Genomic DNA, 56,768 nt, shown 5'->3' with positions numbered 1-56,768 from the left:
GCTGTTTGCGGGCCATTCGGAGAATTTTCTGTACGTGTCGGATTCATTGAAGCTGCGCGGTAAAACAGTCTATGAGCTCGATCAGCCTCGGGGCGCCGCGCCCAAGGCATCGTCGCATCGTACATGAGAGTGAAATATGAGCCTGGAATCCAAAGAGCAATTCGCCACTAACGTCTATTACGACAGGACGTTCAATTGTGACGCCGCCAAGATCTTGCCTGGTGAGTACTACTTTACCAACAAGGACATGCTGATCGTCACCGTGCTCGGCTCCTGCGTCTCGGCCTGCATCCGCGACCGCGTCACGGGCCTGGGCGGCATGAACCACTTCATGCTGCCCGATGGCGGCAGCGACCCGAACAGTCCGATTTCCGCGTCGATGCGCTATGGCACCTACGCCATGGAAATCCTGATCAACGATCTGCTGAAGGCGGGCGCGCGGCGCGAGAACATGGAAGCGAAAGTGTTCGGCGGCGGCGCCGTGCTGCGCGGCTTCACGGCGATCAACGTCGGCGAACGCAATGCTGCCTTCGTCATCAATTACCTGAAGGCGGAAAAGATGCGCGTGGTGGCCGAAGACCTGAACGACATCCATCCGCGCAAAGTGTATTTTTTCCCCCGCAGCGGCAAGGTGCTGGTGAAAAAGCTGATGCAGACGCATAACGATACGCTGGTACGCCGCGAACTCGATTACGCCAGCCGCCTCAAGGTCGCGCCGGTGGGCGGCGAAGTCGAACTGTTTTAATAGTGTGATATACAGATAACAACACCTGATCACACCGTAGCGAGCGGATGGGAGTTGTGGCCGAGACGCGCAGCTGTGCTTTAGCACAGTGAGCATCGGAGGCCGCAAATCGCGACGCGCAGTAGGTGGGATCAGGTGCTTTAATGGGCCGGTAGGCCCAAAGGAAAATATATGAAGATCAAAGTATTGATCGTGGATGATTCGGCGTTGATCCGCAGCGTTATGACGGAAATCGTAAACAGCCAGCCCGACATGGAAGTGGTGGGAGCGGCGCCCGATCCGCTGGTGGCGCGCGAGATGATCAAGCAGACCAACCCCGACGTGCTGACCCTCGACGTCGAGATGCCGAAGATGGATGGCCTCGATTTCCTGGAAAAGCTGATGCGTTTGCGTCCGATGCCGGTATTGATGGTGTCGTCGCTGACCGAGCGCGGTTCGGAAATCACCATGCGGGCGCTGGAACTGGGCGCCGTCGATTTCGTCACCAAGCCGAAAATTTCCATCCAGAGCGGCATGCGCGAGTACACCGACATGATCGCCGACAAGATCCGTGCCGCCTCGAAGGCGCGCATCCGTGCGCGCACCCTGCCGTCGGCCGGCGACAAGGTGGCCGCACCGCTGCCTGCGCTGCGCAGCCCATTGACGTCGAGCGAAAAGCTGATCATCGTGGGCGCCTCGACTGGCGGCACGGAAGCGATCCGCGAATTTCTCATGCAGATGCCGTCCGACTGCCCCGGCATCCTGATCACGCAGCACATGCCGGAAGGCTTTACGCGCTCGTTCGCGCGCCGCCTCGATTCGCTGTGCAAGATCTCGGTGCAGGAAGCGGCAGGCGGCGAACGGGTGCTGCCCGGCCACGCCTACATCGCGCCCGGCCATTCGCACCTGACCCTGACGCGCAGCGGCGCCAATTACATGACCAAGATCGACCAGGGCGAACCGGTGAACCGCCACCGCCCGTCCGTCGATGTGCTGTTCCGTTCGGCCGCGCAATCGGCCGGTAAAAATGCCGTCGGCGTGATCCTCACCGGCATGGGCAAGGATGGCGCACAAGGCATGTTGGAGATGAAGGCCGCAGGAGCGTATAATTTTGCGCAGGATGAAGCCAGTTGCGTGGTGTTCGGCATGCCGCGCGAGGCGATCGCTGTTGGTGCTACGCATGAGGTCGGCGCTCTGACGGCGTTGCCTGGCATGGTGCTGGGACACCTGGCGGCGCACGGCATGCGTGCTTTGCGCGTGTAAGCCACGTTTTATATGATCTGAGGCAAGTTTGTTCGCCTAAAAGCAACGAAAATGCTATCCTACAACTTGCTGCCGTAGTGTCGACCATAATGTCGGCATTCATGTCGATATTATTAACAAACCGCTACAGAAACAACGGAGTTATTCATGGCTGATCCAAAGATGAAATTTTTAGTCGTTGACGATTTTTCGACGATGCGCCGCATTGTCCGGAATCTGTTGAAGGAACTGGGTTATGCCAACGTCGATGAGGCGGAAGACGGCGTGATGGGCCTGGCCAAGCTGCGCGCGGAATCGTTCGATTTCGTCGTGTCGGACTGGAACATGCCCAACATGGATGGCCTGACGATGCTGCAGCATATCCGCGCCGATCCTGCACTGGCCAAGCTGCCCGTGCTGATGGTCACCGCCGAAGCGAAAAAAGAAAACATCATCGCCGCCGCCCAGGCTGGCGCCAGCGGTTATGTCGTCAAGCCGTTCACGGCCGCGACCCTCGATGAAAAGCTGAACAAGATTTTCGAGAAGCTGGAAAAAGCCGGCGCCTGATCCAGGCTTGACCGTTATCAAGAAAACGCTGCCCGTGCAAACCGGCGGCGTTTTTTTTCGTCCGCTTGCGCCGATCACATGAGATTGCGCAAAGGAATTAAATATTTCCTAAAGTTAACTTTACACGTCAAATAATTTGGCCCATGATCGCTGCAGTATTTCCCTTTGTCCCCGACCCCGACAAGAAGGAGCGCGCGATGCGCCGAGCACCCGTATTATTTTTTGCCCTGAGCACAGCCATGTTGGCGGGCTGTGGCGTGAGCCTTGAACAAACCGCCGCTGCGCCTGTCGCGTCGGTCGAGATGCAGGAGCTGGCCGCGCAGCCGCCTGCCGAAGCCGATGGCCGGCATGCTTATCTGCACCGCGTGGGTGGGCATGACTATGTCAGCCTAAGCCAGAACGGCCCGGAAGGCGGCTTGCCGATCCTTACGGGCACACAGCGCCATGCGCACGCCATTCGCCTGCTGGCAGCCGATCCAGCCCAGGTGCGGGCCATCCTGCGCAGCCTGAGGCTGCCTGCAAACCAGCGCAAGCTGTGGGCGGGAGAAGAAATCGTGCTCGATGCGGCCAGCTATGACATGTTGCAAGCGGCACGCGGCAGCAACAAACCGCTGTTTGCCGAACTCAAGCTGGTAGGGATGGAGAAGTAAAAAGAAAGGCTCTGTCATCGATAAATAGGGGATCTGCCTGAATCTTTCCTTGGCTGGGCTGTCTGACACTGCATACCCACCATGCAGGAGCCGATCATGCAGCCAGCCGAATGGAGACGCTTTATCGCGCAGTTTGCGCAGTTGAACCGACGCCAGCGGCAGGCAGGAATAGCCTTGCTGTGTGGCAATGGGCCACACGATGTGACCGTCACGCTGCTTGAAAACGCTACGCAAGCACGCCTGGGCTGTCCCGCCTGCCAATCGTGTCACCTGCACCGGCATGGCCATGCGCACGGCCTGCAGCGCTACCGCTGTGTATCCTGTGGACGCACATTCAATGCCTTGACGGGCACGCCGCTGGCGCACTTGCGCCATAAATCGCTGTGGCTCGACTATGCGGATTGCCTGCTTGATTCCAGGTCGGTACGCCAGGCCGCTCAGCAGTTGGGACTGCACCGCAACACCACGTTTCGCTGGCGACACCGTTTTCTCAGCGTAGCAAAGACGGACCGGCCGCATTGTCTGCATGGCATTGCCGAGGCCGATGAGCTCTACGTGCTGGAATCAGAAAAGGGATCCAGGCAGATGACGCGTCCGGCGCGCCGCCGTGGCGGCCATGCCCATCAGCGCGGCATTTCCAATGAACAGGTTTGCATCTTGGTAGCGCGCGACCGTACGGGCCAGACCCTCGATTTCGTCACGGGCAAAGGGGCGTTGACGAAGGCACAGCTGCATCATTCGCTGCTACCCGTTATCCACAAGGACGTGCTGCTGGTGACCGACGGTCATGCCGCCTATCTGGCTTTTGCGAGGGAAGCGGGCATCAGCCACCAAGCAGTCAACTTGCGCGCTGGCATCCGTGTGCGAGGGGCCGCCCACGTGCAGAACGTCAATGCCTATCACAGCCGCTTGCGCGCATGGCTACGGCCCTTTCACGGCGTGGCGACGCGCTACCTGCCGAACTACCTGGGCTGGCGCTGGATACTCGACGCCAGGCGCATCCGTTCATCGGAAACGTTATTGAAAGCAACGTTGGGCGCATTCCCACACTTGACGGTGACATAGCCAAAAGAAACGGGGCCGAATGGCCCCGTTGTGACAATGCTTAAATTTCGAGGTTGTCGATGAGTCTGGTTTGTCCCAGCTTGGCGGCGGCCAGCACCACCAGCGGTTCGCCGGCGGCCAGTTCGGCGGCGCTAGGCGCTTGCAGGTTGGCGCGCTTGCGCACGGCGATGTAGTCCGATTTCCAGCCGCGGCCGTCCAGCAACTGCATGGCTGCCTGTTCCAGTTCGCCGACGGCCAGATTGCCCTTGCGCACTTCCTCGGCCACGAAATTAAGTCCCTTGTACAGTTCCGGCGCTTCCGCGCGTTCGCTTTCCGACAGATACATATTGCGCGACGATAAGGCCAGGCCATCGTCCGCGCGGTACGTTTCCGCGGCGATGATTTCCGTCGGCAGCGCGAACTGGCGCGCCATGTTGCGGATGATCATCAGCTGCTGGTAATCCTTCTTGCCGAACACGGCCACGCGCGGGCCCACGCACGAGAACAGCTTGGTGACGACCGTGCACACGCCTTCGAAGAAGCCGGGGCGGAACTCGCCTTCCAGCGTATTGCCCAGGTCATCGGGCGGGCGCACGCGGTATTCCTGCGGTTCCGGGTACAGTTCCTTTTCCGTCGGCGCGAACAGCACGTACACGCCTTCCTTTTCTAGCTTGGCGATGTCGGCCGCCATGGTGCGCGGATATTTTTCGAAGTCTTCGTTCGGGCCGAATTGCAGGCGGTTCACGAAGATCGAGGCGACGACGGGGTCGCCATGCTTGCGCGCCAGGCGCATCAGCGACAGATGGCCTTCGTGCAGGTTGCCCATGGTAGGGACGAACGCCGTGCGCAGCTGTCCGCTGAGCTGGTCGCGCAATTCTTCGATGTCGGAAATAATTTTCATGGATTGCTTTCGCTAAAACCCCGTTGTACGGTGGTCAGTGACAAAGGGAAGGGGTCAGGCGGGCGAATAGGCCAGCCGGACATAGATGGGTGCAAACGGTTCTGCCTGCGTGATTTCGATCAAGGTTTCCTTGGCCAGTTCCAGCAGGGCCACGAAGTTGACCACCACCACGGGCACGCCGCCGGCAATGTCGAACAGCTCGCTGAACTCGACGAAGCGCGACGATTGCAAATGGCGCAGGATGCTCGACATGTGCTCGCGCACGGACAGTTCCTGGCGGCTGATGCGGTGATGCTGGGTCAGCTTGGCGCGTTTCAGCACGTCGAGCCACGCCTGCTGCAAGTCCACCGGTTCCACGTCGGGCCAGGTGGGCGTCAGGCTTTGCTCGATGAAAATTTGTGTGCGCACGAAATCGCGCTCGAACTGGGGGATGGCGTTCAGGTCGTAGGCGGCCAGCTTGATCTGCTCGTATTCGAGCAGGCGGCGCACCAGTTCGGCACGGGGGTCGCCGCCATCTTCCTCGACATCGCTCTTGCGCGAAGGCAAGAGCATGCGCGACTTGATCTCGATCAACATGGCCGCCATCAGCAGATACTCTGCGGCCAGTTCCAGGTTGCGCACGCGGATCTGGTCGACATATTTCAGATATTGCAGGGTGACCTGCGCCATCGGAATATCGAGAATGTTGAAATTTTGCTTGCGGATCAGGTAGAGCAGCAAGTCGAGCGGGCCTTCGAAGGCTTCGAGGAAGATTTCCAGCGCGTCCGGCGGAATGTACAAATCCGTCGGCATGCGCAGCATCGGCTCGCCATACAGGCGGGCGATGCCCAGCGGGTCGGCGGCGGGCGCCGCGTCCGTTACTGCCGTGGCAGATGCTGCAGGGTCGCCGCTGCCGTCGCCTTCAGCGACAGGTTCGGGCGACTCGATGACTGCGCCGGCACCGGAAGCGTCGGCTTCCGGCGTGACTGCAGACTCTTCAGGCAACATCGTGCCGGTTCCAGATCTTAGTTCTTGTTCTGGTAAACGTAAGCCTGTTGCTTGACGGCCGACGCCAGCTGGCGTTCCTGCTCATCGATGCTGACGGCCGGCTTGTCCCACAGCAGGGCGCGGCCCGCTTGCTGGCCCGCTTCCATGCCAGGGTTCTTGGCCTTCAGTTCGGCGATGAACAAGGTGTGGTCGGATACGTAGTTGTTGTGTTTTGCAGGCAGTTTCATATTCTCTTCTGAGTGTCTTATGGGTAAGGTCAGCCGGCCGTATTTTACCGCGCCGTGCGGCCTGGCGGGTTGTTGTCTCGGCAAGTCCGGGGCGAAATTGCTAAAAATCAATAACGCAGCAAACGCCGCATCACCATCGGCGCCGGTTCGGCGGGGTTGGCGTGCGAATATTCCAGTTCTTCGGCCAGGTCGAATTCGAAGGCCGCATAAAAATCGATCAGCTTGCGCTGGTCGCGCCGCACGGCCAGGCGCAATTCCTCGGCCTGGCACGACAGGCCGTGATGAATGATGGCTTCCAGTAAATGCTGCGAAACGTGGCTGCCCCGGTAGGCGGGCAGCACGCCCATGCGTGAAATCTTCCAGATGGCGGGGTCGCTGTCGAGTGGCATCCAGCGCAGCGAACCGGCTGGAATGTCGTCGATCAGCAACAGAAAACCGCCGCCGTGGCGCAATTGCTCTTCCACTTGCTGCGCCGTCTCGTGGTGTCCACTGGACGCGGCGGCCACCTTGCCGGCCCACGCGGCACGGGTCAGCTCGGCCATCAGCTGTGCATCGGCATTCGTTGCTTCGCGCACCACGATATTCATCATCAGTCCTTGTGGTGGCTTAACGGATGCGCATGCCAGGTTCGGCGCCCGGCCACGGGTTCAGGATGTAGATGCCCGGATTGGCCTTCTCGTCGGCGCTCGATGCGGCCATGACCATGCCTTCGGAAATGCCGAACTTCATCTTGCGCGGCGCCAGATTGGCCACCAGCACCGTCAGCTTGCCGACCAGTTCTTCCGGCTGGTAAGCCGAGCGGATGCCCGAGAATACGTTACGCAGACGGCCTTCGCCCGCATCGAGGGTCAGGCGCAGCAGCTTGTCCGAGCCGTCGACCAGTTCGCAATTGACGATTTTCGCGATGCGCAGGTCGACCTTGAGGAAATCGTCGATCTTGATCTCGGGCGCCAGTTCCTCGATGGCGGTAGCGGCGGCAGCTGCAGGCGCTGCGGCGTCATTCGCGGCGTCGCCGGCCGGCGCGGCAATGGCGGCGGCAGCTTGCGGCGCGTCGAACAGCGCTTCGATCATCTTCGCGTCCATGCGCGTCATCAAGTGGCTGTAGGCGCCGATGGTACGGCCCAGCATGCTGTTCGAGACGGCGTCGCCGAATACTTGCGTGTCGGCCCAGGTAAATTCCGCGTCGTTGAGGAACGATGCCACGTTCTTGGCCACGCCCGGCAGGACCGGCGACAGCAAAATCGTCAGCTGGCGGAACAGGATCAGGGCCGTGGTGCACACGTCGTGCAGTTCGGCCGTCTTTTCGACGTCCTTGGCGAGGATCCACGGCTTGTTTTCATCGACATACTGGTTGGTGATGTCGGCGATTTCCATGATTTCACGCAAGGCCTTGCCGAATTCGCGGTTCTCGAAGTGCGCGGCGATGCTGGCCTGGCGCTCGACGATGACGCCGTTGACGTCCACCGTCAGGGCGCGGTTGATCCAGCTTTGCGCGCCTTCCGACAGCGTCGACGCCAGCTTGCCGTCGAAACGCTTGGCGATGAAGCCGGCGCAGCGGCTGGCGATGTTCACGTACTTGCCGATCAGATCGCTGTTCACGCGGGCGACAAAGTCTTCGCCGTTGAAGTCCAGGTCTTCCACTTTCGAGTTCAGCTTGAAGGCGATGTAGTAGCGCAGCCATTCTGGGTTCATGCCCAGGTCCAGGTAGCGCAGCGGCGAAATGCCCGTGCCGCGCGACTTCGACATTTTCTCGTTGTTGACCGTCAGGAAGCCGTGCACGTTGACTTTCAGTTTGTCGATCACCGGGTGATTGGCGAACTTCAGCATGGCGGGCCAGAACAGCAAATGGAAGGAAACGATGTCCTTGCCGATGAAGTGGATCTGTTCCGTCGACGGGTCATTCAGGAAGGCGTCGAAATCGATGCCTTTCTTGTCGCAATAGTTTTTCAGGCTGGCCAGGTAACCGACGGGCGCATCCATCCACACATAGAAGAATTTACCCGGCGCATCGGGAATCGGGATGCCGAAGTAGGGCGCATCGCGCGAAATATCCCAGTCGGCCAGCTTTTCACCGGCTTCGCCCAGCCATTCGCTGACCTTGTTGACCATTTCCGGCTGCAGGCGGCCTGGCGTATTGAGCCAATCTTTCAGGAATTCGAAGCAGCGCGGGTCGGACAGCTTGAAGAAATACTGTTCCGACGGCTTCATCACGGGCGTCGCGTTGGTGAAGACCGAGAACGGATTGACCAGGTCGGTCGGTTGGTAGGCCGCGCCGCACACTTCGCAATTGTCGCCGTACTGGTTCTTGGCGCCGCATTTCGGGCATTCGCCCTTGATGTTGCGGTCGGCCAGGAACATGCCCTTGACCGGATCGAAGAAGCGGTCGACGGTTTTCGTGACGATCAGGCCCGTATCGCGCAACTTGCGGTAGATCGATTGCGACAGGTCGACGTTTTCAGGCGAGTCGGTCGAATACCAGTTGTCGAAGGCGATATGGAAGCCATCGAGGTACTGGGCGCGGCCGGCCGCGATGTTGGCGACGAATTGCTGCGGCGTGATGCCTTCCTTTTCGGCGGCGATCATGATGGGCGTGCCATGCGTATCGTCGGCGCCCACAAAGTGCACTTCACGGCCGGCTGCGCCATCGCGTTGCATTCGCTGGAACCGGACCCAGATATCGGCCTGGATGTATTCCATGATGTGGCCAATGTGAAAAGCGGCGTTTGCGTAAGGCAGGGCAGTGGTGACGAACAGCTTGCGAGTCATGATTGATGCACTTTTGGGATGGATAATAGGACATTTTAACAGCGGAAAGGCAATATGAGCAGATGCAGCGCCGGCAAGTGATGCTTTTGCCGCCATCGCGCCATGCAAATTTGCGCTAGACTGCGCGTATTGCACATATGTAGTACACACGGAGATTTACATGAGCATCACAGTAGAAGACGTCAAGGCCGCGCTGGCCCAGGTTATTGATCCAAATACACATAAAGATTTCGTTTCCAGCAAAACCGTCAAGAATCTGAAGGTCGATGGCGATGATATTTCCCTCGACATCGAACTGGGCTACCCCGCCAAAAGCCAGATCGACCTGATCCGCAAATCCGTGCTGGCCGCCCTGCGCGTGCTGCCGGGCGTGGGCAACGTCAGCGTGGGCGTGTCGTCGAAAATCATTTCGCACACGGTGCAGCGCGGCTTGAAGCCGATGAGCAACGTGAAAAACATCATCGCCGTCGCTTCCGGCAAGGGCGGCGTGGGTAAATCGACCACGGCCGTCAACCTGGCCCTGGCCCTGGCGGCCGAAGGCGCCACCGTCGGCATGCTCGACGCCGACATCTATGGCCCGTCGCAACCGATGATGCTGGGCATCAGCGGCCAGCCGAAGACCCTGGACGGCAAGAGCATGGAGCCGATGGAAAACCACGGCCTGCAAGTGTCGTCGATCGGCTTCATGATCGATCCGGACGAACCGATGGTGTGGCGCGGCCCGATGGTCACGCAAGCCTTGCAGCAATTGCTGGACCAGACCAACTGGCGCGACCTCGATTACCTGATCGTCGACATGCCGCCAGGCACGGGTGACATTCAACTGACCCTGTCGCAGAAAGTGCCCGTCACGGGCGCCGTCATCGTCACGACGCCGCAGGACATCGCCCTGCTCGATGCGCGCAAGGGCTTGAAAATGTTCGAGAAGGTCGGCATCCCGATCCTCGGCGTGGTGGAAAACATGAGCACGCACATCTGCTCGAACTGCGGCCATGCGGAAGAAATCTTCGGCGCCGGCGGCGGCGCGAAGATGTGCACCGACTTTGGCGTGGAATTCCTCGGCGCCTTGCCGCTGACCATGGCGATTCGCCAGCAGACGGATTCGGGCACGCCCACCGTCGTGGCCGAGCCGGAAGGCCCCGTCGCCGTGATCTACAAGCAGATCGCTCGCACCATCGCGATCAAGGTGGCGGAAAAGGCGAAGGACATGACGAGCAAGTTCCCGAGCATCGTGATCAAGAACGATTGATCGATAGCCAGCTTAAGCCCAAGGCAAAGACTGGGGTCGAACCCTCAGGGTTCGACCCCGGCTCTTCATGGGTTAACAATCCTGCGCCATTGTCAGCAGGAATATGGTTTCATGCAGTCTGTGTTGTTATCAAACAAGAGGAGACATCATGCAATTGACCACCGTATTCCTGCGCCAGGCCGCAGTCCTGGTCGCCGGCAGTCTGCTGGCCGCCAGCGCTTTCGCCCAATCCGTCTCGTTCGTCGAGCCAGTCGATGGCGCGACGGTGACGAGCCCGTTCAAAGTGAAATTTGCCGTCAAAGGCATGGACGTCAAGCCGGCCGGCGACATGACGGCCAAGACGGGCCACCATCATCTGCTCATCAATATGGGGCCGATGAAGGCGGGCGAGATGATACCCATGGATGACAAGCATTTGCATTTCGGCAAAGGACAAACGGAAACGGACGTCACCTTGCCGCCGGGCCAGTACACGCTCACCATGCAGTTTGCCAATGGCGCGCACCAGTCATATGGACCGGAGTTGAGCAAAAGCATCAAGGTGACGGTCAAGTAAGTCAGGCAGATTGTCTGTTGCGGCATAAGGCCGGGTTCCAGCGATGGAACCTGGCCTTTTTTATATTGTTGCCTCTTGTCATTATTGTGTCATATAGTCGGCGTATGCTGGCCGGTGGCCTAACTTTTGATGAGCGGATATGACGAAACATTTCTCCCTTTCCCGGCAACTGGCGCAGGCGCTGCTGCTGGTCGCTGGCGTGGCGGCGTGCCAGGCGCATGCGGCCAAGGCGCTTCCTGCCTCTGCGGCGCAGCCGAAGCTGGTGGTCGTGCTGGTGGTGGACGGCTTGCCGCAGGAACAGGTGACGCGCTACCGCGACCAGTTCGGCCAGGGCGGTTTCCGCCGCCTGCTGGAGCAGGGCGCGTGGTTCAGCGATGCGCACCAGGCGCATGGCATCACGGTCACGGCCATCGGCCACTCGGCCGTGCTGTCGGGCGCCTATCCTTACCAGCATGGCGTGATCGGCAATAACTGGATCGATCCCGTCACGAAAAAATCCGTGTACTGCACCGAGGATGGCAATTTCCACTACATCGGCGAAGAGACGCAGAGCGACGACGGCACGGCGCCGACGAAACTGCGCGTGAGCACCCTGGGCGATGAATTGCGCTACTCCACGGGCGACAAATCCAAGGTCGTCACCGTGTCGGGCAAGGACCGCGGCGCCATCCTGCTGGCCGGGAAAACGGGCACGGCGTACATGTACATGGAAAAGACGGGCAATTTCGCCAGCAGCACCTACTATATGCAGCAGCATCCGCAATGGGTGCAGCGCTACCAGGCGGCCAAGCCGCAGGACCGCTATTACGGCAAGAGCTGGACGCCGCTGCTGGCCGATTCGGCCTATGTCAATGATGCCCGCGATGACATCGTGGCGGCCAAGCCGGGCACGCGCAACACCTTCCCGTTTGCCTATTACAGCGACAGCGGCAAGCTCGATGGCGAGTACTACAGCCGCCTGAAATCCGGTCCCTTCCTCGATGAACTGACACTGGAATTCGCCCGCGCCGCCATCGATGGCGAAAACCTGGGCCGCAACCCGGCCGGCGTGCCCGATATCCTCGGCGTGAGCCTGTCCGCGCACGACTACGTGAACCATGCCTACGGCCCGGAAAGCAAGATGTCGCACGACCACCTGCAGCGCCTGGACCGCATGCTGGCCGGTTTCTTTCTTGATCTCGATAAAAAAGTCGGCATGGACAACGTGCTGGTGGTGTTGACGGCCGACCATGGTTTTGCCAACGTGCCGGAATTTGCCGAAACGCGCGGCTTCTCGGCCAAGCGCATCGATGGCGCCAAACTGGTCGATGCCTTGAACCAGCACCTGGCGACAAGCCTGGGCATCGACAAGCTGGTGACGACGTCCTCGCTGCCGAATATCTACCTCGATTACGCGCTGGCGGAAAAGAACGGCGTCCATCGCGCCGCGCTGGAAGACACGGCGGCCCGCTTCCTGCTGCAGCAGGACGGCCTGGCCCAAGTCTACACGCGCACGCAAATGGAAACGGGGGCCGTCGCCACGCGCATGGACACCCTGATGCGCCGCGCCTGGAACCGCCAGCTGTCGGGCGACCTGATGCTGGTGACAAAACCGGCCTGGTACTTCGGCAAGGGCAGCGGCGGCACGTCGCACGGCACGCCGTACACGTATGACACCAACGTCCCGCTGATGGTCTTCGGCCCCCGCTGGATCAAGCCGGGCGCCTACGGCCAGTACGCGGAAGTGGTCGACATCGCGCCGACCTTGGCCCACCTGCTGCGCATACGCCAGCCGTCGGCGTCGGAAGGGCGGGTGTTGACGGAGGCGGTGCGCTAACGATGTTGGCTTGTGGTGTTGTCGGCTTACGCGCTGCGCGCTAAGCCGACCTACATTGGCCTTGTGGTGGGCATAGAGCGTAGGTCGGATTAGCGGGGCAAAGCCCCGCGTAATCCGACAACAGTGTTGGCAAAACAGCTTACAGCAGCCAGTCTATCGGCAGCACCGACAAAATCGCCACCCCCATGCGCTTCCACACGCTGGTGCCCGGTTCCGTGTCGTAGCGCGTGGTGGCGCCGCTGGCGTCGCGGGCGATCCAGTACAGCGCACCGTCGTCGCCCAGCAGCACCTGGTAGGCGCGCTGCGGGATCGTGGTGCGCATGGCCTGGCCCAGCTGGCTGGCCAGCGCGGGGCTGTCGATGACGAGGCCCATTTCCGTATTCAATTCGATGGAGCGCGGGTCGAAGTTGAACGAGCCGACGAAGATGCGCTGGTCGTCGACGGCAAATGTCTTCGCATGCAGGCTCGATGCGGAGCTGCCGAAGCGGCCGGTCTGTTCGCGCGCATCGCCGCGTTCCCACGAGCGGCGCGACTCGTACAGCAGCACGCCCGCTTCCAGCAGCGGCTTTCGCCACTTCGCATAGCCCGCATGCACGGCCGCCACGTCGGTCGCTTCCAGCGCATTCGTCAGGATGCGCACGCCCACGCCTTTTCTTGCCAGGTCGGCAAAGGCTTGCGTGCCCGATTTGCCGGGCACGAAATACGGCGACACCAGGTCCACTTCCTTTTCCGGCACACCGAGCAGGTTTTGCAGCTTGTCCGCCACGCCCGTGCCTGGCCTGGCCTGGTCCAGCACCTTGGCCGGGTCGTCGCTGACCATGCGCGTCCTGGCCCATTCGAAGGGCAGGGTGCGTTCCATCATCTGCTTGACGAAGGGCGAGGTGCGCAGCGCCTGCACGTATTCCTCGGCTGCCTTGGTGTCGTCGATGCGGTCCGCCTCGGCGGCGATGGTGGCCGCGTCGCCGTCGACAGGGCTGGTCAGCAGCAGCCTGGCCGGGTAGGCCGAGGCGCTGTTCCAGTAGCGGTCGAAATCGTGCGAGACATCGTCGACGACGGGGCCGATGGCCAGCACGTCCAGGTCGGCGAACAGCACGTCGCCGGCCGCGCCAAAATATTCATCGCCCACATTGCGCCCGCCGACGATGGTGGCCTGGTTATCGGCCGTGAACGATTTATTGTGCATGCGCCGGTTGAGGCGGGAAAAGTCCGTGGCAAAGGCCAGTGCGCGCGGTGAACGGGGCACGAAGGGATTGAACAGGCGGATTTCCAGATTCTGCTGCTTGCCCAGCATCGTCAGGGTCTGGTCCAGCCCCGCCGTGTTGTTATCGTCGAGCAGCAGGCGCACGCGCACGCCCCGTTCTGCCGCCTGGCGCAGGGCGTCAAACAGCAGGGTGCCCGTGATGTCCTTGTGCCAGATGTAGTACTGCACGTCCAGGCTGCGCTGGGCGGCGGCGGCCAGCAGGGCGCGCGCGGCAAAGGCGTCGCGCCCGTCGACCAGCGGGTAAATGCCGGACACGCCCGGATGCTGCGCCACCATGGGGGCAATGGCCGTGGCCAGTTGGGTATGTGCCGTATCGGCGATGACGCTGGAGGTGCTGCGCCCATCCAGCGAGGGCAGAGAAGCGCAGCCGGCGAGGACGGCGGGCAGCAGCAGGGGCAGCAGAAAAACGCCGCTGCGGCGGACAAGGGTGGTGGCGGGCATGGCGGGCTTTCATCGAGTTGCCCCGATGTTAGCAGATGCGCATGCCCGCACGCGGGCGTGGTTTTACAGTTGTTCCAGTGCGATCAGCTCGGCCACCGTCTGGCGGCGGCGGATCAAGCGGGACTGCTCGCCATCGACCAGGTATTCGGCCGCATGCGGGCGGCTGTTGTAGTTCGACGACATCGACGCGCCATACGCGCCCGCGCCTTCGAACACGACGTAGTCGCCCACCTGCGCTGCAGGCAGAAGGCGTGTTTCCACCACGCCGCCATCGCGCTGGGTAAACACGTCGCCCGATTCGCACAGGGGGCCGCCGACCACGGTGGCGTGCTGGGTGTCCAGTGCCCGGCCGTCATGCGCGATGACCGACATTTCATGGTAGCTGCCGTACATGGCGGGGCGCATCAGTTCATTGAAGCCCGTGTCGAGCAAGGTGAAATGGTTGCCGCCCATTTGCTTGGTGGCGCGCACCTCGGCCACCAGCAGGCCCGCGTCGGCCACGAGGAAGCGGCCCGGTTCGATTTCCAGGTGCACGGGGTGGCCCAGGTGCGCCTCGATCTGCTTGCGCGCCGCATCCCACAGCTGGAAGTAGTGGTCCGTGTCGACGGGCTGCTCGCCTTCGCGGTAAGGCACGGACAGGCCGCCGCCCGTGGAAATGGCTTCGATGTCGTGGCCCATGTTTTTGACCAGGTCGACCATGGTGCCGCAGACGGTTTCCAGGTGGCTGTAGTCGACGCCCGAGCCGATGTGCATGTGCAGGCCGACCAGGTGCAGGCCATGCGCGCGGATGACGGCCAGCGCCTCTGGCAGCTCTTCATGCCAGATACCGTGCTTGCTGTTTTCGCCGCCCGTATTGGTCTTGTTGCTGTGGCCATGGCCATAGCCGGGATTGATGCGCAGCCAGACGCGGTGGCCGGGCGACACGGGGCCCAGCTGGCGCAGCATGTCGACGGAGCCGCAATTGACTTCGATCTTTGCTGCCGCCACGCGCGCCAGGGTAGGGCGGTCGAACAGGTCGCACGTAAACACCACGCCGGCGGCGCCATTCGTTTGCGCCGGCGTAAAGCCTGCCTGCAGCGCGCGTTCGATCTCGCCCAGCGAGACGGCGTCCACGTGCACGCCCGCTTCGCGCATCAGGGTGAGCAGATGGATGTTCGAATTGGCCTTTTGCGCGAAGCGCACGGTGTCGAACTGCGACAGCTGCTGCACGCGCGCGCGGATGGTGGCCGCGTCATACACCCACAATGGCGTGCCGTGTTCCTGGGCGAGTTGGGCGAGGGTGGCGTCTGGCACTGGTTTCATGGTGGTTGTCTTTGTCATGTGATGGGTGGCGTCCGAGGTGGTGTCGGATTGCGCGGGCTTTGCCCGCTAATCCGACCTACGATGCTGGCCATGATGCCGCTTTTTAGGCTAAACATAAAATATCCATTTACGCTGACCTTATTCATTTATGATATGGACATGACTATCTCCTTGCGCCATATCGAAGTCTTCCGCGCCATCATGACGACGGGCAGCGTGACGGCCGCCGCCGCCATGCTGCACACGTCGCAGCCCACCGTCAGCCGCGAGCTGGCGCGTCTCGAGCACTTGACGGGCCTCACCCTGTTCGAGCGCGAGCGGGGGCGGTTGCGTCCGACGGCCCAGGCGCTGCAACTGTTCGAGGAAGTGCAGCGCGCGTATTTCGGCCTGGAGCGCATCGTCAGCACGGCGGCGGCCTTGCGCCAGTTCGACCAGGGGCAGTTGTCGATCGCCTGCCTGCCCGTGTTTTCCCAGTCCCTGCTGCCGCAGGCGTGCAAACGCTTCGTCGCCGATTTTCCCAAGGTGAGCATCAGCATCACGCCGCAGGAGTCGCCGCTGCTGGAAGAGTGGCTGTCGGCGCAGCGCCACGACATCGGCCTGACGGAAGTGGGTAATGCGCCGCCGGGCACCGCGCTCGATACCTTGATGTCCGTCGATGAAGTGTGCGTGCTGCCCGATGGCCATGCGCTCGCAAGTAAAACCGTGCTGCAGCCGGCGGATTTTGCGGGCCAGCCTTTCATCAGCCTGGCCGCCGTCGACCCTTACCGCCAGCAGATCGACGCCATTTTCGCGCAGGCCGGCGTGGAGCGGCGCATGGCGCTCGACACCCACAGCGCCGCCTCCGTCTGCGCCATGGTGCGCGAAGGCGTGGGGCTGGCCATCGTCAATCCACTCACTGCCCTCGATTATGCGGGGCAGGGCTTGCAGATCCGCCGCTTTGCCGTGTCCTTGCCGTTCACGGTGAATCTCGTGAAACCTTTGCACCGGCCCCTGTCACAACTGGTCGCCCTGTTCGAGCGGGCGCTGCATGCCCAGGCGGACGAGGTGAAAAGGCGGCTGCTGGCACTATAAGACAAGCCCCTTGAAGGACCGGGGTCAGACCCTCAGGGTCTGACCCCAGCGTTCGTGGTGGGGTTTGCCTTAGGGCTTTGCTTAGGTAGTAAAATGGCGTTTTACTTATTCAAGCCTGACTACTTCGATGACCACAACCGCTACTCCCGTCCGTACCCGTTTCGCTCCCAGCCCGACCGGCTATCTGCACCTGGGCGGCGCCCGCACCGCTTTATATAGCTGGGCGTATGCCCGCCACTTCGGCGGCACTTTCGTGCTGCGCATCGAAGACACGGACGTGGAGCGTTCCACGCCGGAAGCCGTGCAAGCCATCATCGAAGGCATGAAGTGGCTGGGCCTGGACCACGACGAAGGCCCGTTCTACCAGATGCAGCGCATGGACCGCTACCGCGAAGTGGTGGCGCAGATGCTGCTTGAGGGTACGGCATATCACTGCTACTCGTCGCCGGAAGAAGTCGAAGCGATGCGCGAACGCATGCGCGCCGCCGGCGAAAAGCCCCGCTACGACGGCGCCTGGCGCCCGGAGCCGGGCAAGACCCTGCCGGCCATTCCTGCCGACCGCAAGCCCGTCGTGCGCTTCAAGAATCCGCTCGATGGCGACGTGACGTGGGACGACGTGGTCAAGGGCACGATCACGATTTCGAACCGCGAGCTGGACGACCTGGTGATCGCCCGCCCTGACGGCACGCCAACGTACAACTTCTGCGTGGCCGTCGATGACTGGGACATGCAGATCACCCACGTGATCCGCGGCGACGACCATGTCAACAACACCCCGCGCCAGATCAATATCCTGCGCGCCATCGGCGCACCGCTGCCGCTGTACGGCCACCTGCCGATGATTTTGGGTGCGGACGGCGAGAAACTGTCGAAGCGCCACGGCGCCGTCAGCGTGATGGATTACCCGGCGCAGGGCTTCCTGCCGGAAGCGATGCTGAACTACCTGGCGCGCCTGGGCTGGAGCCATGGCGACGATGAAGTGTTCTCGACCGAGCAGTTCTGCGAGTGGTTCAACCTGAACCACCTGTCGAAATCGGCGGCCCAGTTCAACAATGAAAAACTGGCCTGGCTGAACAACCACTATATCAAGCAAGCCGACAACACGCGCCTGGCCGACCTGGCGCGTCCGCAAATGGCCGCCGCCGGCGCCGTCTTCGAAGGCGCGCCGGACCTGGCGCAAGTGCTGGGCATGATGAAAGAGCGCGCCAATACCATCAATGAACTGGCTGCCGCCTCGATGCTGTTCTTCCGCGCGCCGCAGCCGGAAGCGGAACTGGCGACGCAGCACATCACGGATGCCATCAAGCCCGTGCTGGCGCAGTTTGCCGAGCGTATCGCCACGGTGGAGTGGAGCAAGGAAGCCGTTGCCGCCATGATCAAGGAAGTGCTGGCCGCCAACACCATCAAGATGCCGCTGCTGGCCATGCCTTTGCGTTTGATTTTGACGGGCCAGCTGCAGACGCCTGCCATCGACCAGGTAGTGGTGATCTTCGGCCGTGAAACCGTGCTGGCGCGCCTGGCAAAGTGGCTGTAATCGCCGCGATGAAATACGCGTAAAAATACGGTGCGGAAACCGCCCCTATGAAAAGTTGCTCATAGACGAAAAAGGGTATTTGCAGAGTGAAACTTCTTTGCTATACTCTTGTTTCTGCACCAACGGGGGTATAGCTCAGCTGGGAGAGCGCTTGCATGGCATGCAAGAGGTCAGCGGTTCGATCCCGCTTACCTCCACCAGCAGCAATGATGTTGCTTGTTGAAGTGGTGCAGATGTTGTTTGGAAGTTCCGCGGTCCCCATCGTCTAGAGGCCTAGGACATCACCCTTTCACGGTGAGTACAGGGGTTCGAATCCCCTTGGGGACGCCAGGTAGTTGTGGTATAGTAGTGGCAGTTGTTTGTACTGATTGTTGTAAGTTCAGGCCCGTAAAAAACGGAATCTGGATGGAAAGCAAGTAGTGGAACAAAGTCGCCAAGTGCGGCTTTTATTATTTCTGCGCCCGGGGGGTATAGCTCAGCTGGGAGAGCGCTTGCATGGCATGCAAGAGGTCAGCGGTTCGATCCCGCTTACCTCCACCAACAGCGCAGAAGTAAAGTAGCAAACTGTAGTGCCGAGGTCCCCATCGTCTAGAGGCCTAGGACATCACCCTTTCACGGTGAGTACAGGGGTTCGAATCCCCTTGGGGACGCCAGTTCAGACTGGTGTTGTAGTAAAGAAGTAGCAGTGTTTCTGCGCCCGGGGGGTATAGCTCAGCTGGGAGAGCGCTTGCATGGCATGCAAGAGGTCAGCGGTTCGATCCCGCTTACCTCCACCAACAGCGCAGAAACAGGTAGTGAATAAATCAAAGTCGCCTAGAGCGGCTTTTTTTATTTTGGCGAAGTATTTCCGCCATACCCTTGGGGGAATATGGCTAAGCTGTTAGCGCGCTTGCATGGCATGCAAGAGGTCAGCGGTTAGCTCCCGCAAACCTCCGCCAACAGCGCAGAAATCACACAGTAATCAAAGTCGCCTCGAGCGGCTTTTTTTTCGTCCGTTTATTAATCGTCATATCCCTCGGCTCAGGGCGTAGGTCGGATTAGCGCAGCGTAATCCGACAACACCGTCGGCCTAACTCGGCATCCATAAGTCGCTTATGCGGCTTTTTTTTCGCCTGCTGAAATTGCAATAACGCAGTATTTCCATATCGCACGCGCATCTTCTGCCCCATAGGGAGATCTGTGCAAATAAGATGGAAAATAAAACCCCCGGCAGTTGATTTCGTGAATCGCTTCGTGTTAAACTTCGCGCACGCTTTTTTGAGGGGCTAAGCAAAGCCTTCAACGAAGAGTCCGCTGAGAGTAAAGCCAGCACAGGTCCCCATCGTCTAGAGGCCTAGGACATCACCCTTTCACGGTGAGTACAGGGGTTCGAATCCCCTTGGGGACGCCAGGATTTAGTTGTAAAGTAAGAGAGCAGCGCTGAACGGGCCTGACAAGTCAGGCTTTTTTTGTTTCTGCCATATTGCTGCAGTACCGGGTCAGGATGCAAAGTAGCGCATTCAGGACAGATTTCTGTCCCCATCGTCTAGAGGCCTAGGACATCACCCTTTCACGGTGAGTACAGGGGTTCGAATCCCCTTGGGGACGCCAGATTCGCAAGCAGTAAGCACGTAAAGTAACAGGTCGGGATGCGGAGTAATGCATCTTGGACAGATTTTCTGTCCCCATCGTCTAGAGGCCTAGGACATCACCCTTTCACGGTGAGTACAGGGGTTCGAATCCCCTTGGGGACGCCAGACCGGCTGAATCAGCCAACAACAAAGCCGCCTGGTAACAGCGCGGCTTTTTTGTTGTTTGCCGGCATGCCAACCTTTTTCCTTCACTCTTGCCTGCTCATGCCATTACCTAGCGATCGCGCGCCATCCCTGGCCATCTTCTGCAAAGTCGTCGACAACTACGGCGATATCGGCATTTGCTGGCGCCTCGCGCGGCAGTTGAACGGCGAGCATGGCGTCGCCGTCACCCTGTGGGTCGATGATTTATCCAGTTTCCAGCGCATCTGTCCTGAAGTCGACGTGGCGGCCGAAGCGCAGCACGTCTCCGGGGTCACGGTGCGCCACTGGCGCGATCAGGATGGCGTGTTTGCGCCCGCCGATATCGCCGACATCGTCATCGAGTTTTTTGCATGCGACATTCCGCCCGGCTATATTGCCGCCATGGCGCAGTGCGCCCCGCAGCCAGTGTGGCTGAACCTGGAAGGCTTGACGGCGGAAGAGTGGGTCGAGGGCTGCCATGCGTTGACGTCGCCGCGCCACGGCATGATCAAGCATTTCTTCTTCCCCGGTTTTACCAATAAAACGGGCGGCTTGCTGCGCGAGGCGGCGCTCGATGAAAAAAGGCTGGCATTCCAGGCTGATGCCGGCGTCATGGCGGCATTCCTGGGGCAATTCGGCGTGAGTCCGGCGGAAATGTCTGCCTTGAAGGTATCGCTGTTCTGCTACCCGTCCGCTCCCGTCGCCGAGCTGTTTGCGGTCTGGCAGGCTGGCAGCGAACCCATCACATGCCTGGTGCCGGAAGGCGTCGCGTTCGATGCCGTTCAGGCGTTTATCGGCGACGATGCGGCGAAGGCCGGTGCGGCGCGCACGCGCGGCGCGCTCACCGTGCGCGTGCTGCCGTTCGTGCCGCAAGATGATTACGACCGCCTGCTGTGGGCTTGCGACGTCAACCTCGTGCGCGGCGAAGATTCCTTCGTGCGCGCGCAATGGGCCGGCCAGCCGTTTCTCTGGCATATCTATGTGCAGGATGAAAACTTGCATCACGTGAAATTGCGCGCCTTCCTGCAGCGCTATGCGATGGACGCGGACGGCGCCATCGACAGCCTGGTGCAAGCGGCGCTGGCCTGGAACGGCGCCAGCGCGGATGGCTTGCCGTGGGCGCAGCTGTGGCCCGCATTGCAGGCCGATCTGCCGCGCATCCGGGCGCGCGCGCAGGCCTGGCAGCGGCAGATGCAGGCTAATGGCGATCTGGCAAGTAAGCTGCTGGCGTTCGCTGGCGCGACGAGATAGGCGCTTGCCAAAAATTAAGGTAAAATGCCCGGTTATTTCTAACGTATTTTTAACCGATCAAACGCAAGCTTGCGGCGCTGATGGCGCACAGGCGGCAGATGGTCTTCATGCAACCCACTTTTTACGTACATTCCTATGAAACCCGCAAAAGAAATTCGTGTTGGCAATATCATCATGGTCGACAGCAAGCCAATGATCGTGTTGCGTTCTGATGTCAACGGTTCGAGCCGCACGGGCTTCACCTACAAATGGAAGATGAAAAATCTTCTGACGAACACCCCGATGGAAAACGTGTTCCGCGGCGACGACAAGTTCGACGTTGTTGTTCTGGATAAAAAGCCAGTGACGTACTCGTACTTCGCCGACCCGCTGTTCGTGTTCATGGACACCGAGTACAACCAGTACGAAATCGAAGAAGAAAACCTGGGCGAAGCGCTGAACTACCTGAAAGATGGCATGGAATGCGAAGCCATTTTCTACGACGGCAAAGCTATCTCCGTTGAACTGCCTACGACCATCGCCCGTCAAGTGGTGTACTCGGAGCCAGCGGTCAAGGGCAACACGTCGGGCAACGTCCTGAAAGAAGCCAAGATCGAAAACGCCATCGACGCACATCGCCACACCGTGCAAGTGCCGCTGTTCGTGGCACAGGACGACGTCATCGAAATCGACACCCGTACCAACGAATACAAGCGTGTCGTACGCAACTGATTTGCCCCAGTGCCGAATCATCAAGAAACGCTGCCTTCGGGCAGCGTTTTTTTTGCTTAAAAAATAATTCCCTTCAACAACAATTGTGTTGCAAGGACTGCTATGCTATGGCTAGAACATTATTGCGGCAGAAACATTGAAGTTTCCTGGAGATACCATGCAGCGCAGTCAGATGTTACGCGGTGGCGCGTCGCGTCCCGTATTGGCCCGTGCCACGGCGCCCGCCAGCCCCATGGCCCATCTGCTCGATGCGGGCGTCTTGCCGCAACAGCAGATGATGCAGGCAGGCAAACTCAGTTCCCATGCGCTGACGTCGCAGTACCTGGGGCGCATCCGCTCCCTGTGCAGCATCGGCGCGCGCGCCTATCCCGGCATTGAAATCAATCCCGATGCGCTGAAAATTGCCCTGGAAATGGACCGCGAACGGCAAGTGCACAAGGTGCGCGGTCCCTTGCATGGCATTCCCGTCGTCCTGCGCGACAATATCGCCACGGGCGACCGCATGAAGACGCGCACGCAGTCACCGCTGGCCACGCATGCCGGCTGCGATTCCTTCGTGGCGGCGCGCCTGCGCGCGGCCGGCGCCGTCATCATCGGCAAAAGCAATTTGCGCCAGTGGGCCGCCGTCAGCGTGCCGCATGCCACTGCCAGCTGGGCCGGGCTGACCATCCTGGCCGTCGACAGCGCGGCGGACGGCTCCATCGTCGCGCCTGCTTCAAACTGCGGCCTGGTCGCCATCAAGCCCACGGGCAGGACTGCCGCGGGGCAGGGCGGTGAGCCAGCCACGGCCGGACCGATGGCGCCCAGCGTGCGTGAGGCGGCCTGGCTGCTCGCAGCCTTGAGCGGCGAGCGCCTGGCCGATGGTGTGGTGCTCGATACTGCCGGTTTGCATGGGCGCCGCATCGGCGTGGCGCGCAGCCTGTTCGGCCAGTGTGCCGGGACCGATGCCGTGATCGGGCAGGCGCTGCTGGCGTTGCGCGAACAGGGCGCGCAACTGATCGAGATCCCGGCCGCGCCCGTGCCTGGCGGCATCGAAGCGTTGCTGTGCTCGCATGGTTTCGATGCGCTGGTGGGGCCTACCTGCCATGGCGTGGCGCAGGCGCCGTCGGCCTTGCCGCATATCACGGTGCCGGCCGGCGTGGCCGGCGGCGCGCCGGTCGGTTTGTCCTTCATCGGTCCTGCCCACGGTGACATGCAGCTCATTGCGATGGCGTACGCCTACGAGCAGGCGACCTTGCACCGGCGCACGCCGGCGCTGCCGTCGAGCATTACCCTGGCGCTGCGCCTGCCATGATGATTCTTTTCGTTTTCTTGCGATAAATTATGCTTGCAATCTTGCTGCTGAGCGCGGCCGTGGCCGCCACCCCGACTCCTTTCGACGCCACGCAATTGTCTGGCAGCTGGTCCGACAGCGTGAATACGAATAGTGTGTGCGAAGAAGCGCGGCACTTTACGCGCATGCAGCTGTCTGACGATCATCAGCGGCTGGCGATCTTTAATGACCGGACGTGGAAAAGCAAGTTGGGTGAAACCAACCGCTTCGCCGTGACCGTGGTGGCGGAAACGGAGCATAGCTTGACGTTGCGCTATGACAATGAAACCCGTGTCAATGCCGCTGGCAAGCTGGTGGAATGGCAGTTGATCATCGTCGCGCCCGGCGTGTACCGCTGGCGCGAGACGGGCTGGGCGGAAGGCAAGGTCAACGGGGTGGTCGGCATCCGCTGTTCTCCCTGAGGCCGCTGCGCAAGCATGCCATTCTGCTATGCTGCACCCATTATTGGATGCTTTTAGGAGATTGCATGTCCGCACGTTTGCTCTTACCCCTGTTCCTTGGCGCCGCCGTGACGCTGGCTGCCATGCCTGCGCAAGCGCGTACGCCCAAACTGTCGCTGATCGAGCAGGCGCAAAGCTGCGACGGCGGCCCTGCCTGCCCGTATTTCCCCGATGTTTACAAGTCTGACTACGCCTTTCGCAAGGCTTTCAATATCGGCCTGAAAAAGGCCGGCCTGAAGCGGCAGCGCTGGGTGCCCGATGGCGTGGCCAGTCCGCTCAAGCCCGTCGAGATCGACGGCAAGGCGCGTCTGCTGAGCAGTGTTTGCGAGCCGCACAATTGCGGCCACCGCTATTCTATTCTGTACGATCCGGCCCAGCGCAGCATGACGGGCGTGTACATGGGCAGCGATGCCAAGGGCGAACTGCGCACCGTGTATTTCGGCGAGCCCAGCATCGCTGAGGCCGACTTGCTGTACAAGAACTGATGCACGCGCCACTACACATTTCCAGCGAGCGCGGCGACCTGGACGTGCCCATGATCCACCGCTACCTGAGCGAGCAGTCGTACTGGAAGCGCGGCGTGGCGATTGAAACCGTGCGCAAGGGGATCGCCAATGCCCTGTGCTTCGGTGGCTACGTGGGTGGCCAGCAAGTGGCGTTCGCCAGGGTCATCACCGACTACACGGATTTTGCCTACCTGCGCGACGTGTTCGTGCTGCCGCCATACCAGGGGCGGGGCTATGGCAAGCAGATGGTGGCCGCCGTGCTCGGCGACGAGCGCTTGCGCGAGGTCGCCTGGATGCTGGGGACCGATGATGCGCATGGCCTGTATGCGGGCTTTGGTTTTGCGCCACTGGAGGCGCCGCACAAATACATGCGCCGCCCCGCGCCATAATGGTTATTAAATTAATAGTTGATTCCAGGATAACCATTACTATTGTTGCATGAGATTAATATTGCCTTGATAATGACAACATGTCATTATGCGCGCTGTGCTGCGATTGCGTAGCCGTACTTTGCTGGTGTTTTGCTTTGCCATCGCCATGCGGTGAGGGCGAGCTCAATGAGCGGTCTGTCTGGTCGTCCCCTGGTACGTTTTCTCGACTATTTAAAGGAATACATCATGAAACAATATGGCGCCGAATTTCTCGGCACGTTCTGGCTGGTCCTGGGCGGTTGCGGCAGCGCCGTGCTGGCCGCCGCTTTTCCCGGCCTCGGCATCGGTTTTGTCGGCGTGGCGCTGGCGTTTGGCCTGACGGTGCTGACCATGGCTTACGCCATCGGCCACATCTCGGGCTGCCACCTGAATCCTGCCGTCTCGATCGGCTTGTGGGCCGGCGGCCGTTTTCCCGCCAATAAACTTTTGCCGTACATCATCGCGCAAGTGCTGGGCGCCATCGTCGCTGGCGGCGTGCTGTACGTGATCGCCAGCGGCCAGGCCGGCTTCGATGTCAGCAAGGGCTTTGCCTCGAACGGTTTCGGCGCCCACTCGCCGGGCGGCTATTCGATGCTGTCGGCGCTGGTCATTGAAATCGTGCTGACGATGTTCTTCCTGATCGTCATCCTGGGCGCCACCGACAAGCGCGCGCCGGCCGGCTTCGCCCCGCTGCCGATCGGCCTGGCGCTGACGCTGATCCACCTGATCAGCATTCCCGTCACGAATACTTCCGTCAACCCTGCCCGCAGCACGGGCGTGGCCCTGTATGTGGGCGACTGGGCCACCAGCCAGCTGTGGCTGTTCTGGCTGGCACCGATCATCGGTGCCTTGCTGGGCGCGCTGGCTTACCGCCTGATTGCGGGCGAAAAAGAGTAGGCCAGTTTAGCCCGCAGGGCGTAAGCCGACAATGCCGGCAACGCAGCTTGTCGGCTTACGCGCGGCGTTGCCACGCTAAGCCGACCTACGCGGCGCCCATCATTGGCGCCTTGCCCGGTAAGCCGACAATTGCCGGCAAACCACTTGACGAAAGCAGCCCACGGGCTGCTTTTTTCGTTTAATCGGCGGCGCGCCACTCGCTCAGGTAGTGCTGCGGCGTGCGGCCCAGGATGCGGCGGAACATGGCGCTGAAGGCGCTGGGGCTGGCGTAGCCCAGCGCATAGGCGATGGCCGCCACGCCTTCGCCCCGGTCCAGGCGGCAGAAGGCCTCGGCCAGGTGGACTTGCTGCAGCCATTGGCGGTAGTGCAAGCCCGTCTCCTTGGGAAATAAACGGATCAAGGTGCGCGCGCTGGCGCCCGCATCCTGCGCCCACTCCTCGATGCTGCGCCGGCTGCCGGGCGCTTCCATGATGGCCGAGCAGACGGCAACCAGGCGCCGGTCGCGCGGCCAGGGGATGGCGAGGGGCACGGTATCGGCCGCCGCCAGTTCCGACAGGATCAGGTGCGCCAGCCAGTCGCCGCGCCCCGCCAGCGCATATTCGACCGGTTCGGCCAGCAAGGCCAGGATCAGCTCGCGCAGCAGCCGGCTCACTTCCAGCACCTTGCAATCGTCGCCATATTGGGCCGCCACTTGCGCATCGATGTACACGGTGCGCATGCTCAGTTCGCTCAAGATGTGGACTTCATGCACGACGCCCACGGGGATCAGCAGGGCGCGCCGCGGCGGCAACATCCACACGCCGTGTTCGGTGGAGACGCGCATCACGCCTTCCGTCGCATACAGCAGTTGCGCCCGCACGTGGCTGTGCGGCGCCGTGTAGTCGCCCGACACGTATTGCCTGGACATGGCCGTCACGGGACGCGGCACGTGCTGGTAATCGTGCGAGCTGGTGCTGCGGCTGAATGGCACGCCGTCGGGATGGGTCTGGGCGGGTTGCTGGGTGTACATGTGGGCGTTGGCTTGTCTCTCGGTTGTCACTTGGGCGACGATTATTGGAAGTTATCAGTTCCGCGACCATACTATACTGGCTTCTTTGCCGGGCCGCCCGCCGTGCCCGATTATTGCGGATGACACATGCACACAACCACAACTGCCCCAGCATTGGCCACGCCCGTGCCGGCGGCTCCCTCGCTTCATAGTTCCCAACAACAATCCGGTCTGGCCATGCACATCCTGGGCGCCGTCGCCTTCGTGCATTTGCTCAATGACTTGATCCAGGCATTATTGCCGTCGATTTATCCGATGCTGAAAGCCGAGTTTTCACTCAGTTTTACCCAGGTCGGCCTCATTACCCTGACGTTCCAGTGCACGGCATCGCTGCTGCAGCCCTGGATCGGCTTGTACACGGACCGCCGTCCGCTGCCATTCCTGTTGCCGATCGGCATGTGCTTTACCCTTGCCGGCGTGCTGATGCTGTCCGTCGTCTCGACCTTCCCGACTCTGCTGCTCGCCGCTGGCCTGATCGGCGTCGGCTCCTCGACCTTCCACCCGGAAGCGTCGCGCGTGGCGCGCATGGCCTCGGGCGGACGCTATGGCTTTGCCCAGTCGCTGTTCCAGGTGGGCGGCAATATCGGTTCCGCGCTGGGACCGCTGCTGGCGGCCGCCGTCATCGTCAACCGTGGCCACGGCAATGTCGCTTGGTTCAGCCTGCTGGCCGTGCTGGCCATCGGCGTGCTGTACAAGGTCAGCCACTGGTACAGCGGCCACCTGGCCAGCTTCAAGCCGAAGACGGGCGGCCTTGGACCGAACTTGTCGCGCAACAAGGTGATTGGCGCGCTGGGCGTGCTGGCCCTGCTGGTGTTCTCGAAGTACATCTACATGGCCAGCCTGTCGAGCTATTACACGTTTTACCTGATTGACAAATTCCACCTGTCGCTCGGCGATGCCCAGCTGTATTTGTTCCTGTTCCTCGCCGCCGTGGCGGCCGGCACCTTTATGGGCGGCCCCATCGGCGACCGCATCGGCCGCAAGCGCGTGATCTGGATTTCCATCCTGGGCGCGGCGCCATTTACTCTGCTGCTGCCCTACGTCGACCTGTTCTGGACGGCCGTCTTGACGGTGATCATCGGCTTCGTGATTTCGTCCGCGTTTTCCGCCATCGTCGTCTTCGCGCAGGAACTGGTGCCTGGCAAGGTGGGCATGATCGCGGGGATTTTCTTTGGCCTGATGTTCGGCGTGTCCGGCATCGCGGCCGCCGCCATGGGCCACCTGGCCGACGTGGCAGGCATCGCCTATGTGTACAAAATCTGCTCCTACCTGCCGCTGCTGGGCATGTTGACGGTGCTGCTGCCGCATATCGAGCAGGCGAAAAAATAAGCTGGCGCCGCGGGAGGGCTTGACGGCCCGCCCGCGCGCATGCGATATTCTCACCATGATCTCTTCCATCCTCCATCCAGTCCTTGCATACCGCGCCGCCGCTGCGCTGTGTCCGTGTACCTGGCTTCGCGAGGATGCGGCCCGGCGCCGTTAAATTTTTACTCCTCATTCCGATGGCCACAGCGTTGAAAAACCTGTGGCCATTTTCTTTTTCCGCAACGCACATGAAAGTCCCGCATGACACTTCATTTGTACGACACGTATAGCCGCAGCCTGCGGCCCTTCGAGACCATCGCCCCTGGCCAGGCGGGCCTGTATGCCTGCGGTCCCACCGTCTACGATTACGCGCACATCGGCAACCTGCGCACCTATCTGTTCGTCGACGGCTTGCGCCGTGCGCTCGCGTTCAACGGCTTGCAGGTGCGCCACGTGATGAACATCACGGACGTCGGCCATCTGACGTCGGATGCCGACAGCGGCGACGACAAGATCGAGGCGCGCAGCGCCCGCAGCGGCAAGTCAGCCTGGGATATCGCCGCTGAATTCACGCGCGCGTTCGAGGGCGATCTGCGCGCGCTGAATATCCTGCCGCCCACCGTCTGGTGCCGCGCCACCGACCACATCGCCGAGCAGATTGCCTTCATCCTCGACCTGGAAGCGAAGGGCTACACTTACCGCACGGACGACGGCATCTATTTCGACACGACGCGCCAGGATAGTTATGGAAAACTTGCACGCCTGAACCGCGACGGCCTGCAGGCGGGCAAGCGCGTGGAACTGGGAGAGAAACGCGACATCTGCGACTTCGCGCTGTGGAAGTTCAGCGGCGTGCCGGGACAGCGGCAAATGGAGTGGGACAGCCCGTGGGGCCTGGGTTTCCCCGGCTGGCATATCGAATGCTCGGCCATGGCGGAAAAGCACCTGGGCGCGTATTTCGACATCCATTGCGGCGGCGAAGATCACGTGGCCGTCCACCACAGCAACGAGATCGCGCAGACGGAAGCGCGCCACGGCACGCGCCTGGCCAACTTCTGGCTGCACGGCGCCTTTCTGAAAACACAGGATGCGAAAATGTCGAAATCGTCGGGCGACTTTTTACGCTTGCAAAGCCTGGTGGAGCAGGGCGTCGATCCGCTGGCCTACCGCTACCTGTGCCTGGGCGCCCATTACCGCAGCAGCCTCAATTTCACGGACGAAGCCTTGCGCGCCGCCAGCAGCGGCCTGGCGCGCCTGCGTGTCAGCGTGCATGGGCTGGGCCAGGCGGACAGTGAGGCCGCCCCTGATCCTGCATGGCTGGCGCGCTTCGCGGCGCAGATCAACGATGACCTGAACTTTCCACGCGCCCTGGCCGTGGCTTGGGAACTGTTGAAAAGCGCGCTGCCGGACGCCGTCAAAAAGGCTACCATGGCCCGTTTCGATGCGGCCCTGGGACTCGATCTGCTGGCCTGGCAGCCAGCGCAGGTGGCCGTGCCGCAGCCGGTGCAGGCATGGATGGCGGAACGGGCCATCGCCCGCGCGCAGCGCCAGTGGGCCGAGGCGGACCGCTTGCGTGCACTGGCGCGCGCGGCCGGCTATGACATCGACGATACGCCGCAGGGGCAACAGGCGCGGCCTTTGTGAAGATGTCCGGCATAATGGCCGCCCGATGACACTGGAGATGCCGTGAAGCGCCGTTTGCTGCTATTGAGTTGTTGCTTTGCCTTTTCTGCCGCGCAGGCGGCCAGCGAATGCCCTGGCTTTTCCGCGCTGGCCACCTCCGGCGAGGCGCTGCTGGCGCAAGTGCGTGCGCTGCCGCCCGTCGGCATCGACCGCGAACGGCAGGCGTGCGCGCCGGCGACCGTCATCGATTTCGCCTACAGCGGCGGGGTGCTGTGCAGTTTTGGCGCGGGCAAGGATGCCGTGGAGGCTGCGACATCCGCCGTCACGCGCCTGGCCGATGGCGGTGAACTGGTCGAGTACCTGTATCTGTTCCCGTATGCGCCGGCCACGCATGCGCGCCTGCTGGCGCTGCTGTCCGCGCGGTTTACGCCAGTCGACAGGGCTGCCTGGCCGATCTTCCTGCAAGCCGCCAGGCCGGGCAAGGAAACCACGGCGCTGTTCACGCATGGCGGCTTTTATATCTCGCTGGGCAAGCCCACCGAAGGCGATCCTGCCGAATGGTATTCGAATGTGATCTTTGAAAAGGTCGACATGCCTGCGCTGGGCGTGCGCAAGGTGTGCAAGGAAGCTGGCGATGGCTGAAGCGGATGCCTTTCCGGCCGCATTGGCCAGCACGGTGGCGCAGCTGCTGCCCGTGTTGGGGAGTAATCACGCGCCCCCGCCATTTGCCGTGCGCCAGGATGGACAGGCCTTGCTGATTCCGACGCGCACGTATTACGACAGCGAGCGCTTGCTGGCCTGCACGCGGCTGCCCGGCGACGCGGGCGTGCTCGCCCTGTGCCTGGGCGCGCGCCACCACGACGGCCATGTGCGCGAAGCGTGTGCAAGGCAGTTGCTGTTGCAGGAGCGGGCGTGGACGGTGCCCTTCGTCGTGCACCTGTGCGGCGAATACGTGCTGGAGATTGTCGAGGTAATTGGCGCGGCGCTGCCGGCCTGGAATGCCGATGCGCTGACGCGCTACCTGCGGGACAATCCCGCCTATGTGGCCACCCTGGAGCGGCGCGCCATCAGCTACTGGAATTGCTACTACCGCCGGCAGTATCCCGTGTGGGAAGACTATCCGGGACGCAGGGCCATGGCGGCCCTGCGTGCATTGCAGGCGCTTACGCCTCGATAAAGCGCATCTTGAAGCTGCGGCCCTTGATGTTGCCGAAGTCGCGCCCCAGGGTATTGCCCGCGTTGAGGCGCTTGAATGCCGCTTCGGCCACCTTGCGGTCCAGCGCCACGTAGGTCATGAACTCGAACACGTTGATCTTGCCCACTTGTTCCTTGGTGAGACCAGCGTCGCCCGTCAGCGCGCCCAGCAAGTCGCCCGGACGCAGCTTGTCCTTCTTGCCGCCCATGATGCACAGGGTGACCATCGGCGCCGGCAGCGCCTCCATGCCGTCATCTTCCGCCAGTTCCTTCAGGTCGTGCCATTCGGCGGCGCTGTTCTGGTACTGCTCGATCAGCTTGACCCATTTTTTCTCGTTCGGCGCGCACAGCGACAGGGCCAGGCCCTTCTTGCTGCCGCGGCCCGTGCGGCCGATGCGGTGGATGTGCACTTCCGTATCCTTCGACACGTCGACGTTGATCACGGCGCCCAGGTCGGAAATATCGAGGCCGCGCGCGGCCACGTCGGTGGCGACCAGCACGGAGCAGCTGCGGTTGGCGAACAGCACCAGGATTTCATCGCGCTCGCGCTGTTCCAGCTCGCCGTACAGGGCCAGCGCGGAAAAGCCTTGCTGGCGCAGTTCGTCGGCCAGTTCGCGGCAATGCACCTTGGTGTTGCAGAAGGCCAGCGTGGATTCCGGCTTGAAGTGTTTCAGCAGCTTGCCGACGGCGCCATTGCGCTCGTCGAAGCCGATTTCATAGAAGCGCTGTTCGATCTTGTCGTTGTCGTGCTGCGCCTCGACCGTCACTTCCAGCGGATTGACGAGGAACGACGCCGTGGCGCGGCGGATGTCTTCCGGATACGTGGCCGAGAACAGCAGGGTCTGGCGGCGCGCCGGGCAGGCGCTGACAATGCCGGCGATTTCTTCGTAAAAGCCCATGTCCGTCATGCGGTCCGCTTCATCGAGTACCAGGGTTTGCACGTGATTGAGGTTGATGGTGCCGCGGCCCAGGTGGTCGCGCATGCGGCCCGGCGTGCCGACGACGATGTGGGCGCCGTGCTCCAGCGAGGCGATTTGTGGACGCATCGGCGCGCCGCCCGTCAGGGTCAGGATCTTGATGTTGCCGGCCGCGCGGGCCAGGCGGCGCAGCTCATTGGCCACCTGGTCGGCCAGTTCGCGCGTGGGGCACAGCACCAGGCCTTGCACGGCAAACCAGGCCGGATTGAGCTTGTGCAGGATGCCGATGCCGAAGGCGGCCGTCTTGCCGCTGCCCGTTTTCGCCTGGGCGATCAGGTCGCGGCCATCGAGCACCGCCGGCAGGCTTTGCGCCTGGATGGTGGTCATCTCGTGGTAGCCGAGCGAATCGAGGTTGGCCAAAAAGGCGGGCGTCAGCGGCAGGCTGGAAAAGGAAGTGGTAGTGGCAGTGGTGGTGTTCATAGGGGCGGGAACCGGTAAAAAGCGGGTGGATGGGCACAGTCTACAGGCGTTCTACGCCCTTGTGCGGATGGTGGTGTGGAAGCTGGCGGCAAACGGCCGCCGGCATGGATACTAATTGTCGGGCGCCCAGATGGGCAAACCGGTGAGATCAAGGCCGGCGTCGCGCGTCCACACGGGCAGGCCTGAGGCATCGGTCGGCTCCAGCAATTCGAGCTGCACCTGCTTCAAAGCCACCTTGCGCGCGCGCGCGCGGCGCTGCGGCTCCGGCGCCGGCTCTTGGGCCTCGTGCGCTGGCGGCGGGCCGAAGCCGGGCAAGTCGATGGTGGCGTTGTCTTTTTTATCTCTCATTTGCTAACCTCAGTCCCTGGCCTGCGAAAGCCAGGGGGCGGGCAAGGTGCTGCCCGCCTATGTCCATACGCTTTAACTTCATCCACAAAACAAAAGCCCGGCTACTGGAGTCGGGCTCATTGTTGGGACAACCTGCAGGAAAACTTGTCCTGCGGATTTAAGTGCGGCACGCAGTGTATCACAGGCGTGCCGCATTGTGGGTGGCTTAGCGGAAGCTCAGGGCGCCCGTCAGGTCACCCGGCGGCAGCGCACCGCGCGACGCAAAGGCGTCATTGCGCACTTTCAGGCCTTCGAGCAGCGGCAGGTCGTGCAGGCGCGTGATCAGGCGCAGGATCGACGTCGTGTCATAAAAACTGTGGTCGACGGCGCCTTTCTTCGCGTACGGCGAGACGACGATGGCGGGAATACGCGTGCCCGGACCCCAGCGGTCGCCTTTTGGCGGCGCCACGTGATCCCACCAGCCGCCGTTTTCATCGAACGTGATCACCACGATCATGTCTTTCCACTGCGGCGATTCCTTCAGATGCTGGATGACGTTGGCCACGTGCTGGTCGCCCGATTCGATATCCGAGTACCCGGCGTGCAGGTTCAGATTGCCCTGCGGCTTGTAGAAGGTCACGGCCGGCAGCTTGCCCGCCACGGCGGCGGCGAGGAATTTGTTCGAGATGGGGCTGTCGCCCGTGCCGCCGTCGCGCAGGTGCTCGGCGCGCGCCGCCGTGCCTGGCGCGAACTGCTTGAAGTAGTTCAGCGGCTGGTGGTGGAACTGGAAGTTCGGCTTGCTGCCGCCGCCCTTGTGGTCGAGCGCCGCTTGCCAGCCGCCGCCATACCACGCCCAGCTGATGCCCTTGCGCGACAGCAGGTCGCCGATGGTGTCGTAGGTTTGCGGCGGCAGGGTATTCGCGTCAGCCGGATCGGCATGCAGCGGGTCGCCGTCGAAGGCGGGACGGACATAGCTGGGCTGGTAGGGCGGCGCCATGGTGTTGACGGCATAGCCGTCCGGCGTGAGGGCGCCGTCATTGACGTATTTCGGTTTGCCGTCCAGCGCCGAGGCGGGGCAGTCGGGCGAGATCGCCAGGCGCACGCCTTGCGGGCCGTCGGACAGCACGGCGATCTTTTTCTTCGCCGCCGTATCAAGCGCATTGAAGTATTCGTTGGCGCGGCCCGTCACCAGGAACTGGTGGTTCATGTAGGAGCCGCCGAAGGCCGCCATGAAGAAGTTGTCGCACAGGGTGTACTGCTCGGCGATCTGCCACAGGTTCAGGTTTTTCGACGTTTCGCCGTAGTGGCCCATCACCAGGCCGCCGCTGTCGGCCCACGCGGCAAAGCCGTCGTTCTTGCCGCCGTTGATCTGCATCTGGTTGTTATAGAAGCGGTGCACGAGGTCGCGCGTGATGATGCTCTCGGGCAGGGGCTTGCCGGCTGCGTCGCTCAATTTGTAGGGCGCGTTCGGCAGGCCGGAAATCTGCTCTTCCTTGATCAGGTAATCGATGCCGCCGATATTTTGCTGGTTCGGCACGAGGCCGCCCCATATTTTCGGCAGGGTGGCCAGCGGCTTGCCGTCGCGGTCCAGCTGCTGCGCCTGTTCCGCCGTGACGGCGGACAGGGGCGCACTGGTGCCGGGGAAGTTGGCGAACAGGTTGTTGAAGCTGCGGTTTTCCAGGTAGATCACGACCACGTTCTTGACGTGCGCCTTGAGCTTCGCGTCGAGCGAACCCTTGGCGATGGTCTTCTTGGCTGGCGCGGCGTCGGCCAGCGCCGGCAGGCTGGCGGCCAGGCCGACTGCGGAAGCGGCCTGGAAAATGCGCCGGCGCGAGGGATTGGCGGGTTGGTCGGCCGGATCGGCTGGCAGGGCGGGGGCGAGGTCCTTCACACATTCTCCTTGGGTGTCTCTATGGGCACGGGCGTTGACGGCAATGGTCGGCAACGCCCGTGAAGCGGGAAAATTGTATCACCGGCCCTGCGCCAATGTGAAATATTCAGCCCGGCCTAGAATTGATAGCGCACGCTCAACGCCACCTTGCGCGCCGGGCCATACATGCCCGAGTACCACCAGTCCGAGATCGAGGCCGTGTACTGCTTGTCGAACAGGTTGGACACGTTGACGGTGGCCGACAGCTTGTCGTTGACGTCGTAGCGCGCCATCAGGCTGGCCACCGAATACGCCTTCTGTTCCCAGTGCAGGGTGCTCTTGATCTGCCATGCGTCGATGTCGGAATACACGCGGCTCTGCCAGTTCATGCCGCCGCCCACCGTCAGGCGATGCAGCTCGCCGGGCAGGCGGTAAGTGGTCCACAGTTTCACCAGGTGGCGCGGGAAGGTGCCCAGGATGGCCTTGCCTTCATTGTTTTCCGTCTGGCTGTACGACCACGAGGCCGAGATGTTCCAGTCCGGCGTCAGGGCGCCCGTCGCTTCCAGGTCCACGCCCTGGGTTTTGGCGCCCTTGATGGCGCGGCTGGCGAAATTTTGGGTGCCAGGCACGTAGTAACCTGGATCCGACTCGGCCAGGTTGTTCTGGCGGATCTGGTACAGCGCGGCGGCCGTGTTCAGGCGCCCATCGAGCCAGCCGCTCTTGACGCCCGCTTCCAGGGTCTTGCCTTCGCGCGGCGCCAGCAGCTGGCCATAGCGGTCCTGCGATGCTTGCGGCTGATGGATGGTGGAGTAGCTGGCGTAGGCGCTGTGCGTGCCGTCGATGTCGAACACCAGGCCGCCATACGGCGTGACGACGCGGCTTTCCGAGGCTGGCGCCGCGTTGTAATAGGACTCGGCAGGCGTGTTCGAGATGTAATTTTCGTCGTAGCGCAGCACTTTTGCCCCGGCGATCAATTTCAGGCGCTCGGAGAGATGGAGGCGCGTGGCGGCATACACGCTGGCCTGGCGGCGCGTGCTGTCGTTGGTGCCATAGGTGCCGCCAAACACGGGCGTCGCCGTGCAATTCCAGCGGTACAGGTTGGCGGGCGTGCGCTCGATGCTTTTGTCGAAACGGGCATCCGTCGTGCTTTGAAATTCGCTGTAGTCCATGCCCAGCACCAGTTCGTGCTGGCGGCCGAATGCGCTGAACGGTCCGCGCACATTGACATCCACGCTGTTGATCTGGAGCTGGTAGTCGCGGTAGTCGGCGTTCAAGCGCAGGCCATCGCCCGTGGCCTGATCGGGCAAGCCGCCACTGACGTTCAGGTAGACGGCGCGCTCTTCCTGCGACGATTGCACGCGGTTGGCCGATATTTTCAGCTTCCAGTCGTTGGCCAGCGCGTGTTCCACAGTGGCGAAGAGGTCGGTCGAATTGGTGTCGAAGCGGTTCGATTTGGCCGCCGGGCTGAACGAGCGCGGCAGGTCCGTCCTGGCGCCGTTGCTGTAGAACAGGGGAAAGCCCAGGTAGGACAAGGATCCGTTCGTGCGCTTGCGCTGGTGCGTGACGCCGGCCGTCAGCTTCGTGTCGGCGGACAGGTCCGCCTCGACCACGCCGTAGACCACTTTCTTGTCGCGGTTGTAGCCGTCGACGATGCTGTCGCCTTCCTCGTACACCGTCACCAGGCGGCCGCGCACCGTGCCTGCCTCGTTCAGCGGACCTGCGATGTCGGCCATGGCGCGCCGCTCATCGTGGGAGCCCAGCTCGCCCTCGACGGACGCCTGGAACTGCGCCGTCGGCTTCTTGCGCACCATGTTGATGGCGCCCGAGGCATCGCCCGCGCCCGTCATCAGGCCCGAGGCGCCGCGCAGCACTTCGATGCGGTCGTACAGCGCCATGTCGGCCAGGCTTTGCGACGGTATCGCATTGAGGCCCATGGTTTCCGAGTGCGTGCTGACGCCATCGAGCTGGTAATTGCTGATCGAATAGCCGCGCGAAGTAAAGCCCGTGCGTTCGCTGCCCAGCGAATACAGGGTGATGCCCGGCGTTTGCGCCATCACTTGCGCGATCGTGCTCAAGCCTTGGTCCTGCATGCGCTGCTGCGTGATGACGCTGACCGATTGCGGCGTTTCCTTCACGGACAGGCCCAGCGGCGTGGCCGTGGCGATCGGCAGGGTGGAGACATACGCGCCCGAGCCTTCCGTCGCATCCTGCTGCGCCTTGACCGACACTTCCGGCATCATCGACAGCGCTTCGCCACCCGCCGCCGCATCGGCCGGACGCAGCACAAAGCTGCCGTTGGCGCTGCGCTCGGCCTTCAGGCCCGTGCCGCGCAGCACGCCGTTCAGGGCGGCCAGCACGTCGTGGCGACCGCTCAAGCCGGCCGACGTCTTGCCGCGCGTCTGTTCCGGCGTGAAGCTGAGAATGACCCGCGACTGGCTGGCGACCTGGCGCAGCGCTTCCGCCAGGTCGCCGGCCGGCACCTGGAAATCCTGACTGGTGGCTGGCGCTGCGGCGCTTTCCTGCGCCAGGGCTGGCGCCTGGGCGTTCAGCAGCAGGGCCGAACCGATGAAGACGAGTTGAATGGCATGCGCCATGCGCTTGATGCGCGGCTGGGAATGAATGGCAAGAGACATGGTTACCTTGTGGTGTAGTCGTCAAAAAGAACGTTGCCTACACAGGTCACGCGAGAAACGAAAGCGGGTACTTTTTTTGCGCCGGCGTCAAAATATATTTTCAGCGCGGCTGGCGCGCCTCGACCTGCACCCAGTAGCGCGTGCGCAGGCGCACGTCCACCGGCAGGGAATCGGGCAGCGACAGCAGCACGGCGTCCAGGTCGGCCAGGGGGAAGACGCCGGAGATGCGCAGGCCGGCGACGGCGTCGTCGCAGCCCAGCAAGCCGTGGCGGTAGCGGCTCAGTTCATGCAGGAAGTCGCGCAGCGGCATGGCGTCGGCCAGCAGCAAACCCTGGCGCCAGGCCCAGATGTCGGGCGAGACGGCGTGCGCGGGCAGGGCATCGTGCGCCGTCATGCCGCCGCCCTGGCCCGCGCGGAGCACGGGGCTGGCGTTGCCATGGCGCGGCATCAGCCGGACGGCGCCTTCCTCGACGGCGACCAGCGTGCTGCCTTCGGTCTGGCGCACCGAGTAGCGCGTGCCCAGCGCCTGCGCCTGGCCTTGCGCCGTTTCGACGAGGAAGGGGCGGTAAGGGCGGCCCGTTTCGCGAGCCGTGGCGATGAACACTTCGCCCTGCACCAGTTGCAGCAGGCGCTGCGTGCCCGTGTAGCGGATGTTGACGGCGCTGCCGCTGTTCAGGTGCAGACGGCTGCCGTCGGGCAGGGGCAGCTCGCGGCGTTCGCCCACGCCCGTGGACAGGTCGGCCAGCGCGGCGCGGGCAAGGACGGGCGCATAGCCCGAGCGCGCGCCGAACCAGCCCGTGAGGCCGATGGCCGAGACCCACGCTAGCAACTGCAGGCTGCGGCGGCGCGAGATGGTCGAGGCAGGGCGGGAGCGCTGTGTCAACGCCGTGCGGCTGGCCTGCGCATCGAGTTCGCGCAAGCCGCCGCTGGCGCTTTCGATGTGTTTCCACGCCCGCTCATGGTCGGGGTGCGCCTGGCGCCACTCGTGCCAGGCCGCTTTTTCCGCCGGCGTCGTTGCGCCGCTCATCAGGGTGGCCAGCCATTCGGCCGCCTGCATGGCGATGGCCAGGTCGATGGGCTGGCCCTGGGCATAGACGGTGGCGCCGCGCATGTCAGGATGCGGCAAAATCGGGCACGGCAAAAAAGCACAGCAGGTTGGCCTTGCTCAGGTATTTTTTGACGGAATGCGTGGTGGTGCCCAGTTCGGCCGCGATCTCGGCGTAGGTCATGCCGTCCAGGTGGGCCAGCAGGAAAGCGGCCCTGGCCTTGGCGGACAACTGCTCCAGCGCGCGGTCGACCAGCTGCAGCGATTCGAGCAGCAGGGACATCGCTTCCGGCGACGGCGTGCACGCTTGCGGCTGATGCAGCAGGGCGTCGAGGTAGGCCCGTTCGAGCGCTTCGCGCCGGCAGTGGTTGGCCAGCAGGCGCTTGGCGATGGTGGCCAGGAAGGGGCGCGGCTGCGCGATCCCGGCGCTGCTGCGCGCGACGAAAATCTTGATGAAGGTATCTTGCGCCAGGTCGCCGGCCAGCCCCGCATCGTGCAGGCGGCGCTTCAGCCAGTGCAGCAGCCAGGAATGGTGCTCGGCATACAGGGCCTGGAAATCGGACGACGGGGAAGGGGCGGACAGCATGGCGGGTGGAATGCGGCTTAATCTAAATGAGAATTGTTCTCATAATAGCGCAGCGGCGCGCGCCAGGCAATCAGGAAAACGCGGCGTTGCTGAAATGCGACTGCATGCCCGGCTCGTGTGCGGTGCCGGATTTGCGCCTGCGCACGGCAGATGTAAAAGTTTCCTTGGCGCAAGCTTTCATGTGAGAAAATGCGGCTTGTCGATGTGGTGCGGAGCGAAAAATGATGTGGATGGTTGGCGGTGCCCTGGTTCTCCTGGTCGCCAGATTCTTATGGTTGGCCTTTTTTCACCGGGTCAACGCGATGTCGCGCCAGGCGGAACTGATGAACTGGCTCGACATCGGCCGGGTGTCGAATCCCGATGGCGGCAAGGATATCCTGTTGGCGAGAAATGAGCGCGGCGCCCGGATCGACTGGCGCACGGGCGAAGTCTGGCTGATGAATCCCAAGGTGGCCGAGCCGTTTGCCGATTTCCTCGCCGTCGAGCGCTGGCTGACTATGCGCGACATGCCGGCGGCGGACAAGCCGGCCGCAGCCGCGCCTGCGCCAGTGGAACCCGAAGCGGCGCCTGAACCCGGCCCCGTGCGCGACACCTTGCCGGCCTTCCAGCAAAAGGTCGACGCTTGCCTTGCCAAGGCCGAGGGCGGCCAGGAGTTGCTGGAAACCAAACAGGCGTTCGAGGCGGGCAGCGAGCCCTATCTTGAAGCGTCGACGGAATTGAGCAAGACGGCGCTGGAGCTGGAAGTGTCGCCGGCGATGGTGGCCACGTTTCATATCAGCGCCTTTGCCGCGCTGGCTGAAACGGCGGGCGCCGACAAGCTGGAACGTGTGGCGGCCAGCCTGCATGCGGCGGCCAGGCAGATCAGGGCCAGCGTTACCGCATAAAAGTACTGACAGTATTGGCCCGGCCTGAAATGAAAAAGCCGCTGAATCCCTTGCAGGAGTCAGCGGCTTTTATGTATTGGTTGCGGGGACAGGATTTGAACCTGTGACCTTCGGGTTATGAGCCCGACGAGCTGCCAGACTGCTCCACCCCGCAGGCGAATTATATACCAGTTTGTTGCATTGCGAAAGAGCGCAATGCAAGCGGGGGCATTTGGTGTGCAGGAGGGGCATGGGCATGCTGCGCCGCAATGGAAAAAGCCGCCGATCCCCTTGCAGGAATCAGCGGCTTTTATATGTTGGTTGCGGGGACAGGATTTGAACCTGTGACCTTCGGGTTATGAGCCCGACGAGCTGCCAGACTGCTCCACCCCGCAGGCGAATTATAGCGGGGTTTGCTGCAATGCGCAATGGCCGGGTTTCAGATCCTCGATTACGCCGCCGCCAGGCGCCACAGCGACGTGATTTCCTGCGAGCGGGCCGCATGCAGGCTGTCGGTGGCGTCCTGCGCGCGCGGGTGCGTGGGTTTCACGTCCAGGCGGTCGATGACTTTCAAGCCCGCTTGCGTGATCCATTCCAGTAATTGTGCGCGCGGGCGCAGTCCCAGGTGCTCGGCCAGGTCCGACAAAATCAGCCAGCCTTCGCCGCCCGGTTCCAGGTGGTCGGCCAGACCGGCGAGGAAGCCGCGCAGCATGCGGCTGTCCGGATCGTAGACGGCGTATTCGATCGGCGAGCTTGGGCGGGCCGGCAGCCATGGCGGATTGCACACGACGAGCGGGGCGCGGCCGGCGGGGAACAGGTCGGCCTGCACCACCTCGACCTTGTCGATCACATCGAGGCGGGCCAGGTTTTCGCGCGCGCAGGACAGCGCGCGCGGGTCCTGGTCGGTGGCGACGATGCGTTGCACGCCGCGCTGCGCCAGCACGGCGGCCAGCACGCCCGTGCCGGTGCCGATGTCGAAGGCCAGCTTGGCGCGCGCGGGCAGCGGCGCTTCCATCACCAGGCCCACGTATTCGCCGCGGATCGGCGCGAACACGCCGTAATGCGGATGGATGCGCTGGCCCAGGGCCGGCAGTTCCACGCCCGTGCGGCGCCATTCGTGCGCGCCGATCAGGCCCAGCAGTTCGCGCAGCGAGGCGACGAACGCTTCTTCGCCGCGGCCATACGCTTCATTGCACGCCAGTTTCACGTCCGGCGCGCGGCGCAGCGGAATCGTGTAGTCGGCATCGAAAGGCAGCAGCAGCATGGCCAAGGTGCGGGCGCGCTGCGACTGGGCCTGACGGTGCAAGTGAAACGCTTCCGTGGCGGATGGTTCCGGCTTCGCCAGTTTGGCGGCCTTGGCCTTTTTGCTCGGCTTGTCGTTCTTGTGGTCGGCGCGCCGCGCCAGCGCCTGCAGCAGCTGGCGCGCGTTCTGGAAGTCGCCGCGCCACAGCATGGCCGTGCCTTCGCAGGCCAGGCGGTAAGCCTGGTCGGCCGTCGTGCGGTCATCGGCGATGACGACGCGCTTGGGCGGCGGCATGCCGCTTTCCGAGCGCCAGCGGGCCGAATGCTCGGCGCCGTTTTCGCTCCAGTGGATCTGCGGATGAACGGTAGGGGAAGAAGTGTCGGACATGGGATTCAATCGATAGAAGGTGGGCGCGCGGCATGGTCGCCTGCGCAGGCCGTCTTCCATTATACGTTGCTGGCCGTGCTGTTTGCCGTGTCCGTGCCATAGGCCAGTGCCAGCGCACGGGCGCGCGCCTGCTCTTCCTTGACTGCGTCGACCGCTGTATCCGGCTGCACCAGCTTGAGCAAACGCAAGCTCAGGCTACCCGCCAGGTCGCCATCCTTGCCGCTGGCGCTGGCGTCATCGGCGCTGCCCTGATAGAGATGGCTTTGCAATTGCTGGCCCAGCAGCTTGAACAGGTCGTGCAGATTGCCGGCGAAATGCGTGGCCGGCAACTCTTTCGCGGGCAGGTTTGTGTCATCGGCGGAGCCTGCTTCCTCGGCGGCATTCTGCGTTTGCTCAAGCATGCCCGCGCTGATGTTCGATTGATATTGCACTTCCACTTCGAAGTCGAAGGTCTGGCCATCGGCCGTCGTGATCTTGCCCTTGCCGATGAAATGGGCGTTTTCATCGAGGCTGAAGGCGGCCGCGCGGCTGCTGCCGCCCGCGCCCGAGACGCTGCCACTGCTGAAGCTGGAGCCGGCTTGCAGGTCGACGGAATCGAAGGCGACAGTGGCGCCGTCGCCAAACAGCTGGCGCGTCATGTTGTTCAGAAAATCCTGCGCCACGTCGACGGTGGCGTTGCCCAGCGCATCGGTGCGTTGCGACAGTCCCTTGGCCGACAGGTCCAGGCCATTTTTCGACAGCGCCACCACGTCTTGCGCCGTGCGCTGCATCAGGGACGAGCCTGCCAACCCCGTGGCGCCGCTGCCCGTGCGGGACGGCTGCTGGCCAGCCAGCGTATTCGAGGCGGGTTGACGGCTGGCAAGGGCGGGAAGCTGGGACATGGCGGTTTCTCAATGAGCGAAGTACCGTTATTAACGGCGTTCTACGCCCATTCTTTAACCATTAGTGGTGGTGCGACCAGCTACCGTCCGCCGACTCCAGGTAAGACTTGACGGCATCGGCCTGGCCCGTGGCGTGGCGCTTGAGTTCGCCGCATGCGCAAATGCCCTGGTACGGCTGGATATGCGAGCAGGCGGAGACTTTTTGCAGGTAGACCTGCATGGCTTTGTGACATTTTACGCACTTGAAGGTGAGGCTGCGGGCGGCTTTCATGGGGTTCCTTGAACTGTTGCGGGGCGTAGAGTTCATCTGCGCGAAGGCGGCGATTTTAACGCACTCCAGCCATCGTTACACGTTGTTGCATCTGCGCCACGCGTACGTCAACTGAATCCGCGTCATGACGTTGAGCGTATATAGGAGGTCGTCTGACCGCCATTGAAGAGGTAGCACCATGGACAAGCATGACAAGGAAAAGCCTGCACAGCCCGCCAAGGAGCTGGTCAGGAAGTGGCTGAAAGCGGAGCTGGAACAGCGCCGGCCGCCGCCCGACCCCGAGCAGATCCGCCGCGAATTGGGCTGGGATCTGCTCAGGCTGTGCCGGGAGCCGGCCAGCCGCTAGTCGCTAGGTAGCCGCTATTAAGTCAGCGCACCGTCACCACGCTCTTGCCGCCAGACCCCGGCTGCACGAGGATGCGCGTGGCGATGCGCTCCGTCATTTCCTGTACGTGCGAGATGACGCCCACCTTGCGGCCCATCGCTTGCAGGCCGTCGAGCGCATCCATGGCCACGCGCAGGGTTTCCGTGTCCAGGCTGCCGAAGCCTTCGTCGATGAACAGCGATTCCACGCGCACGCGGTTCGATGACAGCGAGGCCAGGCCCAGCGCCAGGGCCAGCGAAACGAGGAACGATTCGCCGCCCGACAGTGAATGCACGGAGCGCAGCTCGCCGCCCATGTCCTGGTCGCGCACCATCAGGCCCAGCGACGGATTGTTCGGGTTGTCGATGCGTTCCAGCTGATAGCGGCGCGCCAGGTGGTTCAGGTGCGCGTTGGCATAGCCGAGCAGTACTTCCAGGGTGAATTGCTGCGCATAGTTGCGAAATTTCTTGCCGTCGGCCGAGCCGATCAATTCATTCAGGCTGGCCCAGCGCCGCTCGATGACGGCTTGCGCCTCGATTTGCGCCAGCATCGCTTGCGCGCTGTGGCGCCTGGCGTCATCCTGCGCGATGGCCAGGCGCAGGCGCGTCGCTTCCTGGTTGGCCGCCTGGCGTTCCTGCAGCAGTGCGTCGAGCGCCGCCTGCAGCGCCGCCACGTCCATTTCCAGCGCCTGCGGCGGCTGCTGCACATGCGCGGCCAGTTGCTGCCGGCGTTCGGCCAGCACGGAGACGGCTGCTGTGTGGCGGTCGGCGATCACTTGCAGGGCGTCGCGTTCGGCGCGCATGGCGTCCGGCGCGATGGCCAGGCGCGCGCGCAGCGCGTCGAGCGTGGCGGGCGCGTGGCCAGCGTGACGCTGCTGGAACTGCTGCAGCCAGTCGTGCAGGGCGGCGGTGGCGCCGTGTTCCTGTTCCCGCAAGGCGGCCAGGCGTTGCGCCAGCTGCACGCACGCTTCATCGAGGCGCGTGCGCTGCTGGCTGGCCGACTGCGCCGCCGTTTGCTGCTGCGCCAGATGTTCTTTGGCCTGCGCGATGGCGTCTGTCAGGCTGCGCTCCACTTCGGTCACGGCCTGACCCTGCCATAGCGCGCTGCGCCGCGTTTGCAGGGCCGTGCGCTGTTTATCGGCGGCCGCAAAGGCGGCGTGGGCTTCCTGCGCCGTGTGCTGCGCCTTGCCGGCGGCCAGCAGCGCCGCTTCCAGTTGCGCCGCCAGGGTCGCCAGCGCGTGGCCGCGCTGGTCCTGGTCCGTTTGCTGTTTCAGCCATTGCCGGCTTTCCGATTCCCGCGCCGCGCGGAAGGCGGCCGGACCGGCGCGCCAGTTGTCTTTCCAGCCTTCGGCTCCTTCCACGTCGTCAAACGCGGCATCGAGCTGCGCCAGCAAGGCATCGAGCGCGGCGCGCGCCGTCTCGCCCTTGTCGGCGTTGCCCGCTTGCTGCGCCTGCAGCTGGGCCAGCCGCGCTTGCGCCTCGGCGACGGTGCTGGTGCAGCGCGCGTGCTCGCTGGACGCCAGTTCATGCGCCGCCTGCGCCTGCTCGCGCAGTGTACTGGCCTGGCGCAGCGCCGCTTCCTGCTGCGCCAGCGCCTGCAAGCCTGCCGCATTGGCCACCAGTTGCTGCGCGAACCAGTCCGCGCGCTGGTCTTCCTGCGGCAGCGGCAAGATGTCGGCATGCGGCTGCCACTGTGCATTCAGGCTGTCGATGATGGACGGCAGTGCAGATAGTTCTTCCGCCGTCTGCGCCTGTTCGTGCAGATGGGCGGCCAGTGCCGCCTTGTGCGTGGCCAGCCGTTCCAGATTGCCGCGCGCCTGCGTGCGGCAAGCCAGCACCTCATCCTGCAAGCTGGCCAGCATCGCCTGCAAGGCCTCGTCGGCGTGGCCAGCGTGGATATATGGGTGTTCCAGCGCGCCGCAGACGGGGCAGGGCTGCTCGTCCTGCAAGGTGGCGCGCAGCTGCGCGACGCTGGCCGCGCATGCTGCTTCCGCGCCTTTCAAGGATTTTTCTGCCTGCGCCAGGCGCGCTTCCAGCAGCGCCGTTTGCGCCGCTTCCACCGCCAGTGCCGTGCTTTCCGTTTGCGCGGCCTGCGCCAGTTGGGCTGCCTTCGCTTGCCAGTGCGCCAACGCCTGCTGCTGGCGCGCCAGTTCGCTCCAGGTTTTTTCCGCGGTGCTCAACATGCGCGCGTGTGCCTCCAGCTGGCCGCGCTGTTCCTGCAGCCCCTGGCCATCGATGGCTTGCATGGCCGCCAGCGCCTCGCGCCGCTGCGCATCGTGCGCGGCGAGCGTGGCGGCAGCGGCCGTCAATGCGGCTTGCGCCTCGTGACCCGCGTTGCCTGCCGCGCGCACCAGCTGCGCCGCTTCGGCCACTTTGGCCTCGGCCGCATCGGCTTGCGCGGCAGCTTGCCCGGCCTGGGCGAATAGCTGATCCGACAATTGCCACGACGTGGCCAGCGCCTGCCACTGCTGGTGCGACGCCAGCCACAGGCGGCCCGTTTCCTGCTCCGCCTGCATGGCCTGCTGGCGCTGCTGCAGATCGTGCAAGGTGGCGCGCGCCGCCTCGTTGGCCTGGTCGGCGGCCAGGGCGCCATCTTGCGCCTGGCGATGCGCGGGCAAGTGGGCCGCAATGCCGGCGTCGAGCGCCTTGGCCTGGTCGAGCAGGGGTGCCGCATCGCGCTGCGCCGCTTCCCTGGCCAGCAAGTCCGCCGCCGCCAGCTGCACGGCCTGCGCCAGTTGCGTCTCGCTGGCCTCGGCCTGCGCCGCCTGCGCGCGCGACGCTTCCAAGGCCGCGCCCGTGCTGGCGATGTCGTTCGCCAGGCGCGCCACATCGTCGATCAGGGGCCGCGCCGGCTGCAGCAATTCCCACTGCGCCAGCGCCGCGCGGCGCTCTTCGGCGGCGGCTCGTTCGGCATCCGCGCCATCGAGCACTACCTGCGCCACTGTTATCTGGCTTTGCAGCTTGTGCGTCTCCTGGTGCCAGCGCTGCTGCAGTTCCAGTACGGCCTTGCGCAAGTCGATGGTGTGCAGGGTGGTCTCGGCTGCACCACTTGACGCTTCGGTATCGGCCCGTTCTTCCGGCGACAATGGCCGCTGGTCGGCCAGCTTTTCGCCCAGGCGTTCGAGGACCTGCTTTTCCTTTTTCGCCCGCTCGAAGGCGCGCATGGAAATGTCGGTATAGATGCTGCTGCCGGTCAGGGTTTCCAGCAACTCGCCCCGTTCATTGTCTTCCGTCTTGAGGAAGGTGGAAAACTCGTTTTGCGCCAGCAGTACGGCGCGCGTAAACTGGTCGAACGACAGGCCGATGCGCTTTTCGATTTCTTCCTTGACTTCCGTCTTGGTGCCGCCGATGGGCTGCAGCGCGGGCAGCTGGTGCAAGCTCATGGCGGTGGCCTGCAGCGCGCCTTCCGCCTTGGTGCGCGAGCGGCGCACGCTCCAGCGCGCGCGGTAGCTTGCGCCGTCGTTGCCGACGAAGTCCACTTGCGCGTAACCGTCCGGCGTGCCGCGGCGCAGCAAGGTGCGCGTATCCTGGGCATTGACGGTTTCCTTGCCCACGTCGGGCAGGGCGCTGCCCCGTCCCAGCACTTTCAGCAAACGCGGCGTGGCGTCGTACAGGGCCAGGCACAGGGCGTCGAGCAGGGTGCTCTTGCCCGCGCCCGTGGGGCCGCTGATGGCAAACAGGCCGGATGACGCCAGCGGTTCCTGCTGGAAGTCGACTTCAAATTCGCCGGCCAGCGAGGCCAGGTTCTTGCCGCTGATTTTCAGGATTTTCATGGTTCTTCAGTTGCGCTCACGCGCCGGGCAGCAGCAGTTCGGCTAGGGCGGACAGTTGTTCGGGCGGCGCTTCCTTGCCGTATTTTTGCAGGTACAGGCGGCGGAAGATGTCGTCGGGCTGCAGCTGGGCCAACTGGTCGAGTGTCAGGTTTTCGGGCGCGCTGCTGCGCGCGGCGCTCGACGTTTCGATCTTCGCCAGGCGCACGTGCTTGCCGTCGAGCGCCGTTTCGATGCGTGTGCGCAGGCCCGGTTCCGGCGCATCGAGGCGCACGCGCACTTCCAGGAAAGGCTGCGCTTCGGCTGGCGCGGCGGGCACGTCGAGGGCGGCCAGCTGCGCCAGTACCTCGTTGATGGGCGCCGGCGTGGCGGGCACGCGCAGCAAGGGCACGGCGCGCGGCACTTCGATGACGCGTACCTCGCGTAATTGCTCGCCATCGATGTCGAGGCACAGCACCTGGTGGCGGTAGTTCACCTCCGCGAAGGACAGGGGAATCGGGCTGCCGCAGTAGCGGATGTGCTCCTGGCCGCCCACGGCCTGCGCCTTGTGCAAATGGCCCAGCGCCGCATACGCGATGGCGGCGTCAAAAATCCCCGACGGCAGCATCTCCGTGCCGCCGATGACGATGCGGCGCTCCGAATCGTTCGACATTTCGCCGCCCACCATGTGGCAGTGGCCCATGGCGATGATGGCTTGGCCGGGCTGGCGGCGCGCCAGCGCCAGGTCCGCCAGCTGGCGGTACAGCAGGGCGATGCCGCCCAGGTAGGCGTCCTGCGTATCGCCGGCCGGCAGTTTCGGCACGTCGCCGGGGCGCAAAAAGGGCACGGCCAGGCACCACGCTTGCACTTGCCCGTCGCTGCCGGCGAGCGGCAGCAGCAGGCGTTCCAGGTCGATATTGCCTGCCTCGTCGCGCAGCAGATGGCCAATCACGTGCGTGCCATGCGCGGCCAGCAGGGGGCCGGGCGCTTCCAGCCGCCCCGCCGAATCGTGGTTGCCGGCGACGACGACCAGTTGCAGCGCGGGCAGGCGCGCGCGCGCCTGCTGCAGGAAGACATATAGCTGCTTTTGCGAGGCGGCGGACGGGTTGGCGTTGTCGAACACATCGCCGGCGACGAGCAGCACGTCGACGCGTTCGGCGACGAGTGTGTCGAGCAGCCAGTCGAGGAAGCGCTGGTGTTCGTAGCCTCGCTCATAATTGTGCAGGGTCTGGCCCAGATGCCAGTCGGAAGTGTGCAGCAGGCGCATGGTGTGGCAAGGGTAGGGGAGACAGGCGCCAATATAGCAGGAATGACGGCATGCGCCAGTGGCTATATCAAGCCGTCAACGCGCCGGCGCGATAGGTATTCCTGCCATCCTGCTTGGCCTTGTACAGCAGCACGTCGGCCCGCTGCAGCAGTACGGCGGGCGAAATGTCTTCGTCGCGGTAGAAGGCCAGGCCGATGCTGGCGGAAATGCGCACGGTGATGCCATCGAGTTCGAACGGCTGCTGCATGGCGGCGACGATTTTTTCCGCCAGCACGGCCGCGTCGTCGGGCCGGGTGATCTGCTCCATGATGATGGTGAATTCGTCGCCGCCCAGGCGGGCGATGATGTCGGTGGCGCGCATGGTCTGCGTCAGGCGCTGGGCGAAGGCGCGCAGCAGGGCGTCGCCCGTGCCGTGGCCGTGCGTGTCGTTGACGGGCTTGAAGCGGTCGATATCCATGTACATGACGGCCATCAGGTGCTGCTGCTGGCGGCTCGCATGCATGGCGTCGCTGAGTTTTTGCTGGAAGCCGGCGCGGTTCGACAAGCCCGTCAGCGCGTCGACCTGGGCCAGTTTCAGCAGGCGCTGTTTTTCGCGCTTTTGCACGGTAATATCCTGGCGCATCACGTGAAAACCCACCACCTGCAGTTTGTCTTCGCCGATCTGCGGGATGTAGATCACTTCCATGCAGCGCTCGATGCCTTCCTTGTCGTCTTCTTCCTCGAAGCTCAACGTTTCGCCGGCCAGTACTCTTTCGATATACGGCGCCACCGTGCCGTAGCGCGCTTCGCCCACCGTATCGCGCACGCTCTTGCCCAGCACCAGCCGGCCCGTCAGGCCGAATTCGCGTTCGTAGGCGATGTTCAGGAAGCGGTAGACCTGGTCGGCGTCGATGTACGCGATCATGGCCGGCAAGGTGTCGGCGATGGTGCGCAGGCGCGCTTCGCTTTCCAGTAGCGCCACTTCCGATTCGCGCAAGGTGGTGATGTCGTCCAGGGTTCCCACGTAGCCTTCGATCTGGCCGTCGATGAGGATGGGGGCGATTTTGACGGATACCCACAACAGCCTGCCGTCTCGCTGCAGGCAGCGCAAGGTGGACTGGAACGGCGCATGGCTGCGCGTGAGCTGTTCCAGCGCCACGTGCATCAGCGGATAGTCGTCCGGATGCAGGGCGCTGGTCCAGCCGGCGCCCAGGGCGGCCGCGCGCGGCAGGCCCGTGATCGATTCGAAGGTGCGGTTGACGTAGGTGCAGCGGCGCTGGCGGTCCAGGCGCACGAGCCCCAGCGGCGAGGCGTCGTTGACGGCGGCCAGCTCGGCCTGTTTCTGCCGCAGTTCCAGTTCCTGCTGGCGGCGCTGCGAGATGTCTTCGGCGATGCCGAGGATATGTTCGATCTGCTGGCGCTCGTCGAACACGGGCACGGAGACGGCGTGCAGGTAGCGCAGGCTGCCATCGGGCAGGCGCAGCGGCTTTTCCGTATGGTCGATGACGCCGCGCTCGGCCAGGATGGCCCGGTCGTCTTCGGCATCGTGCAGGCCGAAGTCGGGCGGGAACGCCTGGCAATCCGTCTTGCCGATGACGTCGGCGGCCAGGTGGCCGGTGATGTCCTCGGCTGCCTTGTTCCACACTTCCATCTGGCCGAAGTTTTCCGGGCGCGCGCTTTTCACGTAGACCAGCACGGGCAAATGGTCGATCAGCGACTGCAGGAAGCTGCGGTTATCCTGCAGCGCCAGTTCGTCGTGCTTGCGCGCGCTGATGTCGCGCGATGTGACGGCCACGCCGTCGGCGATCGGCACCACCTGGTGGCGCAGCCAGCGCGTGCCGCCCGAGGCCAGCGGCAGCTCGAATTCATCTTCCAGCGGCCGGCCCGTTTCCATCACCAGCACGAAGCGCTGGAAGAAGCGCTCGCCGCGCAGCAGCGGCATCTGCTGCAGCACCCGCTGGCCCAGCAGTTCGGAGCGCGGCTTGCCCAGCATGTCGGCGGCCCGCTCGTTGATGTCGGCAAAGGTGAAGTCTTCCACCGGCTTGCCCGGCGCGGAGCGCCAGGCTTTCAGCAGCAGCACGGCATCGAGGCTGCCCTGGTGCGCCGCGCGCAGCAAGGCTTGCGTTTCCGTGGCCTGGCGGATGCTGCGGCGCAGGCGCGCGCTCTGGCGCATCAGCAGGGCCGTGAAGCCGGCAATGAGTACGCTGGCGGCGAGCAGCGCGCCCACATACACGAGGCGGCGGTGTTCGAAGCGCGCCAGGGCGACGGTGCGGCTCACACCCACCACGGCCAGCAGCGGGTAGCGCGGCAGCTCGTGGTAGCTGTAGATGCGCGGCGTCGCGTCGACGGGCGGCTCGATCAGCAGTTCCTCGGCGGCGTGCTGCGGCGGTCCCGGCATGCGGAAGTCGATGCGGTCGCTGAGTATCAATTGTTCGCCGATGCGCCCCACCGTCAGGCCGCTGTCGCGCGCCACCAGCATCAGCGCGCCCTGTTCATCGAGATTCAGGCGGTCGTAGTCGTCGACGAAATACGTGGGGTCGACGTGGATGACGATGGCGCCGGCGAAGCGGCCCCGCGCATCGTTCAGGCGGCGCGCCAGGCGGATGGTCCAGCGCTTGCCGTCCGCGTCGAGCATCGGCGTGTCGACCAGGGCCGTGTCGGACGCATTGGCGGCCAGCGCCCTGAAAAAAGGCTGCGTGGCCAGGTTTTCCGGCAGATAGGCGTGGGCGCTGTCGAGCACATTGCCGTGCGCGTCGATGAGGGCGATCGGCAGTTCCAGCTTCGATGGCAGCACGCTGTCGAGCAGGCCCTGGCGGCGCGTGAATTCATTCAGGCGCAGGCCGCCGCCCGTTTCCTCGTATTTGAGCTTGAACAGCTGCGTGGCGTGATCCGTCTGGCGCAGGGTGAAACTGGTATGGTCGGCCAGCGTGCGCGCCAGCGACTGGCTGACGGCGACGGCGTCGCGCACGGCGCTGGCCCGTTCCTGGCCCACCTGATAGTAGACGGCCGCCCACAGCGCCAGCAGCAGGATGAGCGCGAACAGGGGCACCAGACTGATGCGGTACAGGCGGCGGGCAAGGCGTTGCAGGGGTCTCGTTATCGCTATCACGGGCGCTTGCAGGCTAGATTCATGGAAAAAGGGAGGGGCGGCGTGGCGCGCATGATAGCCGAAATCGGCTGCCTTGCGCATAAGCCCGTCGCCGCCACGCCCATCGTCTGTTCGCGGTCTGTCGCTGGGCTTATTTTGCGTTAAATCAAGTAATTGTGGTGCCGCGCACGCTAAAAAAAGCACGCCGGCGGCGACACGGGCTGGCGGCGTGGCAGAAAAAGTACAATTGCGCCCCCATCCTCATTAAAATGGGCGCTTCTACCTCCCATATCGAAAGTTGTCATGCAGAGTAAAAAGCCCGATGCGGCACGGCTGGACAAGATCGTGGCCGAAGCGCGCCGCGCCGCCGACCAGCGCGAGAGCGGCTACCGCGAGCGCTCGCTGAAGATGTATCCGTGGGTCTGCGGCCGCTGCATGCGCGAATTTACGCGCGCCAACGTACAGCAGCTGACCGTGCACCACCGCGACCACAACCACGACAACAATCCGCCGGACGGCAGCAACTGGGAACTGCTGTGCCTGTATTGCCACGACAATGAGCACTCGCGCTACCTGGAAGCGGACCGTGGCGCCGGCCTGCTGTCGGCCGAGTTGGCGCCCGCCACGCACAATCCGTTTGCCGCGCTGGCGGGCCTGATCAAGAAAAAGGACTGAGCGGGCCGCGCCGCTTTCCCCATGCGCATTTTGCTGACCGAAGACGACCCGCAGCTGGGCCGCGCCACGCAAATCGGCCTGGAACAGGGCGGCTATGCCGTCGACTGGGTCACCAGCGCCGAACACGCGCACACGGCCGTGCGCCTGCACGACTATGGCTGCATTCTGCTCGACCTGGGCTTGCCGGGACAGGACGGCATGCAGGCGCTGGGCGTGCTGCGCGATAACGGCTACAGCGGCGCCGTGCTGGTCGTCACGGCGCGCGACACGGTGGGCGAGCGCATCGCCGGACTCGACGCGGGCGCCGACGACTTCATCGTGAAACCGTTCGACCTCGACGAACTGGCCGCGCGCATCCGCAGCGCCTGCCGCCGCGCCGCCGGCCGCCTGCGCGAAAATCTCGTGCACGGCGACCTGGTGCTCGATATCGCCGACCGGCAGGTGACGCAAGGGGGCTTGCCCGTGCTGCTGACGGTGAAGGAATTTCGCATCCTGCAACTGCTGCTGGAACACGGCGGCCGGGTGCTGAGCCGGGAACAGCTGGAGAAAAACCTGTACAGCTGGGGCGGCGAGGTGGAAAGCAATGCCGTGCAAGTGCACATCCACCACCTGCGCAAGAAGCTGGGGCGCAACCTGATACGCACCGTGCATGCGATCGGTTATTGCATCGACAAGCCCAAAGCGGCCTGACAAAGAAAACGGGCCGCCCTGAGGCAGCCCCTTGTGCTCTATGGCTGGACAGCCATCAACGCATCAGAAATCGACGGTGGCCGACAACCACAGGCGGCGTCCGTCCAGGCTGTTGACATAGCGGTTGGCGTAGGTCAAGGTCGGCGCCGATGAGCCACGGTATGGCTGGTAGTCGATGAAGTCCTTGTTGAGCAGGTTGTACACGGCCGCGTTCAATGTCACGCGTTTGTTCAGCTGGTAGCTGGTGCCCAGGTGCAGCATGGTGTAGCCCTTGTAGTCGCCCAGCGCGGCCTTGGCGGCGCGCGTGGAAGCCGAGGTGCCCGGATCGCGGAAGCGCTCGCTGCGGTATTCGGCGCGCAGCCAGCCGTTCCATTCGCGCGAGATATCCCAGCTCAAGCGTGCGTTGACGGCGTGCTTCGGCGTGTCGCTCAGGGGCTTGCCCGCGTTGCTGCCGCTCTTCTGTTCGCTTTCCGTGTACGTGTAGTTGGCGCTGGCCGACAAGGTCTTGCTCAGCGGGAAGCGCGTGTTCAGCTCGACGCCGCGTGTGACGGCCTCATCCACGTTGACGGACTGGCCAAACGCATCGACGTTGGGCCAGTTGCCAAAGCTGACGCAGCCGGGACGGTTGGGCGAAGGGCGGTAGTCGCAGTTGACGAGGCCCGTGCCCGTCGTGATCTTGTCCTTGAACTCATTGTTGAACAGCGAGCCGCTGGCCGTCCAGCCGGCCAGGTTGTCGAAGTAGGCGCCGATCTCCGTTGTCGTGCTCGTTTCCGGCTTCAGGTTCGGGCTGCCGACGAGGGGGATCGTGCCCTGGCCGCCAAAACCGTTGATGCCTGGCGACAGTTGCTCCACGCGCGGCGTCTTGTAGCCCTTGCTGACGCCGCCCTTGACGGTCCAGCGTGGCGTTGCGTTCCACACGGCATAGGCACGGGGGCTGGTCTGGCCGCCGAAGATGCTGTGATCGTCATAACGGGCGCCGAAGGTCAGCGCGACGTTCTCCAGCACTTGCCATTCATCTTCCACGAACAGGGCTTTTTGCGTGAATTCGAATTTTTTCGGCGCCACGCCATCCGTCATTTCCGCCTTCCACCATTGCGCGCCGACGGTCGCCATGTGCTTGCCCAACGGCATGACCAGCTTGGTGTCGAACACCTGGCTTTCCACTTCCAGGGTGCGCGCGCTGCCGGCCACGGCGCCGGGCGTGCCTGGCGGAATCGTGCGGCCCAGGGTTTCCGTCTTGTTCACCATATAGCTGCTATCCAACGTGCCGAAGCCGAAGCGGCCCGTGTGCGACAGGATCCACTGGTCGCGGTTGTATTTCTGCTCGGGACCGTAGCCGCCTTGCAAGCCCAGGGTGCCCAGCTGCTTCTTCGAATTGTCGTAGGTCTGGCGGCCCGCGTCCGCGTCGAGGATGACGGTGTGGTAGCGGTTTGGCGTGAAGGCCAGGCGCGCGCCAAAGTTTTCAATGTCCGCACGCACGGGGTTGGCGCCCATGCTCGGCACATTCGCCCCTCCGGCCGCGTCGTTGTAGCGGATGTTGGCCGCATCGCGGCGCTGCTTGCTGCCGCGCAGGGACAGGCCCAGCAGGTCGGTGGCGATGGGGCCGCTCAGGTAGAAGCGGCCGTTTTTTACGTCGCCGAAATCGGATTCTTCCTGCACGGTGTAGTCAGCAGAGATAGAACCCATCCACTGCTTGCCCACCTTGCGCGTGATGATGTTGATCACGCCGCCCATGGCGTCCGAGCCGTACAGGGTCGACATGGGGCCGCGGATGATCTCGATGCGCTCAATGGCGGCCAGCGGCGGCATGAAGCTCGTCTGCGTGCCGCCGAAACCGTTCGGCGTGACGTTGCCGGCCGCGTTCTGGCGGCGTCCGTCGATCAGCACCAGGGTGTAGTCGCTGGGCATGCCGCGGATGCTGATGTTCATGCCGCCCGTCTTGTCGCCCGCCGCGCCCACGTCGATGCCTTCCACGCTTTCCAGCGCCTGCGTCAGGTTGCCGAAGCGCTCCTTCGACAGTTCCTGGCGCGTCAGCACCGTGATCGATGCCGGCGCCTGCTTGATGTCCTGCTCGAAACCGGAGGCGGAAACCACCACTTCGGGCATGCTGGCCGGCGCGCCCGTCTGGGCGTGCGCCGGCAGGCAGGACAGGGCGGCCAAGGCCAGGGCCAGGGTGGTGGGACGCGGCAGGCGCGCGCGGCGGGGGCTGTTGGACATGCAAACTCCTGATGGTGGATGAGTTATCGGTTGATGTTGCTGCTGCAAGCTAATGGGAATCATTGACACAATAAGAATCATTTACAATTGTGCCCATGGCTACCCAAAAAATATTTCGCTCCGGATCTTGCGCAGAAGTTCTTAAGAGATTCTTAACGGCTGGCGGCGGCGTGAAAACATGGTCGCTGCGGCGCACCCTGCTGGCCGTGCTGCTGGGCCTGACCCTGGCCCTGTGGGTGGGCAGCGCCGCCATCGTCTACGTGGAAGCGCGCCGCGAAAGCCAGGAGTTGTTTGACCAGTCGCTGATCGAGACGGGCCATTTGCTGCTGTCGCTGGTGGAAAAGGATGTGCGCCAACACGGCTTGACGGGGCCGATCGACCTGCCGCTGCGCGGCCAGCCGAATCCCCACCAGTATTTGCTGTTCAAGGTGCGCGACGCGCAGCAGCGCGTGCTGTATCGCAATGATGCGGCGACCGACATCGCCCTGTCGCGCAGCGCGCCGGACGGCCTGTCGTGGACCAGCATAGCCGGCCAGCGCTGGCGATTATTTTCGCTGTGGGACCCGCAGCGCAGCCTGCAACTGCTGGTGGCCGAGCCGACCAGCCACCGCGACGACATCAGCCGCGGCTTCTTTTACCGCATCGCCGTGTTCGGCCTGCTGCTGGTGGCGCTGGCCACGATTGCCATCTGGTGGAGCATCCACCGCGTGTTTCGCGTGCTGCAGGCATCCGCCGATGAAGTGTCGGCGCGCACGCCTGATGAACTGGCCGACGTCAGGCTCGCTGGCGCGCCCGCCGAGCTGCACCCGCTGCTGCTGGAAATAAACCGCCTGTTCGGCAGGGTGCGGCAAAGCCGCGACAACGAGCAGCGCTTCACGGCCGATGCCGCGCACGAGCTGCGCACGCCGCTGGCCGCCATCAAGACCAATCTGCAAGTGCTGCAGCGGGCCCGCAGCACGGACGAGCGCGAGGAATTCATCGCCGCCCTGGGTGCCAGCGTGGAGCGCGCCACGCGCCTGGTCAACCAGTTGCTGGCGCTGGCGCGGCTCGATCCGCAGTCGCATGCCGAGACAGCGCTGGCGCCGGGCGACCTGGCCGAGCTTCTGTCTCGGCAGGCCAGCCAGTGGCAGGCGCTGGCCGCGCCATACGGGCTGTCGCTGGCCGTGAACCTTGCGCCGGCGCCGTGCGCGCTGGATGCCGACAGCCTGCAGATATTGCTGCGCAACCTGGTCGAGAATGCGCTGCGCTATACGCCGGCGCCGGGCTTTGTGGCCGTCAGCTGCGGCGTGGAAGCGGGGCGCAGCTACCTGCGCGTGGCCGATACGGGGCCGGGCGTCGCCGAGGAATTGCATGAGCGCGTGTTCGAACGCTTCGTGCGCCTGGGCGGCGGACAGCTGCCCGGCAGCGGCCTGGGATTGTCCATCGTGCGCCGCATCGCCGAACGGCATGGCGCGGACATCATCCTCGGCACCGGCTTGCAGGGGCGGGGGCTGGCGGTGACGGTCGTGTTTCCGGCAGCCTAGCGTGGCCAGCGGCCGCGCGATCCGATAGCGATAAAACGCACAAGCGACGGGCAGAATGCGGTATCTTTCTGTTATGCACAGCCCCCACCAGCCCATTCCTTCCGAAGTCCCCTCCTTGTCGCTGCCCGCCGCGCGCGCCTTGCACCTGGCCGCGCAGGGCTTGCTGCAGGCGCGCCGCAAGAAGGCCGTCAAGGCCGACGTGCTGGCCGCCATCCGCCAGATGGGCGTGCTGCAGATCGACACCATCCACGTGGTCGCGCGCAGCCCTTACCTGGTGCTGTGGAGCCGGCTGGGCGACTATCCGCAGCCGTGGCTGGAGCAATTGCTGGCCGAGGGCGCGCTGTTCGAATACTGGGCGCATGAAGCGTGCTTCGTGCCCATCGAAGACTATGGCTTGTACCGCCACCGCATGCTCGATCCGGCCGCCATGGGATGGAAGTATTCCGTCAAATGGATGGCCGAGCAGGGGGACGCCGTCGCTTCGGTGCTGGAACATATCCGCGCCAACGGCGCCGCGCGCTCGGCCGACTTCGAGCGCACGGATGGCAAGGCGGGCGGCTGGTGGAGCTGGAAGCCGGAAAAGCGTTCGCTCGAAGTCTTGTTTACTTCGGGCGTGCTGATGATCGCCAAACGCCATCAGTTCCAGCGCTATTACGACCTGGCCGAAAGGGTGCTGCCGGGCTGGCACGACGGCTTGCTGCCGCCGGAAGAACAGGTGCGCCGCCGCCTGCTGCTGGCCAGCGTGAAGGCGCTGGGACTGGCGCGGGCCAGCTGGATCAGCGACTACTTCCGCACGAAGCAGGCGCGCGCCAGCCTGGCGCACGATTTGCAGGCGCTGGTGGACGAGGGCGCGCTGCTGCGCTGCACGGTCGATGGCTGGATGGACACCGTGTACGTGCATGCG

At 63.5% G+C, this 56,768-nt stretch carries 49 protein-coding genes and 10 tRNA genes (2 of these 59 cut by a window edge); 36 read left to right on the top strand and 23 right to left on the bottom strand.

Going from position 1 to position 56,768, the window contains the following annotated elements:
* The 6 genes from KO539_RS27540 to KO539_RS27515 form a co-directional block, all read left to right on the top strand.
* A protein-coding gene (locus tag KO539_RS27540; protein WP_035826600.1) for a CheR family methyltransferase crosses the window boundary here: on the top strand, positions 1–127 show its final stretch. 746 nt of this gene lie to the left of the window's left edge; only the last 127 of its 873 coding nucleotides appear in the window; the start codon falls outside the window, past its left edge; the stop codon is at positions 125–127.
* Between the two features lie 9 nt (positions 128–136).
* A complete protein-coding gene (gene cheD / locus KO539_RS27535) occupies positions 137–745 on the top strand; it encodes a chemoreceptor glutamine deamidase CheD (protein WP_034758343.1) in 609 nt (202 codons plus the stop codon).
* 171 nt (positions 746–916) lie between these two features.
* Complete coding sequence (locus KO539_RS27530; protein WP_035826603.1) at positions 917–1,987, top strand: chemotaxis response regulator protein-glutamate methylesterase; 1,071 nt, start codon at positions 917–919, stop codon at positions 1,985–1,987.
* Between the two features lie 147 nt (positions 1,988–2,134).
* Complete coding sequence (gene cheY, locus KO539_RS27525) at positions 2,135–2,533, top strand: chemotaxis response regulator CheY (RefSeq protein ID WP_026132837.1); 399 nt, start codon at positions 2,135–2,137, stop codon at positions 2,531–2,533.
* Positions 2,534–2,676: 143 nt separating this feature from the next.
* Positions 2,677–3,183 carry a hypothetical protein gene (locus tag KO539_RS27520; RefSeq protein ID WP_219313298.1) on the top strand — a complete coding sequence of 169 codons (507 nt, stop codon included), beginning with the start codon at positions 2,677–2,679 and terminating at the stop codon, positions 3,181–3,183.
* 96 nt (positions 3,184–3,279) lie between these two features.
* Positions 3,280–4,248 (top strand): IS1595 family transposase, encoded by a 969-nt coding sequence (locus KO539_RS27515; protein WP_219313296.1) that lies wholly within the window; start codon positions 3,280–3,282, stop codon positions 4,246–4,248.
* 40 nt (positions 4,249–4,288) lie between these two features.
* On the opposite strand, the gene panC is transcribed toward KO539_RS27515, so the two are convergent.
* From panC to metG, 5 genes are all read right to left on the bottom strand, one after another.
* Entirely contained in the window at positions 4,289–5,128 is an 840-nt protein-coding gene (gene panC, locus KO539_RS27510) for a pantoate--beta-alanine ligase (protein WP_035826607.1), read from the bottom strand.
* A gap of 54 nt (positions 5,129–5,182) precedes the next feature.
* On the bottom strand, positions 5,183–6,115 hold the full coding sequence (locus KO539_RS27505) for a ScpA family protein (protein ID WP_219313294.1): 933 nt from the start codon (positions 6,113–6,115) through the stop codon (positions 5,183–5,185).
* 17 nt (positions 6,116–6,132) lie between these two features.
* Complete coding sequence (locus KO539_RS27500) at positions 6,133–6,342, bottom strand: DUF3460 family protein (protein WP_034778041.1); 210 nt, start codon at positions 6,340–6,342, stop codon at positions 6,133–6,135.
* A gap of 107 nt (positions 6,343–6,449) precedes the next feature.
* Positions 6,450–6,929 carry a GNAT family N-acetyltransferase gene (locus KO539_RS27495; protein ID WP_099402807.1) on the bottom strand — a complete coding sequence of 160 codons (480 nt, stop codon included), beginning with the start codon at positions 6,927–6,929 and terminating at the stop codon, positions 6,450–6,452.
* 19 nt (positions 6,930–6,948) lie between these two features.
* A complete protein-coding gene (gene metG, locus KO539_RS27490) occupies positions 6,949–9,108 on the bottom strand; it encodes a methionine--tRNA ligase (RefSeq protein ID WP_219313291.1) in 2,160 nt (719 codons plus the stop codon).
* Positions 9,109–9,268: 160 nt separating this feature from the next.
* Between metG and apbC the strand changes: the two genes are divergently transcribed.
* From apbC to KO539_RS27475, 3 genes are all read left to right on the top strand, one after another.
* Positions 9,269–10,357 carry an iron-sulfur cluster carrier protein ApbC gene (gene apbC / locus KO539_RS27485; RefSeq protein WP_219313289.1) on the top strand — a complete coding sequence of 363 codons (1,089 nt, stop codon included), beginning with the start codon at positions 9,269–9,271 and terminating at the stop codon, positions 10,355–10,357.
* 148 nt (positions 10,358–10,505) lie between these two features.
* Positions 10,506–10,913: a DUF4399 domain-containing protein gene (locus tag KO539_RS27480; protein ID WP_035826618.1), complete on the top strand. Its 408-nt coding sequence runs from the start codon at positions 10,506–10,508 to the stop codon at positions 10,911–10,913.
* Between the two features lie 139 nt (positions 10,914–11,052).
* Positions 11,053–12,729, top strand: a complete 1,677-nt coding sequence (locus KO539_RS27475; protein WP_257626509.1) for an alkaline phosphatase family protein — start codon at positions 11,053–11,055, stop codon at positions 12,727–12,729.
* A 139-nt stretch (positions 12,730–12,868) separates the two neighbouring features.
* Here KO539_RS27475 and KO539_RS27470 read toward each other — a convergent pair whose 3' ends face one another.
* Together KO539_RS27470 and lysA are read right to left on the bottom strand one after the other, a co-directional pair.
* Entirely contained in the window at positions 12,869–14,431 is a 1,563-nt protein-coding gene (locus KO539_RS27470; RefSeq protein WP_219313287.1) for a phospholipase D family protein, read from the bottom strand.
* Between the two features lie 63 nt (positions 14,432–14,494).
* Positions 14,495–15,733: a diaminopimelate decarboxylase gene (lysA, locus tag KO539_RS27465; RefSeq protein WP_219313285.1), complete on the bottom strand. Its 1,239-nt coding sequence runs from the start codon at positions 15,731–15,733 to the stop codon at positions 14,495–14,497.
* A 159-nt stretch (positions 15,734–15,892) separates the two neighbouring features.
* Between lysA and KO539_RS27460 the strand changes: the two genes are divergently transcribed.
* The 17 genes from KO539_RS27460 to aqpZ all read left to right on the top strand — a co-directional run bounded on the left by KO539_RS27460 (position 15,893) and on the right by aqpZ (position 25,640).
* A complete protein-coding gene (locus KO539_RS27460) occupies positions 15,893–16,804 on the top strand; it encodes a LysR family transcriptional regulator (protein WP_219313283.1) in 912 nt (303 codons plus the stop codon).
* 127 nt (positions 16,805–16,931) lie between these two features.
* Positions 16,932–18,338, top strand: a complete 1,407-nt coding sequence (gltX, locus tag KO539_RS27455) for a glutamate--tRNA ligase (protein ID WP_219313281.1) — start codon at positions 16,932–16,934, stop codon at positions 18,336–18,338.
* Positions 18,339–18,462: 124 nt separating this feature from the next.
* Positions 18,463–18,538, top strand: a tRNA-Ala gene (locus KO539_RS27450).
* 54 nt (positions 18,539–18,592) lie between these two features.
* Positions 18,593–18,668 (top strand) — tRNA-Glu (locus KO539_RS27445).
* Positions 18,669–18,802: 134 nt separating this feature from the next.
* A tRNA-Ala gene (locus tag KO539_RS27440) sits at positions 18,803–18,878 on the top strand.
* Positions 18,879–18,915: 37 nt separating this feature from the next.
* A tRNA-Glu gene (locus KO539_RS27435) sits at positions 18,916–18,991 on the top strand.
* Positions 18,992–19,038: 47 nt separating this feature from the next.
* Positions 19,039–19,114: transfer RNA gene (locus tag KO539_RS27430), tRNA-Ala, on the top strand.
* A 538-nt stretch (positions 19,115–19,652) separates the two neighbouring features.
* A tRNA-Glu gene (locus KO539_RS27425) sits at positions 19,653–19,728 on the top strand.
* A gap of 124 nt (positions 19,729–19,852) precedes the next feature.
* A tRNA-Glu gene (locus KO539_RS27420) sits at positions 19,853–19,928 on the top strand.
* A 70-nt stretch (positions 19,929–19,998) separates the two neighbouring features.
* Positions 19,999–20,074, top strand: a tRNA-Glu gene (locus tag KO539_RS27415).
* 99 nt (positions 20,075–20,173) lie between these two features.
* The gene (gene earP, locus KO539_RS27410) at positions 20,174–21,343 is read left to right on the top strand and encodes an elongation factor P maturation arginine rhamnosyltransferase EarP (protein ID WP_219313279.1); all 1,170 of its coding nucleotides are present in this window, start codon (positions 20,174–20,176) and stop codon (positions 21,341–21,343) included.
* A 135-nt stretch (positions 21,344–21,478) separates the two neighbouring features.
* Entirely contained in the window at positions 21,479–22,054 is a 576-nt protein-coding gene (locus KO539_RS27405) for an elongation factor P (protein ID WP_034758247.1), read from the top strand.
* Positions 22,055–22,211: 157 nt separating this feature from the next.
* Entirely contained in the window at positions 22,212–23,348 is a 1,137-nt protein-coding gene (locus KO539_RS27400; protein ID WP_051958244.1) for an amidase family protein, read from the top strand.
* A gap of 29 nt (positions 23,349–23,377) precedes the next feature.
* The gene (locus KO539_RS27395; protein WP_219313277.1) at positions 23,378–23,788 is read left to right on the top strand and encodes a hypothetical protein; all 411 of its coding nucleotides are present in this window, start codon (positions 23,378–23,380) and stop codon (positions 23,786–23,788) included.
* A gap of 65 nt (positions 23,789–23,853) precedes the next feature.
* The gene (locus tag KO539_RS27390) at positions 23,854–24,312 is read left to right on the top strand and encodes an Ivy family c-type lysozyme inhibitor (protein WP_035817294.1); all 459 of its coding nucleotides are present in this window, start codon (positions 23,854–23,856) and stop codon (positions 24,310–24,312) included.
* The gene (locus tag KO539_RS27385; protein ID WP_035817301.1) at positions 24,312–24,722 is read left to right on the top strand and encodes a GNAT family N-acetyltransferase; all 411 of its coding nucleotides are present in this window, start codon (positions 24,312–24,314) and stop codon (positions 24,720–24,722) included. Before KO539_RS27390 ends, KO539_RS27385 begins: the two co-directional genes overlap by 1 nt.
* A gap of 228 nt (positions 24,723–24,950) precedes the next feature.
* Positions 24,951–25,640: an aquaporin Z gene (gene aqpZ / locus KO539_RS27380; RefSeq protein WP_035817302.1), complete on the top strand. Its 690-nt coding sequence runs from the start codon at positions 24,951–24,953 to the stop codon at positions 25,638–25,640.
* Positions 25,641–25,818: 178 nt separating this feature from the next.
* Here aqpZ and KO539_RS27375 read toward each other — a convergent pair whose 3' ends face one another.
* Positions 25,819–26,649 carry a helix-turn-helix domain-containing protein gene (locus KO539_RS27375; RefSeq protein WP_219313275.1) on the bottom strand — a complete coding sequence of 277 codons (831 nt, stop codon included), beginning with the start codon at positions 26,647–26,649 and terminating at the stop codon, positions 25,819–25,821.
* A gap of 216 nt (positions 26,650–26,865) precedes the next feature.
* Here KO539_RS27375 and KO539_RS27370 point away from each other — a divergent pair, with 216 nt between their 5' ends.
* The 4 genes from KO539_RS27370 (at position 26,866) to KO539_RS27355 (ending at position 30,793) form a co-directional block, all read left to right on the top strand.
* Positions 26,866–28,017, top strand: coding sequence for an MFS transporter (locus KO539_RS27370; RefSeq protein WP_219313273.1), 1,152 nt, complete (start codon positions 26,866–26,868; stop codon positions 28,015–28,017).
* Positions 28,018–28,254: 237 nt separating this feature from the next.
* A complete protein-coding gene (gene cysS / locus KO539_RS27365) occupies positions 28,255–29,637 on the top strand; it encodes a cysteine--tRNA ligase (protein WP_219313270.1) in 1,383 nt (460 codons plus the stop codon).
* Positions 29,638–29,679: 42 nt separating this feature from the next.
* The gene (locus KO539_RS27360; RefSeq protein ID WP_219313268.1) at positions 29,680–30,258 is read left to right on the top strand and encodes a hypothetical protein; all 579 of its coding nucleotides are present in this window, start codon (positions 29,680–29,682) and stop codon (positions 30,256–30,258) included.
* Entirely contained in the window at positions 30,251–30,793 is a 543-nt protein-coding gene (locus KO539_RS27355) for a hypothetical protein (RefSeq protein WP_219313266.1), read from the top strand. Before KO539_RS27360 ends, KO539_RS27355 begins: the two co-directional genes overlap by 8 nt.
* Here the strand turns inward: KO539_RS27355 and dbpA are convergent.
* From dbpA to KO539_RS27325, 6 genes are all read right to left on the bottom strand, one after another.
* Positions 30,780–32,207 (bottom strand): ATP-dependent RNA helicase DbpA, encoded by a 1,428-nt coding sequence (gene dbpA / locus KO539_RS27350; RefSeq protein WP_219313264.1) that lies wholly within the window; start codon positions 32,205–32,207, stop codon positions 30,780–30,782. The genes KO539_RS27355 and dbpA overlap by 14 nt on opposite strands.
* Before the next feature lie 111 nt (positions 32,208–32,318).
* Complete coding sequence (locus tag KO539_RS27345) at positions 32,319–32,555, bottom strand: hypothetical protein (RefSeq protein ID WP_035817310.1); 237 nt, start codon at positions 32,553–32,555, stop codon at positions 32,319–32,321.
* 205 nt (positions 32,556–32,760) lie between these two features.
* The gene (locus tag KO539_RS27340) at positions 32,761–34,425 is read right to left on the bottom strand and encodes an acid phosphatase (protein WP_219313262.1); all 1,665 of its coding nucleotides are present in this window, start codon (positions 34,423–34,425) and stop codon (positions 32,761–32,763) included.
* A 116-nt stretch (positions 34,426–34,541) separates the two neighbouring features.
* On the bottom strand, positions 34,542–37,037 hold the full coding sequence (locus tag KO539_RS27335) for a TonB-dependent receptor (protein WP_257626508.1): 2,496 nt from the start codon (positions 37,035–37,037) through the stop codon (positions 34,542–34,544).
* A gap of 100 nt (positions 37,038–37,137) precedes the next feature.
* Complete coding sequence (locus KO539_RS27330) at positions 37,138–38,148, bottom strand: FecR domain-containing protein (RefSeq protein WP_219313260.1); 1,011 nt, start codon at positions 38,146–38,148, stop codon at positions 37,138–37,140.
* Position 38,149: 1 nt separating this feature from the next.
* Positions 38,150–38,668, bottom strand: a complete 519-nt coding sequence (locus KO539_RS27325; protein WP_099402728.1) for a sigma-70 family RNA polymerase sigma factor — start codon at positions 38,666–38,668, stop codon at positions 38,150–38,152.
* 275 nt (positions 38,669–38,943) lie between these two features.
* On the opposite strand from KO539_RS27325, the gene KO539_RS27320 reads away from it, so the two are divergent.
* A complete protein-coding gene (locus KO539_RS27320; RefSeq protein ID WP_219313259.1) occupies positions 38,944–39,552 on the top strand; it encodes a hypothetical protein in 609 nt (202 codons plus the stop codon).
* 77 nt (positions 39,553–39,629) lie between these two features.
* Here the strand turns inward: KO539_RS27320 and KO539_RS27315 are convergent.
* The 5 genes from KO539_RS27315 to KO539_RS27295 all read right to left on the bottom strand — a co-directional run bounded on the left by KO539_RS27315 (position 39,630) and on the right by KO539_RS27295 (position 42,313).
* Positions 39,630–39,706, bottom strand: a tRNA-Met gene (locus KO539_RS27315).
* A gap of 143 nt (positions 39,707–39,849) precedes the next feature.
* A tRNA-Met gene (locus tag KO539_RS27310) sits at positions 39,850–39,926 on the bottom strand.
* Between the two features lie 56 nt (positions 39,927–39,982).
* Positions 39,983–41,161, bottom strand: coding sequence for a class I SAM-dependent methyltransferase (locus KO539_RS27305; RefSeq protein ID WP_035817322.1), 1,179 nt, complete (start codon positions 41,159–41,161; stop codon positions 39,983–39,985).
* Positions 41,162–41,220: 59 nt separating this feature from the next.
* Complete coding sequence (locus KO539_RS27300; RefSeq protein ID WP_219313257.1) at positions 41,221–42,042, bottom strand: hypothetical protein; 822 nt, start codon at positions 42,040–42,042, stop codon at positions 41,221–41,223.
* 61 nt (positions 42,043–42,103) lie between these two features.
* Positions 42,104–42,313: a hypothetical protein gene (locus tag KO539_RS27295; RefSeq protein ID WP_219313255.1), complete on the bottom strand. Its 210-nt coding sequence runs from the start codon at positions 42,311–42,313 to the stop codon at positions 42,104–42,106.
* Positions 42,314–42,491: 178 nt separating this feature from the next.
* On the opposite strand from KO539_RS27295, the gene KO539_RS27290 reads away from it, so the two are divergent.
* On the top strand, positions 42,492–42,659 hold the full coding sequence (locus KO539_RS27290) for a hypothetical protein (RefSeq protein ID WP_219313253.1): 168 nt from the start codon (positions 42,492–42,494) through the stop codon (positions 42,657–42,659).
* A gap of 22 nt (positions 42,660–42,681) precedes the next feature.
* Here the strand turns inward: KO539_RS27290 and KO539_RS27285 are convergent, their stop codons facing one another.
* From KO539_RS27285 to KO539_RS27275, 3 genes are all read right to left on the bottom strand, one after another.
* Entirely contained in the window at positions 42,682–46,449 is a 3,768-nt protein-coding gene (locus KO539_RS27285) for an AAA family ATPase (protein ID WP_219313251.1), read from the bottom strand.
* A 16-nt stretch (positions 46,450–46,465) separates the two neighbouring features.
* Positions 46,466–47,692, bottom strand: coding sequence for an exonuclease SbcCD subunit D C-terminal domain-containing protein (locus KO539_RS27280; protein ID WP_219313249.1), 1,227 nt, complete (start codon positions 47,690–47,692; stop codon positions 46,466–46,468).
* A 67-nt stretch (positions 47,693–47,759) separates the two neighbouring features.
* Positions 47,760–50,780, bottom strand: a complete 3,021-nt coding sequence (locus KO539_RS27275; RefSeq protein ID WP_374106497.1) for a PAS domain-containing protein — start codon at positions 50,778–50,780, stop codon at positions 47,760–47,762.
* Between the two features lie 282 nt (positions 50,781–51,062).
* Between KO539_RS27275 and KO539_RS27270 the strand changes: the two genes are divergently transcribed.
* Both KO539_RS27270 and KO539_RS27265 read left to right on the top strand, forming a co-directional pair.
* The gene (locus KO539_RS27270; RefSeq protein WP_257626507.1) at positions 51,063–51,434 is read left to right on the top strand and encodes a YajD family HNH nuclease; all 372 of its coding nucleotides are present in this window, start codon (positions 51,063–51,065) and stop codon (positions 51,432–51,434) included.
* A gap of 21 nt (positions 51,435–51,455) precedes the next feature.
* Entirely contained in the window at positions 51,456–52,124 is a 669-nt protein-coding gene (locus KO539_RS27265; protein WP_219313247.1) for a response regulator, read from the top strand.
* A 63-nt stretch (positions 52,125–52,187) separates the two neighbouring features.
* Here the strand turns inward: KO539_RS27265 and KO539_RS27260 are convergent, their stop codons facing one another.
* Entirely contained in the window at positions 52,188–54,341 is a 2,154-nt protein-coding gene (locus tag KO539_RS27260; protein WP_219313245.1) for a TonB-dependent receptor domain-containing protein, read from the bottom strand.
* A gap of 170 nt (positions 54,342–54,511) precedes the next feature.
* Here KO539_RS27260 and KO539_RS27255 point away from each other — a divergent pair, with 170 nt between their 5' ends.
* The gene (locus KO539_RS27255; RefSeq protein WP_374106496.1) at positions 54,512–55,864 is read left to right on the top strand and encodes an ATP-binding protein; all 1,353 of its coding nucleotides are present in this window, start codon (positions 54,512–54,514) and stop codon (positions 55,862–55,864) included.
* Positions 55,865–55,937: 73 nt separating this feature from the next.
* Positions 55,938–56,768 carry the 5' portion of a winged helix-turn-helix domain-containing protein gene (locus tag KO539_RS27250; RefSeq protein WP_219313241.1) on the top strand. It continues 453 nt past the right edge of the window, so 831 of the gene's 1,284 nt are visible here — the first part of the coding sequence; its start codon is at positions 55,938–55,940; its stop codon lies off the right edge, out of view.

Origin of the sequence: Janthinobacterium sp. NKUCC06_STL (genome assembly GCF_019345455.1) — a bacterium.
Taxonomy (GTDB): domain Bacteria; phylum Pseudomonadota; class Gammaproteobacteria; order Burkholderiales; family Burkholderiaceae_D; genus Janthinobacterium; species Janthinobacterium rivuli.
Note: the sequence above shows the minus strand (reverse complement) of the source record. Positions and strands in the feature narration are given on the sequence as shown.

Coding starts and splice junctions, on each gene's coding strand:
- KO539_RS27480 (WP_035826618.1), top strand. CDS start 10,506: ATGCAATTGACCACCGTATTCCTGCGCCAGGCCGCAGTCCTGGTCGCC.
- KO539_RS27505 (WP_219313294.1), bottom strand. CDS start 6,115: ATGTTGCCTGAAGAGTCTGCAGTCACGCCGGAAGCCGACGCTTCCGGT.
- KO539_RS27530 (WP_035826603.1), top strand. CDS start 917: ATGAAGATCAAAGTATTGATCGTGGATGATTCGGCGTTGATCCGCAGC.
- KO539_RS27335 (WP_257626508.1), bottom strand. CDS start 37,037: ATGTCTCTTGCCATTCATTCCCAGCCGCGCATCAAGCGCATGGCGCAT.
- KO539_RS27515 (WP_219313296.1), top strand. CDS start 3,280: ATGCAGCCAGCCGAATGGAGACGCTTTATCGCGCAGTTTGCGCAGTTG.
- KO539_RS27295 (WP_219313255.1), bottom strand. CDS start 42,313: ATGAAAGCCGCCCGCAGCCTCACCTTCAAGTGCGTAAAATGTCACAAA.
- KO539_RS27345 (WP_035817310.1), bottom strand. CDS start 32,555: ATGAGAGATAAAAAAGACAACGCCACCATCGACTTGCCCGGCTTCGGC.
- KO539_RS27280 (WP_219313249.1), bottom strand. CDS start 47,692: ATGCGCCTGCTGCACACTTCCGACTGGCATCTGGGCCAGACCCTGCAC.
- KO539_RS27475 (WP_257626509.1), top strand. CDS start 11,053: ATGACGAAACATTTCTCCCTTTCCCGGCAACTGGCGCAGGCGCTGCTG.
- KO539_RS27270 (WP_257626507.1), top strand. CDS start 51,063: ATGCAGAGTAAAAAGCCCGATGCGGCACGGCTGGACAAGATCGTGGCC.
- apbC (WP_219313289.1), top strand. CDS start 9,269: ATGAGCATCACAGTAGAAGACGTCAAGGCCGCGCTGGCCCAGGTTATT.
- aqpZ (WP_035817302.1), top strand. CDS start 24,951: ATGAAACAATATGGCGCCGAATTTCTCGGCACGTTCTGGCTGGTCCTG.
- KO539_RS27325 (WP_099402728.1), bottom strand. CDS start 38,668: ATGCTGTCCGCCCCTTCCCCGTCGTCCGATTTCCAGGCCCTGTATGCC.
- dbpA (WP_219313264.1), bottom strand. CDS start 32,207: ATGAACACCACCACTGCCACTACCACTTCCTTTTCCAGCCTGCCGCTG.
- metG (WP_219313291.1), bottom strand. CDS start 9,108: ATGACTCGCAAGCTGTTCGTCACCACTGCCCTGCCTTACGCAAACGCC.
- KO539_RS27285 (WP_219313251.1), bottom strand. CDS start 46,449: ATGAAAATCCTGAAAATCAGCGGCAAGAACCTGGCCTCGCTGGCCGGC.
- panC (WP_035826607.1), bottom strand. CDS start 5,128: ATGAAAATTATTTCCGACATCGAAGAATTGCGCGACCAGCTCAGCGGA.
- KO539_RS27405 (WP_034758247.1), top strand. CDS start 21,479: ATGAAACCCGCAAAAGAAATTCGTGTTGGCAATATCATCATGGTCGAC.
- KO539_RS27300 (WP_219313257.1), bottom strand. CDS start 42,042: ATGTCCCAGCTTCCCGCCCTTGCCAGCCGTCAACCCGCCTCGAATACG.
- cheY (WP_026132837.1), top strand. CDS start 2,135: ATGGCTGATCCAAAGATGAAATTTTTAGTCGTTGACGATTTTTCGACG.
- KO539_RS27400 (WP_051958244.1), top strand. CDS start 22,212: ATGCAGCGCAGTCAGATGTTACGCGGTGGCGCGTCGCGTCCCGTATTG.
- KO539_RS27265 (WP_219313247.1), top strand. CDS start 51,456: ATGCGCATTTTGCTGACCGAAGACGACCCGCAGCTGGGCCGCGCCACG.
- KO539_RS27370 (WP_219313273.1), top strand. CDS start 26,866: ATGCACATCCTGGGCGCCGTCGCCTTCGTGCATTTGCTCAATGACTTG.
- earP (WP_219313279.1), top strand. CDS start 20,174: ATGCCATTACCTAGCGATCGCGCGCCATCCCTGGCCATCTTCTGCAAA.
- KO539_RS27355 (WP_219313266.1), top strand. CDS start 30,251: ATGGCTGAAGCGGATGCCTTTCCGGCCGCATTGGCCAGCACGGTGGCG.
- KO539_RS27390 (WP_035817294.1), top strand. CDS start 23,854: ATGTCCGCACGTTTGCTCTTACCCCTGTTCCTTGGCGCCGCCGTGACG.
- gltX (WP_219313281.1), top strand. CDS start 16,932: ATGACCACAACCGCTACTCCCGTCCGTACCCGTTTCGCTCCCAGCCCG.
- KO539_RS27395 (WP_219313277.1), top strand. CDS start 23,378: ATGCTTGCAATCTTGCTGCTGAGCGCGGCCGTGGCCGCCACCCCGACT.
- KO539_RS27305 (WP_035817322.1), bottom strand. CDS start 41,161: ATGTCCGACACTTCTTCCCCTACCGTTCATCCGCAGATCCACTGGAGC.
- KO539_RS27520 (WP_219313298.1), top strand. CDS start 2,677: ATGATCGCTGCAGTATTTCCCTTTGTCCCCGACCCCGACAAGAAGGAG.
- KO539_RS27330 (WP_219313260.1), bottom strand. CDS start 38,148: ATGCGCGGCGCCACCGTCTATGCCCAGGGCCAGCCCATCGACCTGGCC.
- KO539_RS27385 (WP_035817301.1), top strand. CDS start 24,312: ATGCACGCGCCACTACACATTTCCAGCGAGCGCGGCGACCTGGACGTG.
- cysS (WP_219313270.1), top strand. CDS start 28,255: ATGACACTTCATTTGTACGACACGTATAGCCGCAGCCTGCGGCCCTTC.
- KO539_RS27495 (WP_099402807.1), bottom strand. CDS start 6,929: ATGAATATCGTGGTGCGCGAAGCAACGAATGCCGATGCACAGCTGATG.
- KO539_RS27500 (WP_034778041.1), bottom strand. CDS start 6,342: ATGAAACTGCCTGCAAAACACAACAACTACGTATCCGACCACACCTTG.
- KO539_RS27290 (WP_219313253.1), top strand. CDS start 42,492: ATGGACAAGCATGACAAGGAAAAGCCTGCACAGCCCGCCAAGGAGCTG.
- KO539_RS27460 (WP_219313283.1), top strand. CDS start 15,893: ATGACTATCTCCTTGCGCCATATCGAAGTCTTCCGCGCCATCATGACG.
- KO539_RS27470 (WP_219313287.1), bottom strand. CDS start 14,431: ATGCCCGCCACCACCCTTGTCCGCCGCAGCGGCGTTTTTCTGCTGCCC.
- KO539_RS27260 (WP_219313245.1), bottom strand. CDS start 54,341: ATGTCCAACAGCCCCCGCCGCGCGCGCCTGCCGCGTCCCACCACCCTG.
- lysA (WP_219313285.1), bottom strand. CDS start 15,733: ATGAAACCAGTGCCAGACGCCACCCTCGCCCAACTCGCCCAGGAACAC.
- cheD (WP_034758343.1), top strand. CDS start 137: ATGAGCCTGGAATCCAAAGAGCAATTCGCCACTAACGTCTATTACGAC.
- KO539_RS27375 (WP_219313275.1), bottom strand. CDS start 26,649: ATGTACACCCAGCAACCCGCCCAGACCCATCCCGACGGCGTGCCATTC.